The organism is Actinophytocola sp. NPDC049390, from assembly GCF_044466355.1.
Lineage (GTDB): Bacteria > Actinomycetota > Actinomycetes > Mycobacteriales > Pseudonocardiaceae > Actinophytocola.
The window spans coordinates 140,222-196,598 of record NZ_JBITMQ010000014.1 but is presented as its reverse complement, the minus strand read 5'-3'; the positions used below and the strand labels follow the sequence as shown (position 1 = coordinate 196,598).

At 70.9% G+C, this 56,377-nt stretch carries 56 protein-coding genes and 1 pseudogene (1 of these 57 only partly in view); 21 read left to right on the top strand and 36 right to left on the bottom strand.

Annotated elements, in window-relative coordinates:
- The 9 genes from ACIBVP_RS34260 to ACIBVP_RS34220 form a co-directional block, all read right to left on the bottom strand.
- Positions 1-116 carry the start of an ABC transporter substrate-binding protein gene (locus ACIBVP_RS34260; RefSeq protein ID WP_396110584.1) on the bottom strand. It extends 1,147 nt beyond the left edge of the window, so only the first 116 of its 1,263 coding nucleotides appear in the window; the start codon lies at positions 114-116; the stop codon falls past the left edge of the window.
- Between the two features lie 158 nt (positions 117-274).
- Positions 275-802: a general stress protein gene (locus tag ACIBVP_RS34255; RefSeq protein WP_396110583.1), complete on the bottom strand. Its 528-nt coding sequence runs from the start codon at positions 800-802 to the stop codon at positions 275-277.
- A 99-nt stretch (positions 803-901) separates the two neighbouring features.
- A complete protein-coding gene (locus ACIBVP_RS34250) occupies positions 902-2,095 on the bottom strand; it encodes an acyl-CoA dehydrogenase family protein (RefSeq protein WP_396110582.1) in 1,194 nt (397 codons plus the stop codon).
- Between the two features lie 103 nt (positions 2,096-2,198).
- A complete protein-coding gene (locus ACIBVP_RS34245) occupies positions 2,199-2,378 on the bottom strand; it encodes a hypothetical protein (RefSeq protein WP_396110581.1) in 180 nt (59 codons plus the stop codon).
- A gap of 136 nt (positions 2,379-2,514) precedes the next feature.
- Complete coding sequence (locus ACIBVP_RS34240; RefSeq protein WP_396110579.1) at positions 2,515-3,432, bottom strand: hypothetical protein; 918 nt, start codon at positions 3,430-3,432, stop codon at positions 2,515-2,517.
- A 10-nt stretch (positions 3,433-3,442) separates the two neighbouring features.
- Positions 3,443-4,216: a slipin family protein gene (locus ACIBVP_RS34235; protein ID WP_396110578.1), complete on the bottom strand. Its 774-nt coding sequence runs from the start codon at positions 4,214-4,216 to the stop codon at positions 3,443-3,445.
- Between the two features lie 65 nt (positions 4,217-4,281).
- Positions 4,282-5,016, bottom strand: coding sequence for a class I SAM-dependent methyltransferase (locus tag ACIBVP_RS34230; protein ID WP_396110577.1), 735 nt, complete (start codon positions 5,014-5,016; stop codon positions 4,282-4,284).
- A gap of 6 nt (positions 5,017-5,022) precedes the next feature.
- Entirely contained in the window at positions 5,023-5,868 is an 846-nt protein-coding gene (locus tag ACIBVP_RS34225) for an HpcH/HpaI aldolase/citrate lyase family protein (RefSeq protein ID WP_396110576.1), read from the bottom strand.
- The gene (locus tag ACIBVP_RS34220) at positions 5,865-6,923 is read right to left on the bottom strand and encodes an HpcH/HpaI aldolase/citrate lyase family protein (protein ID WP_396110575.1); all 1,059 of its coding nucleotides are present in this window, start codon (positions 6,921-6,923) and stop codon (positions 5,865-5,867) included. Before ACIBVP_RS34220 ends, ACIBVP_RS34225 begins: the two co-directional genes overlap by 4 nt.
- Before the next feature lie 90 nt (positions 6,924-7,013).
- On the opposite strand from ACIBVP_RS34220, the gene ACIBVP_RS34215 reads away from it, so the two are divergent.
- From ACIBVP_RS34215 to ACIBVP_RS34200, 4 genes are read left to right on the top strand one after another with little or no spacing between them, the layout of a single operon-like run.
- Positions 7,014-7,856 carry an aminoglycoside phosphotransferase family protein gene (locus tag ACIBVP_RS34215; protein WP_396110574.1) on the top strand — a complete coding sequence of 281 codons (843 nt, stop codon included), beginning with the start codon at positions 7,014-7,016 and terminating at the stop codon, positions 7,854-7,856.
- 18 nt (positions 7,857-7,874) lie between these two features.
- A complete protein-coding gene (locus ACIBVP_RS34210; protein WP_396110573.1) occupies positions 7,875-9,611 on the top strand; it encodes a serine/threonine-protein kinase in 1,737 nt (578 codons plus the stop codon).
- A gap of 19 nt (positions 9,612-9,630) precedes the next feature.
- Positions 9,631-10,896 carry a magnesium transporter MgtE N-terminal domain-containing protein gene (locus ACIBVP_RS34205; protein ID WP_396110572.1) on the top strand — a complete coding sequence of 422 codons (1,266 nt, stop codon included), beginning with the start codon at positions 9,631-9,633 and terminating at the stop codon, positions 10,894-10,896.
- Positions 10,889-11,416: a DUF1003 domain-containing protein gene (locus ACIBVP_RS34200; protein WP_396110571.1), complete on the top strand. Its 528-nt coding sequence runs from the start codon at positions 10,889-10,891 to the stop codon at positions 11,414-11,416. Before ACIBVP_RS34205 ends, ACIBVP_RS34200 begins: the two co-directional genes overlap by 8 nt.
- Before the next feature lie 184 nt (positions 11,417-11,600).
- Here the strand turns inward: ACIBVP_RS34200 and ACIBVP_RS34195 are convergent, their stop codons facing one another.
- On the bottom strand, positions 11,601-12,053 hold the full coding sequence (locus tag ACIBVP_RS34195) for a MarR family winged helix-turn-helix transcriptional regulator (RefSeq protein ID WP_396110570.1): 453 nt from the start codon (positions 12,051-12,053) through the stop codon (positions 11,601-11,603).
- Between the two features lie 37 nt (positions 12,054-12,090).
- Between ACIBVP_RS34195 and ACIBVP_RS34190 the strand changes: the two genes are divergently transcribed.
- Positions 12,091-13,218, top strand: coding sequence for an Mrp/NBP35 family ATP-binding protein (locus ACIBVP_RS34190; protein WP_396110569.1), 1,128 nt, complete (start codon positions 12,091-12,093; stop codon positions 13,216-13,218).
- Positions 13,219-13,610: 392 nt separating this feature from the next.
- Here the strand turns inward: ACIBVP_RS34190 and tatB are convergent, their stop codons facing one another.
- The 4 genes from tatB to sigE are packed head-to-tail and all read right to left on the bottom strand — an operon-like array spanning position 13,611 to position 16,815.
- The gene (tatB, locus tag ACIBVP_RS34185; protein WP_396110568.1) at positions 13,611-14,000 is read right to left on the bottom strand and encodes a Sec-independent protein translocase protein TatB; all 390 of its coding nucleotides are present in this window, start codon (positions 13,998-14,000) and stop codon (positions 13,611-13,613) included.
- A 53-nt stretch (positions 14,001-14,053) separates the two neighbouring features.
- Positions 14,054-15,595, bottom strand: a complete 1,542-nt coding sequence (locus ACIBVP_RS34180; RefSeq protein ID WP_396110567.1) for a trypsin-like peptidase domain-containing protein — start codon at positions 15,593-15,595, stop codon at positions 14,054-14,056.
- A gap of 42 nt (positions 15,596-15,637) precedes the next feature.
- Positions 15,638-16,240, bottom strand: coding sequence for an anti-sigma factor family protein (locus tag ACIBVP_RS34175; protein WP_396110566.1), 603 nt, complete (start codon positions 16,238-16,240; stop codon positions 15,638-15,640).
- A complete protein-coding gene (sigE, locus tag ACIBVP_RS34170) occupies positions 16,237-16,815 on the bottom strand; it encodes an RNA polymerase sigma factor SigE (RefSeq protein ID WP_396110668.1) in 579 nt (192 codons plus the stop codon). Before sigE ends, ACIBVP_RS34175 begins: the two co-directional genes overlap by 4 nt.
- Positions 16,816-17,036: 221 nt before the next feature.
- On the opposite strand from sigE, the gene ACIBVP_RS34165 reads away from it, so the two are divergent.
- Positions 17,037-17,687 (top strand): O-methyltransferase, encoded by a 651-nt coding sequence (locus tag ACIBVP_RS34165; protein WP_396110565.1) that lies wholly within the window; start codon positions 17,037-17,039, stop codon positions 17,685-17,687.
- Between the two features lie 279 nt (positions 17,688-17,966).
- On the opposite strand, the gene ACIBVP_RS34160 is transcribed toward ACIBVP_RS34165, so the two are convergent.
- Together ACIBVP_RS34160 and glgC are read right to left on the bottom strand one after the other, a co-directional pair.
- Positions 17,967-18,236, bottom strand: a complete 270-nt coding sequence (locus ACIBVP_RS34160) for a hypothetical protein (RefSeq protein ID WP_396110564.1) — start codon at positions 18,234-18,236, stop codon at positions 17,967-17,969.
- Positions 18,237-18,255: 19 nt separating this feature from the next.
- On the bottom strand, positions 18,256-19,476 hold the full coding sequence (glgC, locus tag ACIBVP_RS34155) for a glucose-1-phosphate adenylyltransferase (protein ID WP_396110563.1): 1,221 nt from the start codon (positions 19,474-19,476) through the stop codon (positions 18,256-18,258).
- A gap of 48 nt (positions 19,477-19,524) precedes the next feature.
- Between glgC and glgA the strand changes: the two genes are divergently transcribed.
- The 3 genes from glgA (at position 19,525) to ACIBVP_RS34140 (ending at position 21,731) form a co-directional block, all read left to right on the top strand.
- The gene (gene glgA / locus ACIBVP_RS34150) at positions 19,525-20,685 is read left to right on the top strand and encodes a glycogen synthase (RefSeq protein WP_396110562.1); all 1,161 of its coding nucleotides are present in this window, start codon (positions 19,525-19,527) and stop codon (positions 20,683-20,685) included.
- Between the two features lie 3 nt (positions 20,686-20,688).
- The gene (locus tag ACIBVP_RS34145) at positions 20,689-21,222 is read left to right on the top strand and encodes a GNAT family N-acetyltransferase (protein ID WP_396110561.1); all 534 of its coding nucleotides are present in this window, start codon (positions 20,689-20,691) and stop codon (positions 21,220-21,222) included.
- 62 nt (positions 21,223-21,284) lie between these two features.
- Positions 21,285-21,731, top strand: coding sequence for a GtrA family protein (locus ACIBVP_RS34140; protein ID WP_396110560.1), 447 nt, complete (start codon positions 21,285-21,287; stop codon positions 21,729-21,731).
- A gap of 171 nt (positions 21,732-21,902) precedes the next feature.
- On the opposite strand, the gene ACIBVP_RS34135 is transcribed toward ACIBVP_RS34140, so the two are convergent.
- Together ACIBVP_RS34135 and ACIBVP_RS34130 are read right to left on the bottom strand one after the other, a co-directional pair.
- Complete coding sequence (locus ACIBVP_RS34135) at positions 21,903-23,357, bottom strand: leucyl aminopeptidase family protein (protein ID WP_396110559.1); 1,455 nt, start codon at positions 23,355-23,357, stop codon at positions 21,903-21,905.
- 99 nt (positions 23,358-23,456) lie between these two features.
- On the bottom strand, positions 23,457-23,624 hold the full coding sequence (locus ACIBVP_RS34130) for a DUF3117 domain-containing protein (RefSeq protein WP_075127418.1): 168 nt from the start codon (positions 23,622-23,624) through the stop codon (positions 23,457-23,459).
- A gap of 184 nt (positions 23,625-23,808) precedes the next feature.
- Here ACIBVP_RS34130 and ACIBVP_RS34125 point away from each other — a divergent pair, with 184 nt between their 5' ends.
- Positions 23,809-24,609, top strand: a complete 801-nt coding sequence (locus tag ACIBVP_RS34125; protein WP_396110558.1) for a PaaX family transcriptional regulator C-terminal domain-containing protein — start codon at positions 23,809-23,811, stop codon at positions 24,607-24,609.
- A 10-nt stretch (positions 24,610-24,619) separates the two neighbouring features.
- On the top strand, positions 24,620-25,399 hold the full coding sequence (locus ACIBVP_RS34120; RefSeq protein WP_396110557.1) for an enoyl-CoA hydratase-related protein: 780 nt from the start codon (positions 24,620-24,622) through the stop codon (positions 25,397-25,399).
- A 130-nt stretch (positions 25,400-25,529) separates the two neighbouring features.
- Here ACIBVP_RS34120 and ACIBVP_RS34115 read toward each other — a convergent pair whose 3' ends face one another.
- Genes ACIBVP_RS34115 through ACIBVP_RS34100 form a run of 4 tightly spaced genes read right to left on the bottom strand, consistent with a single transcriptional unit; the run spans position 25,530 to position 28,084 of the window.
- The gene (locus tag ACIBVP_RS34115; RefSeq protein ID WP_396110556.1) at positions 25,530-25,748 is read right to left on the bottom strand and encodes an exodeoxyribonuclease VII small subunit; all 219 of its coding nucleotides are present in this window, start codon (positions 25,746-25,748) and stop codon (positions 25,530-25,532) included.
- Entirely contained in the window at positions 25,745-26,182 is a 438-nt protein-coding gene (locus ACIBVP_RS34110; protein ID WP_396110555.1) for a sugar ABC transporter substrate-binding protein, read from the bottom strand. Before ACIBVP_RS34110 ends, ACIBVP_RS34115 begins: the two co-directional genes overlap by 4 nt.
- Positions 26,163-27,428 (bottom strand): exodeoxyribonuclease VII large subunit, encoded by a 1,266-nt coding sequence (xseA, locus tag ACIBVP_RS34105; RefSeq protein ID WP_396110554.1) that lies wholly within the window; start codon positions 27,426-27,428, stop codon positions 26,163-26,165. Before xseA ends, ACIBVP_RS34110 begins: the two co-directional genes overlap by 20 nt.
- Positions 27,425-28,084, bottom strand: coding sequence for a lipid droplet-associated protein (locus ACIBVP_RS34100; protein WP_396110553.1), 660 nt, complete (start codon positions 28,082-28,084; stop codon positions 27,425-27,427). Before ACIBVP_RS34100 ends, xseA begins: the two co-directional genes overlap by 4 nt.
- A gap of 65 nt (positions 28,085-28,149) precedes the next feature.
- Between ACIBVP_RS34100 and ACIBVP_RS34095 the strand changes: the two genes are divergently transcribed.
- A complete protein-coding gene (locus ACIBVP_RS34095) occupies positions 28,150-29,118 on the top strand; it encodes a 4-hydroxy-3-methylbut-2-enyl diphosphate reductase (RefSeq protein ID WP_396110552.1) in 969 nt (322 codons plus the stop codon).
- Positions 29,119-29,158: 40 nt separating this feature from the next.
- Here ACIBVP_RS34095 and ACIBVP_RS34090 read toward each other — a convergent pair whose 3' ends face one another.
- Both ACIBVP_RS34090 and ACIBVP_RS34085 read right to left on the bottom strand, forming a co-directional pair.
- Positions 29,159-30,124, bottom strand: a complete 966-nt coding sequence (locus tag ACIBVP_RS34090; protein WP_396110551.1) for a DUF6542 domain-containing protein — start codon at positions 30,122-30,124, stop codon at positions 29,159-29,161.
- Between the two features lie 148 nt (positions 30,125-30,272).
- On the bottom strand, positions 30,273-31,304 hold the full coding sequence (locus ACIBVP_RS34085) for a DNA recombination protein RmuC (protein ID WP_396110667.1): 1,032 nt from the start codon (positions 31,302-31,304) through the stop codon (positions 30,273-30,275).
- A 1-nt stretch (position 31,305) separates the two neighbouring features.
- Between ACIBVP_RS34085 and ACIBVP_RS34080 the strand changes: the two genes are divergently transcribed.
- The 3 genes from ACIBVP_RS34080 to ACIBVP_RS34070 all read left to right on the top strand — a co-directional run bounded on the left by ACIBVP_RS34080 (position 31,306) and on the right by ACIBVP_RS34070 (position 36,694).
- Entirely contained in the window at positions 31,306-31,953 is a 648-nt protein-coding gene (locus tag ACIBVP_RS34080) for a class I SAM-dependent methyltransferase (protein ID WP_396110550.1), read from the top strand.
- 78 nt (positions 31,954-32,031) lie between these two features.
- Positions 32,032-33,216: an exonuclease SbcCD subunit D gene (locus ACIBVP_RS34075; protein WP_396110549.1), complete on the top strand. Its 1,185-nt coding sequence runs from the start codon at positions 32,032-32,034 to the stop codon at positions 33,214-33,216.
- A gap of 100 nt (positions 33,217-33,316) precedes the next feature.
- Complete coding sequence (locus ACIBVP_RS34070; RefSeq protein ID WP_396110548.1) at positions 33,317-36,694, top strand: AAA family ATPase; 3,378 nt, start codon at positions 33,317-33,319, stop codon at positions 36,692-36,694.
- 6 nt (positions 36,695-36,700) lie between these two features.
- Here the strand turns inward: ACIBVP_RS34070 and ACIBVP_RS34065 are convergent, their stop codons facing one another.
- The 3 genes from ACIBVP_RS34065 to ACIBVP_RS34055 are packed head-to-tail and all read right to left on the bottom strand — an operon-like array spanning position 36,701 to position 39,182.
- Entirely contained in the window at positions 36,701-37,147 is a 447-nt protein-coding gene (locus ACIBVP_RS34065; protein WP_396110547.1) for a hypothetical protein, read from the bottom strand.
- Complete coding sequence (locus ACIBVP_RS34060; protein ID WP_396110546.1) at positions 37,144-38,514, bottom strand: ATP-binding protein; 1,371 nt, start codon at positions 38,512-38,514, stop codon at positions 37,144-37,146. The genes ACIBVP_RS34065 and ACIBVP_RS34060 overlap by 4 nt, the downstream gene beginning before the upstream one ends.
- The gene (locus ACIBVP_RS34055) at positions 38,511-39,182 is read right to left on the bottom strand and encodes a response regulator (RefSeq protein ID WP_396110545.1); all 672 of its coding nucleotides are present in this window, start codon (positions 39,180-39,182) and stop codon (positions 38,511-38,513) included. The genes ACIBVP_RS34060 and ACIBVP_RS34055 overlap by 4 nt, the downstream gene beginning before the upstream one ends.
- 112 nt (positions 39,183-39,294) lie before the next feature.
- Between ACIBVP_RS34055 and ACIBVP_RS34050 the strand changes: the two genes are divergently transcribed.
- A complete protein-coding gene (locus ACIBVP_RS34050) occupies positions 39,295-39,846 on the top strand; it encodes a D-alanyl-D-alanine carboxypeptidase (protein ID WP_396110544.1) in 552 nt (183 codons plus the stop codon).
- Here ACIBVP_RS34050 and ACIBVP_RS34045 read toward each other — a convergent pair.
- The 5 genes from ACIBVP_RS34045 to ACIBVP_RS34025 form a co-directional block, all read right to left on the bottom strand.
- Positions 39,797-40,354, bottom strand: coding sequence for a nucleoside/nucleotide kinase family protein (locus ACIBVP_RS34045; RefSeq protein WP_396110666.1), 558 nt, complete (start codon positions 40,352-40,354; stop codon positions 39,797-39,799). The genes ACIBVP_RS34050 and ACIBVP_RS34045 overlap by 50 nt on opposite strands.
- A gap of 47 nt (positions 40,355-40,401) precedes the next feature.
- Entirely contained in the window at positions 40,402-41,235 is an 834-nt protein-coding gene (locus ACIBVP_RS34040; RefSeq protein WP_396110665.1) for a PfkB family carbohydrate kinase, read from the bottom strand.
- Between the two features lie 109 nt (positions 41,236-41,344).
- Entirely contained in the window at positions 41,345-42,151 is an 807-nt protein-coding gene (locus ACIBVP_RS34035; protein ID WP_396110543.1) for an ATP-binding cassette domain-containing protein, read from the bottom strand.
- A complete protein-coding gene (locus tag ACIBVP_RS34030; protein WP_396110541.1) occupies positions 42,148-43,116 on the bottom strand; it encodes an ABC transporter permease in 969 nt (322 codons plus the stop codon). The genes ACIBVP_RS34035 and ACIBVP_RS34030 overlap by 4 nt, the downstream gene beginning before the upstream one ends.
- Positions 43,117-43,121: 5 nt before the next feature.
- The gene (locus ACIBVP_RS34025) at positions 43,122-44,111 is read right to left on the bottom strand and encodes a substrate-binding domain-containing protein (protein WP_396110540.1); all 990 of its coding nucleotides are present in this window, start codon (positions 44,109-44,111) and stop codon (positions 43,122-43,124) included.
- 77 nt (positions 44,112-44,188) lie between these two features.
- Here ACIBVP_RS34025 and ACIBVP_RS34020 point away from each other — a divergent pair.
- Positions 44,189-45,221: pseudogene (locus tag ACIBVP_RS34020) on the top strand (LacI family DNA-binding transcriptional regulator).
- Positions 45,222-45,622: 401 nt separating this feature from the next.
- Entirely contained in the window at positions 45,623-46,729 is a 1,107-nt protein-coding gene (locus ACIBVP_RS34015; protein WP_396110539.1) for a polysaccharide lyase family 7 protein, read from the top strand.
- Here ACIBVP_RS34015 and ACIBVP_RS34010 read toward each other — a convergent pair.
- Both ACIBVP_RS34010 and ACIBVP_RS34005 read right to left on the bottom strand, forming a co-directional pair.
- On the bottom strand, positions 46,726-48,177 hold the full coding sequence (locus ACIBVP_RS34010; RefSeq protein WP_396110664.1) for a DNA-3-methyladenine glycosylase 2 family protein: 1,452 nt from the start codon (positions 48,175-48,177) through the stop codon (positions 46,726-46,728). The two genes, ACIBVP_RS34015 and ACIBVP_RS34010, sit on opposite strands and share 4 nt — an antisense overlap.
- Before the next feature lie 90 nt (positions 48,178-48,267).
- Complete coding sequence (locus ACIBVP_RS34005; protein ID WP_396110538.1) at positions 48,268-51,486, bottom strand: S8 family serine peptidase; 3,219 nt, start codon at positions 51,484-51,486, stop codon at positions 48,268-48,270.
- 208 nt (positions 51,487-51,694) lie between these two features.
- Between ACIBVP_RS34005 and ychF the strand changes: the two genes are divergently transcribed.
- The gene (gene ychF, locus ACIBVP_RS34000) at positions 51,695-52,777 is read left to right on the top strand and encodes a redox-regulated ATPase YchF (RefSeq protein WP_396110537.1); all 1,083 of its coding nucleotides are present in this window, start codon (positions 51,695-51,697) and stop codon (positions 52,775-52,777) included.
- A gap of 10 nt (positions 52,778-52,787) precedes the next feature.
- Positions 52,788-53,465, top strand: coding sequence for a hypothetical protein (locus ACIBVP_RS33995; RefSeq protein WP_396110536.1), 678 nt, complete (start codon positions 52,788-52,790; stop codon positions 53,463-53,465).
- A gap of 20 nt (positions 53,466-53,485) precedes the next feature.
- Here ACIBVP_RS33995 and ACIBVP_RS33990 read toward each other — a convergent pair whose 3' ends face one another.
- The gene (locus ACIBVP_RS33990; protein WP_396110535.1) at positions 53,486-53,704 is read right to left on the bottom strand and encodes a hypothetical protein; all 219 of its coding nucleotides are present in this window, start codon (positions 53,702-53,704) and stop codon (positions 53,486-53,488) included.
- 55 nt (positions 53,705-53,759) lie between these two features.
- The gene (locus ACIBVP_RS33985; RefSeq protein ID WP_396110534.1) at positions 53,760-54,455 is read right to left on the bottom strand and encodes an NIPSNAP family protein; all 696 of its coding nucleotides are present in this window, start codon (positions 54,453-54,455) and stop codon (positions 53,760-53,762) included.
- Positions 54,456-54,525: 70 nt separating this feature from the next.
- Between ACIBVP_RS33985 and ACIBVP_RS33980 the strand changes: the two genes are divergently transcribed.
- Positions 54,526-56,157 (top strand): alkaline phosphatase D family protein, encoded by a 1,632-nt coding sequence (locus ACIBVP_RS33980; protein WP_396110533.1) that lies wholly within the window; start codon positions 54,526-54,528, stop codon positions 56,155-56,157.
- The last annotated feature ends 220 nt before the right edge of the window (positions 56,158-56,377 follow it).

Genomic DNA, 56,377 nt, shown 5'->3' with positions numbered 1-56,377 from the left:
GCGTAGTAGACGTTGATCTGCGTGCCGCCGTCCGAGCCGCAGGCCGCGACCGTGGACGCCGTCATCAGTGCGGCCCCGCTTACGGCGAGCATCCGCCAGCGGGCGGTACTGCCCATGTGAACCCTGCCTCCCTATCCCTCCGGCACGGAGAAAGGAGGCGTGCGGCACCTCGGCGTGCCATGGGGATGCGAATGTCACGGTTCACTGAACCTAAGCCGGATGATCACGGACCGCAACCTAGGTCGGTCACGATCCGGTCAACGCGTGTAACGGCCTAGTCGGTTGCTCCGGACGGGCGCATCGCGAGCTTCGCCAGCAGGTCACGACCCTTCTCCGCGTTACGTGGCTGAGCGAGGACGTCGTAGCGGCCGGCCACCAACTGGCTCGCCGACGCGATCTCCCTGCCCGTACTGCGAGTGGTCGCGTACCCCACCGCGGCGAAGATCAAACCGAAGACGACGCCGGCGACGAGGCCGACGAGGATCGGGGCGAAGGACATGGTCTGGGAGCTGAACAGGCCGAGCAGCAGGCCGACGAACAGGCCGAACCACGCACCGGACAACGCACCGGTGCCGAGCACCTTCGGCCAGCTCAGCCTGCCGATGACGCGTTCGACCAGCATGAGGTCGACACCGACGATCGTGACCTCCTGGACCGGGAACTCGTTGCCTGCCAGGTACTCGACCGCGCGATGGGCCTCCTGGTACGTGCCGTACGACCCGATCGGCCAGCCGGACGGGGGCGTCGGCACCTTGGGGAGCGCCTGGCTGCCCCTCGCCGAGCCGGAGAACGCACCACTCACCGTTGCTCACCTCATGTTCAGCAGTTGACCCCATCCTGCCAACAAGGGGCAATCAGTGCTAACCCCGCCCAACCGGAACCGGCGTCCGGACTGCTCGGTTCAGCGCGACCGGTACTCGCGCAGCAGTCCGCGGCTGATGATCGTCTTCTGGATCTCGCTGGTGCCCTCGCCGATGAGCAGGAACGGGGCCTCCCGCATGAGGCGCTCGATCTCGTACTCCTTGGAGTAGCCGTAGCCGCCGTGGATGCGGAAGCTCTCCTGGGTCACCTCGGCGCAGTACTCCGACGCGATCAGCTTCGCCATGCCGGCCTCGACGTCGTTGCGTTCGCCGGAGTCCTTCAGGCGCGCCGCGTTCACCATCATCAGGTGCGCGGCCTCGACCTTCGTGGCCATCTCGGCGAGCTTGAACGCGATCGCCTGGTGCTGTGCGATCGGCTTGCCGAACGTGCTGCGCTGCTGGGCGTAGTCGATGGCCAGCTCGAACGCGCGGATCGCGATGCCGCACGCGCGCGCGGCCACGTTCACGCGGCCGACCTCGACACCGTCCATCATCTGCGCGAAGCCCTTGCCGGGCGCGTTGCCGAGGATCGCGTCGGCGCCGATGCGGTAGCCGTCGAACACTGCCTCCGTGGTGTCGACGCCCTTGTAGCCCATCTTGTCGATCTTGCCGGGGATCGTGAGACCGGGCGCGACCTCGCCGAAGCCCTCCGGCTTCTCCACCAGGAACGCCGTCAGGTTCTGGTGCGCCTTCTCCGCGCCCTCGTCGGTCTTGACCAGCAGCGCGATGAGGTTGGAGCTGCCGCCGTTCGTCAGCCACATCTTCGCGCCGTCGATGACGTAGTCGTCACCGTCGCGCCTGGCGCGGGTCTTGATCGCCGCGACGTCCGAGCCGAGGTCCGGTTCCGACATCGAGAACGACCCGCGCACCTCACCGGTCGCCATGCGCGGCAGCAGGCTCTGCTTCTGGGCGTCCGTGCCGTGCTGTTTCACCATGTGCGCCACGATGAAGTGCGTGTTGATCACGCCGGAGACGCTCATCCAGCCGCGGGCGATCTGCTCGACCACCAGCGCGTAGGTGAGCAGCGACTCGCCGAGCCCGCCGTACTCCTCGGGGATGGTGAGGCCGAACAGCCCCATCTCCTTCATCCCGTCGACGATGTCGGCCGGGTAGGTGTCGGCGTGCTCCAGCGCCTGCGCGTGCGGGATGATCTCCTTGTCCACGAAGTCCCGGACCGTGGCCAGGATCTCCTGCTGGATCTCGGTCAGACCGGCGGTCTGAGCAAGGCGGGCCATCGTGGGGCTCCCTCCGGACGACGTGGTTACCGGCCAGTATCTACCGGTTAACGCTCGTTCGCCGGATGCTTGTGCGGAGGGCCACTACCAGGACCGGTTCAGCTCACCCGGCGCGGAGCTCGGTGCGCGAGCCGCAGTCGCGGCAGTCGTCGGCGAGGACGTACACGTCGGCGCCGCAGCCGCGGCAGGAGCGGAAGCTGCGCTCGAACAGATCGTCGCGAGGGGGACGGCCGCCGAACAGGCGCAGCCCTCTTCGCCCCTCCTTGATGCGATGCTTACCCATGGGCGACAGCTTCACCCGCAGGGGTGGGGTAAACGCAAGGAAACGGCCGTTATCTGTGCGTTATATCACCGCAACCTTCGACGATCCGTCACGTCGCCGACCTGCAGAGTAATAGTTCTGACTTTCCGTAGTCAGATCACGACTCGGGAAACAACCGGGAGAACATCTCCGCGAACTCGCCCTCGACACGGATCGCTATACCACCGTCGTCGTCGGCGTGGGTGATTTGTTCGAACTCGCCGTCGTGCCACCAGAACACGTGCGGGGTGATCGGCCCGACCTCCTCCGCGTAGGCGTTGGCGGCGACCGCGGCCATCGTGTGGAGCGCCTCGACGACGTTCTTGTCGCGGGGCACGTGGTAGAGCAACTGGTGCCGGAACGGGATCGCGACCAGCACCCCGTTGGGCAGCGACGCCTCGCCGGTGGTGCGCAGCACGACCTCGGGCAGCACCAGCGCGGTGGACGCGAAGAACATCGACCCGACGAGGATCTCCACGCCGCGGTGCGTGACCCGGTCGTCGGCCTGTTCCTTGCGCAGGTTGGCGAGGCCCGCGGCCCGCAGCCGGGCCAGGCCGTGCCGCGCGACCTGCTCGTCGTTGAACGTGGCGACCGAGTCCGGCAGGTCGAGCGCGAGGAGTTCCAGCACCCCGGGCATGGCCTCGCGGCCGTAGGTCCACCACCGCGAGTCCGGCAGCGAGTCGGCGTCGTAGAGCCGCAGGTAGGTGTGCTTGAGCAGGTCCTCGGTGGGCACGTCGAACTGGTCCGGCCCGTCGATCGCCGACAGCAGCCTGCGCAGGTGGTCGTCGACCACGCGGCTCCACCGCCGGACCGGCACGTCCGGGTCGGACAGCCGCCGGGCGAGCGTGCCGAGCCCGAACTGGCGGCCGTCGGCGTCCTCGACGTGCCCCGCGTAGACGGTGACCTCGTAGCCGGCCCCGGCCATGCTGGTGCGGACCAGGTCACGCAGCCGCTGCGCCTCGCTGACCGTCAGCTCCGGGAGCGCCTCGTCGGGCGGTTCGTCCGGCCGCTGCCTGCCTCGGTTGAACAGACCCACCCGCGCAACCCTATGCGGTGGGCGACTTCTCCTCAGAGGTCGCCCGTTCGAGGAACCGGAGCAGCTCGACGGGGAACGGCAACACGAGCGTGGAGTTCTTCTCGGCGGCGACCTCCACGACGGTCTCCAGCAGGCGCAACTGCAGCGCCGCGGGCGTGTCGGCCATGACCTTCGCCGCGTCGGAGAGCTTCCGCGAGGCCTGGAACTCGCCGTCCGCGGAGATGACCCTGGCCCGCCGCTCCCGCTCGGCCTCCGCCTGCCGCGACATGGAGCGCTTCATCGACTCGGGCAACGCGACGTCCTTGATCTCCACGCGGTCGATGTGCACGCCCCACCCCAGCGCCGGGCTGTCGATCATCATCTCGAGGCCCTGGTTGAGGCGTTCCCGGTCGCACAGCAGGTCGTCGAGGTCGCTCTTGCCGATGATCGACCGCAGCGACGTCTGCGCGACCTGCCCGACGGCGAACCGGTAGTCCTCGACCTGCACGATCGCGGCGACGGGGTCGATCACCTTGAAGTAGACGACCGCGTCGACCCGTACGGTGACGTTGTCGCGGGTGATCCCTTCCTGCGCGGGCACCGGCATGGTCACGATCTGCATGTTGACCTTCTCCATGCGGTCCGCGACCGGCACCAGCACCGCGAGCCCCGGGAACCGCACGCCTTCGCGCACCCGCCCGAACCGGAACACGAGGCCCCGCTCGTATTGCCTGATGATCCGCAGACAGGAGGACGCTCCCAGCAGGACAACGGTGAGAACGATGAGGAACACGTAGCCGACCATGGCACCTCCCGTGCCGTCCCCCTCACCGCCGATGCTACGCCTGGCCAGGTCGGACGGCTCGGGGCTCAGCGCCGGAAGACGAGCAGGTCGTTGGTCTCGTACTGCGGGCCGTCGGCCAGGGTGGGCAGCGCCTCGTCGATCCTGGCGAAGCCCGCGGCCACGGTCTCCTCCGTCAGGAACTCGAACATCGAGACGGCACGCAGCCGCAACCTCTCGCGGTCCTCCGCGAGGCTCGCCGAGCGGCGCCACGTGACCTCGTCGCGGGCGACGAACGAGAAGTCCGTGAAGTCGTCCCGCACCTTCGCCTCGGTCCGGAACTGCGCCCGGTCGGCGTCCCGCCACTCCGGCACGACGCGGAACCACCACACGTCGGGCATCCGGTCGGCGAGGTTCGCCTGCACGAACACCGTGCCGCCCGGCCTGACGACCCGGCGCAACTCCCGGACGGCGGCCGACCGGTCACGCACGTGGTGCCACACGAAGAACAGCAACGCCGCGTCGCACGAGGCGTCCGGCAACGGGATCCGTTCGGCGGCCCCGGCCAGGTACGTCACGGCGGGATGCGCGGGCGCCTGATCGCGCATCCGGTCCGAGGGCTCGACGCCGTGGACCGGGCCGCCGAACGCGTCCGCCAGCGCCGGGGTCAGGCGGCCGGTGCCCGAGCCGACGTCGAGCCAGGTCAGCGGCCGTGTCCGTGGCAGGTGACGGGCGAACGCCGCCATCCACGTCGCCCGCGCCTCGGGCGCCATCCGCCGTCCGGTGGCGTAGACCGCGTGCAGGCGTGCGTCGTAGTCGACCATCACCGGTCAGGGTCGCGTGATCGCCGCCGCCAGCGCAAGGGTCCGTTCGGCGTTGGCCACGTGCAGGTTCTCGATCATCCGACCGTCCACAGTGGCCACTCCACGACCCTCGCGGGTGGCCTCCTCGAACGCGGCGATCACCCGGTGCGCGTGCTCGACCTCGTCCGCCGACGGCGCGAAGGCCTCGTTGCACGGCTCGACCTGGCTCGGGTGGATCAGCGTCTTGCCGTCGAACCCGAAGTCGCGGCCCTGGCGGCATTCCGCGGCGAAACCGGCCGCGTCGCGCACGTCGTTGTAGACGCCATCCAGGATCACCCGGCCGGTCGCCCGCGCCGCCAGCACGCACGTCGACAGCGGGCCCAGCAACGGCGCCCGGCCCGGCACCTGTGCCGCGGTCATCTCCTTCGCCAGGTCGTTCGTGCCCATCACGAGGACGGTCAGCCGCTCGGACGCCGCCGCGATCGACGCGCAGTTCAGCACCGCCACGGGGGTCTCGATCATCGCCCAGATCGCCGTGTGGTCCGGGGCGTGCGACAGCGCCTTCTCGATGGCGTGGACCTCGTCGACCGAGTTCACCTTGGGCACCACGACCGCCGACGGGCCCGCCTCACCGGCCGCGCGCAGGTCGTCCGCGTGCCACGGCGTGCCGGCGCCGTTCACGCGGATCGTCACCTCGCGCGAGCCGTACGAACCGACCGCCGCGCACACCCGTTCCCGCGCGTCGACCTTCGCGTCCGGGGCGACCGCGTCCTCCAGGTCGAGGATCAGCGCGTCCGCGGGCAGCGTCCTCGCCTTCTCCAGCGCGCGTTCGTTCGCGCCCGGCATGTACAGAACGGACCGGCGGGGCCTCACGCGGACGCCTCCTTGTACGCGGCGGCCAGCTCCGGATCGCGGGCGGCGAGGTCGTCGGCGAGGGCGACGATCACCTGGCACTGCTTGACGGTCGCGTCGTCCTGCATCTTCCCGTCCAGCATGACCGCGCCCGTACCGTCGCCCATCGCGGCGATGACCCGGCGTGCCCACGCCACCTCGGACGCCTCGGGCGAGAACACGCGCCGCGCGATCTCGATCTGCGCCGGGTGCAGGCTCCACGCGCCCACGCACCCCAGCAGGTAGGCGTTGCGGAACTGGTCCTCGCACGCCACCACGTCACGGATGTCGCCGAACGGCCCGTAGTACGGCAGGATCCCGGCCGCCACACAGGCGTCCACCATGCGGGCGACCGTGTAGTGCCACAGGTCCTGCTGGTAGGTGGTCCGGCCGGCGGACAGGTCGTCGCCGACCGGGTCGGTCCGCACCAGGTAGCCGGGATGGCCGCCGCCGACACGGGTCGTCTTCATCCGGCGCGACGCGGCCAGGTCGGCGGGGCCGAGGGAGATGCCCTGCATGCGCGGGCTGGCGAGCGCGATCTCCTCGACGTTCGCCACGCCGCTGGCGGTCTCCAGGATCGCGTGCACCAGCAACGGCTTCGTCAGCCCGGCCCTGGCCTCCAGCTGGGCGAGCAGCCGGTCGACGTAGTGGATGTCCGCAGACCCTTCGACCTTCGGCACCATGATCACGTCGAGCTTGTCGCCGACCTCCGTGACCAGCGTGAGCAGGTCGTCGAGCACCCACGGCGAGTCGAGGCTGTTGATCCGCGTCCACAGCTGGGTGTCACCGAAGTCCACCTCGCGTGCGATGCGCACGAGGCCGTTCCGCGCGGACTCCTTGCGGTCCGCCTGGATCGCGTCCTCGAGGTTGCCGAGCAGCACGTCGGCCTTGCCGACCATGCCGGGGACCTTGGCCGCCATCTTCTCGTTGCCCGGGTCGAAGAAGTGGATCATCCGGGACGGGCGGAAGGGGATCTGCCGCAGCGGCTCCGGCGCGCCGACTGCGAGCGGGCGGAAGAAGTCCTTCGGTGACCTCATCGAGCCTCCAAACTGAAGCTACCTGCCGGTAACCCTAGGCCGTGCGAAACCGGCTCGCCGTACACGTGTCAGCTACGCCACGCTGTCGGCATGACCTTGACCGTGCCAGAGACCTTCGCGGCGGGCTTCGACGCCGAGGGCGCCGAATGGCTGGCGCGGCTGCCCGCGCTCGCCGAGTCGTGCCTCGCCCGCTGGGCGTTGACCGTCGACGGCCCGCTCATGCACGGCGTGTGCGCGCTCGTCGTGCCCGTCCGCCGCCCGTCCGGCGAGCCCGCGGTGCTCAAGGTGACCTGGCCGCACGACGAGGCCAGGCACGAGGCACTCGCGCTCTCCCTGTGGGACGGTGACGGCGCGGTCCGCCTGCTCGCGCACGACGACGACGCGTGGGCGCTGCTCCTGGAGCGCCTCGACCCCGCGGTCACGCTGCGGCATGCGCCGATCGAGGAGGCGTTGACCGTGGTCACGGGCATGATCCGCCGCCTCGACCGGCCCGCGCCGCCCGGCATGCGGCACATGCGGGACAACGCGGCGCGCTGGGTCCACGAGTTCCCGGAGGAGAACGACGGCACGGTCCCGGCCGAGCTGGTCGAGCAGGCGGTCGCGTACTGCCGGGAGCTCACCCCCGGGAACCACCTGGTCAACGAGGACCTGCACTACGACAACGTGCTGCGCGGCGAACGCGAGCCGTGGCTCGTGATCGACCCGAAGCCGATCGCGGGCGACCGCGAGTTCGGGCTCATCCCGTTGCTGTGGAACCGGTTCGACGAGGTCCAGGCCGTCGGCGGGCTGGCCGCGATCACCGACGCCACCGGGCTGGACTGGTCACTGGCCCGGCGGTGGACGTTCGTCCGGGCCATCGACAACTGGCTCTACAGTGGCCCGGACCACTGGCTGGGCACGGCCTGTGCGCGAATCGCGGCGGCGCTCGCCTGACCCCGCTACCGTGCGTCTGTGTCTGAGTGGACGGCGCCGGGGTACACGCAGCTGACCGTGCTCGGCGAGGGCGGGTTCGGCCGCGTGGTGCTGGCCCGCCACGACGCGACGAGCCGGGTCGTCGCGATCAAGTACCTGCACACGGTCGACGAGACCTCGCGCGCGCGGTTCCGGCACGAGGCGGCGATCCTGCACCGCGTGGTGAGCCCGCACGTGGCGCGGCTGTACCAGTTCGTGGAGACCGCCGAGGGCGCCGCGATCGTGATGGAGGCCGTGCCGGGCGTGCCGCTCAAGGAGATCCTCGAACAGCACGGCACGCTCACCCCGGAGGCGGCGCTCGCGATCCTGAAGGGGTCGCTGCTGGGGCTCGCGGCCGCGCACACGGCGGGCACCGTGCACCGCGACTACAAGCCGGGCAACGTGCTGGTGCAGCCCAACAACCAGAGCAAGCTCGTCGACTTCGGCATCGCGCTGCTGGCCGGCCACAGTGGACATTCGGGCGGCACGCCCGCGTACATGGCGCCCGAGCAGTGGCAGGGCGGTCCCGCGACCCCCGCGACCGACGTGTACGCGGCGACGTGCGTGTTCTTCTTGTGCGTCACGGGTTTCCGGCCGTTCCCCGACACCGACACCGAGCGGCTGCGGCACGCCCACCAGTACGTGGCACCGCCGGTCGAGCGAGTGCCGGAGCCGGTGCGGGCACTGGTCGCGCGAGGCATGGCGAAGGACGTCGCGACGCGACCGGGGAGCGCGGCCGCGTTCGTGAAGGAACTGGAGGCGGCGGCGGTCGCCGGGTACGGCAAGAACTGGGAGTCGAAGGGCTGGCAGCGGCTCGCCGGGTACGCGGGCACGTTGCTGGCGGCGTCGCCGATGGCATGGCTGGTGTCGTCCACAGGTGTGCTCAGCGGCGGCGGGTCGGTGGCCGCGGCCGGCGGGGCGGCGGGCTCGGCGGTCGCCGCGAAGGCGGCCACGGGTGCGGTGGCCGCGAAGGTCGCCGCAGCGGTCGTCGGCGCCGCGGTGGTCGTGGGCGCGACGGTGATCGTGGTCAACACGACCGGCGACGATCCCCCGGCCGCCGAGCCGTTCGCGGTGAGCGTCCGGACCGAGCAGGCGAGCTACCCGGTCAACCTGGACACGTCCACGCAGATCGTGCAGGTGTCCGGGACGCCGAACGCGGACGCCGTGAACGCGGCGCTGCGTGCCCCGGCCGACGCGCAGATCCGCGAGGTGCGCGACAACATCGAGGGGCTGCGCTCGACCCTGCGGGACGCGGGGGACGAGCGGTGGGACGCGCAGGTGGACGTCGACGTCGAGGCGACCGTGCTGATGCAGGGCACCGACTACGTGTCCGTGCGCTACGCCAACCTGCCGGACACCGGCCTGATGACGACCAGCTCGGCCACGTGGCAGGACTACGACACCGTGACGGTGGACGTGCGCACCGGCAAGGCGGTGACCACGGACGAGATCTTCCGGCCGGACGCGGCGGGCCATCTCGCCGACCTGTTGCTGGCACAGGAGTCGCTCCCGCAGTGCCCGGACATCGCGACCGGCGACGCCCGGATAGACCTGACCGAGGAGAACCTCGGCCGCGAGGTGCAGGTCGCGTTCACCCGCGACCACGCGTCGTTCACCGTGTTCCTCCCGCGGCTCGGCCGCGCCAACGCATGCGGTGTCCCGACCGTCGACATGCCCTACGACGAGCTGACCGAGGTGCTCGACCCGGCGTTCGTCGACAAGCTCACCGCCGGGTAGACCGGATAGCCTTGCGCGCGTGGGTGCCGTGAGCAGGGTCTTCGTCGCACAGCTCGTCGGACTGCCGGTGTACGGGCCGGACGGCGAGTCCATCGGCAAGATCCGGGACGTGGTGGCGGTGCTGCGCACCGACCGCGAACCACCCCGCGTCCTCGGCGCGGTCGTGGAGCTGGCGACCCGCCGCCGGATCTTCGTGCCGATGCTGCGCGTGACCTCGATCGACGCGAACGCGGTGACGCTCGCCACGGGGTCGGTGAACCTGCGCCGCTTCCACCAACGCCCCAACGAGGTGCTGGTGGTGGGCCAGCTGCTGGACGCCAGGGCCTTGATCGTCGACACGGAACGGCCCGCGGTGCTGGTGGACGCCGCGATGGAACCGAGCAGGACCCGCGACTGGGTGCTCTCCCGCGTCGCGATCCGCGAACGCACGGGCAGGCTGTCCCGGCGGGGGCCCATCCAGGTGCTGCGGTGGGAGGAGATCGACGCGCCGGGCGTCACGGACCTCGCGTCGGCACCGCAGGGCGCGGTGCACCTGCTGACCGTGTTCGAGGGCATGCGCGCCGCGGACGTGGCGGCGGCGCTGCGTGAGCTGCCCGCGAAACGCAGGTACGAGGTGGCGGACAGCCTCGACGACGAGCGGCTGGCGGATGTGTTCGAGGAGCTGCCGGAGCAGGACCAGAAGGACCTGCTGGCGCACCTGGACGAGGAACGGGCGGCGGACATCCTGGAGGCCATGGACCCCGACGACGCCGCCGACCTGCTGGCGGAGCTGTCGGCCGTGGACCGGTCACGGCTGCTGGGCCTGATGGAACGCCAGGAGTCGGATCCCGTGCGCAGGCTGCTGGCGTACTCGTCGAACACGGCGGGCGGCCTCATGACACCGGAGCCGATCGTGCTGCTGCCGGACGCCCCGATCGCCGAGGCGCTCGCGATGGTCCGCAACCCGGACATCACCCCGGCCCTGGCCAGCATGGTGTTCGTGTGCAGGCCACCGTCGGCCACCCCGACCGGCAGGTACCTCGGGTGTGTCCACCTGCAACGGCTGCTGCGCGAACCGCCCGGTGAACTGGTGGCGAGCGCGGTGGACACGGAACTGGCGAGCCTGCCCCCGTCGGCGACGCTCAACGAGGTGACCAGGTACTTCGCCACGTACGACCTGGTGTGCGCCCCGGTCGTGGACGACACGGAACACCTGGTGGGCGCGGTGACCGTCGACGACGTGCTGGATCACCTGCTGCCCACCGGGTGGCGGGAGTCCACGAACGAGGAGCCAGCGGATGCCTGACCTGCTTTCCCGCCGACGGCTGGACCAGCCCCGCCGCCCCGGTTTCCGGGTGTCCATCGACCCGGAGGCGTTCGGCAGGCTGTCGGAACGCCTGGCCAGGTTCCTGGGGACGGGCAAGTTCCTGTTCTGGCAGACGCTGATCGTGATCGTGTGGATCGCGCTGAACCTGGCTGCGGTGTCGCTGCGCTGGGACCCGTACCCGTTCATCCTGCTCAACCTGGCGTTTTCCACGCAGGCCGCGTACGCCGCGCCGCTGATCCTGCTGGCGCAGAACCGCCAGGACAACCGGGACCGCGTGTCGCTGGAGGAGGACCGGGCGCGGGCCGCCCGCACGAAGGAGGACACGGAGTTCCTGGCCCGTGAGCTCGCGGCGCTGCGGTTGGCGGTCGGTGAGGTCGCGACCCGCGACTACCTGCGCAGTGAGCTGGAGCGGCTGCGTACCGACCTGAACGTCAAGCCCCGCAAGTCGCGTCCAACGGCGGAGACCCTGCGCGAGGACCCCCGCTGGGCGGAGACCTGACCCGGGACACCCCTGGCAATCAAGCCGCTGACCTGCGAAAACGCGGAATCCGACCGGCCCCCGGTACGTCACCTCGACCCCCACCCGATCCCGGGGGCCACCCGCCATGCCAGTCTACCGGTACCCACCGACAGAACCAGGGCGCGAGCGGTCGACTGTGGACAACCGGGTGACCTGTGGACAACTAGTCGAGCATGCGTGAGCAGAGGGCGCCGAACGTGGTCAGTTCGTCAGCGCTCAGGTGCTCCACGAAGTGCCGGACCACGCCGGCCAGATGCGTCCGCGCCGCGGCCCGGAGGGTGTCGATGCCCTTCGTGGTGAGAACCGCCACGATGCCGCGTCCGTCACCGTCGAAGCGTTCGCGGGTGACCATGCCCGCGACCTCGAGCCGGTCCACCAGCCGGGTCACACCGGACCGGGACAGCAGCACCGCGTCGGCCAGTTCGGCCATCCGCAATCTGCGGCCGGGAGCCTCCGCGAGCTGAACCAGCACGTCGTAGCCGCCGAGCGTGATCGGGTGCTCCGCCACCAGCTCCGCTTCGAGCACGCGGCTCAGCCGTGCGTGGGCACGCAGGAAGGATCGCCACGTGTCCAGCTCTTTCCCGGTGGGCATCCGGGTCACCGCGGGCTCCGGCACGAAGACGATGTTACGGAACGGCCCGTAGCATGGTCGCGTGACCACTCCAGACGTCGAGGCCGTGCGCGCCGCGCTCGCCACCGTGCAGGATCCGGAAATCCACAAGCCGATCACCGACCTGGGCATGGTCAAGAACGTGTCGATCGGCGACGAGGGCACCGTGCAGGTGGGGATCTACCTGACGGTGTCCGGCTGTCCGCTGCGCAACAAGATCACCGAGGACGTGACGAACGCGGTGTCCGCCGTCGACGGCGTGCGGCACGTCACCGTCGACATGGACGTCATGTCCGACCAGCAGCGCACCGAGCTGCGGCAGAAGCTGCGCGGCAGCTCCGAGGAGCCGAAGATCCCGTTCGCCGAGCCCGGCTCGATGACCCGCGTGTACTGCGTGGCGTCCGGCAAGGGCGGCGTCGGCAAGTCGAGCCTGACGGTGAACCTCGCGGTCGCGATGGCCGAGCGCGGCCTGTCGGTCGGCATCGTCGACGCCGACATCTACGGCCACTCCGTGCCCCGCATGCTAGGCGCCGACGGCAAGCCGACCCGTGTCGAGAAGATGATCCTCCCGCCCGCGGCGAACGGTGTGAAGGTCATCTCGATCGCCATGTTCACCCCCGGCAACACCCCGGTCGTGTGGCGCGGCCCGATGCTGCACCGCGCGCTGCAGCAGTTCCTGGCCGACGTGTTCTGGGGTGACCTGGACGTGCTGCTGCTCGACCTGCCGCCGGGCACCGGCGACATCGCGATCTCAGTGGCCCAGCTGCTGCCGAACGCCGAGTTGCTCGTCGTCACCACCCCGCAGCAGGCGGCGGCCGAGGTCGCCGAGCGCGCGGGCGCGATCGCCATGCAGACGCGGCAGCGGATCGCGGGTGTGATTGAGAACATGTCGTGGCTGGAGCTGCCGGACGGTTCGCGCATGGAGCCGTTCGGCTCGGGCGGCGGGCAGACGGTGGCGACGTCGCTGACGAAGACGGTCGGCGCGGACGTCCCCCTGCTCGGCCAGGTCCCGCTGGACCCGCGCCTGCGCGAGGCGGGCGACGACGGCAAGCCGATCGTGACGTCGGTGCCGGACTCGGCGGCAGCGCAGGAACTGACGCGAATCGCGGCGAAGCTGTCGACGAGGGCACGCGGGCTCGCGGGCCGCATGCTGTCGGTGTCCCCGGCCTGACCTGCGGGTTCGGCCGCCGGCCCCCGTTTTCCAGCCTACGGCACACCACCGACGTCCCGGCCTTCGCGCAGCCCGCGAGGGCCGGGTTGTCCACAGCTCACCCGGTTGTCCACAACGGCGCCCGCGGCGCCCGTTCCTGTCGGTCCCGCCGACTACGCTGGATATCGGGGGGCCGACGGCCGCGCCGCGCACGGCCGATGTCCGGCACGGCCCCGAAGATCAGTCCCGTGGCCTCCGGCCCCCGGTCGCCACGCTACGGGATACCGCCGACACTTTTCGTGGTCGTGAACCCCGCCTGTGGACAACGCTGACCTGTCCACAGCCACGCCCCGCGGGCACCGTCGTTGTCGGTGTCCGCCGCTAGGCTGGATATCGGGGGCCGGTGGCCGCCCTCAGGTCGCGTCCGGGTCGAACGACGGCTTGTCCGTCGGCGGCTTCGGGTCCTCGCGGGTCGGCGCGGGAGCGGCGGGCGACGGGGTGTGGCCGTTGGGCTTAGTGCCGCCGTTCGGTGTGTCCACCTCGTCGAACAGGTGCCGCGTCACCGCGCGCTTCGGGTCGAAGTTGCGCAGCTGCTGCAGGTCCTGCAGCGGCTTGCGCAGCTCGTCGAAGTCGTCACCCATCTCGGTGCGGAGCTGTTCCCGTGCGCCGGTCGCGTACTCGCGGACCTTCCGCACGTTCCGGCCGAGCCACGCCGCCGCGGACGGCAGCCGCTCGGGACCGAGAATGAACAGGCCCGCTACGACCAAGATGAGGATCTCGGCCCAGCCGATGCTGTCGAACACTGTGGCCTACCTCCGAAGCAACGGACTCCGACGCCGCCTTCCAGCGTAGCCGGTCAATCGGACTGCAACGTCACCTGAACCGTCAGCTCCCGGCCGTCACGCGCCAGCACGACCGGCACGACGTCGCCGATCTTGTGGTGGCGGACCGCGACGATCAGCTCCGCCGCGTTCGCGATGGGCCGGTCACCGACCTTCCTGATGATGTCGTTCTGCTTGATTCCCGCCTTGTCGGCGGCGCCGCCTTCGCGGACGTTCTGGACCCGCGCACCCTCGGCCGTCTCCGCCGACACCGACGCGGCGTTGACCCCCAGGTCGGCGTGCTTGACCTTGCCGGTGCGGATGATCGACTCGGCGACCGGGCGGGCGTCGTCGATCGGGATGGCGTAGCCGAGACCGATGCTGCCGCCCTGCTCGGACGTCGAGATGATCGACGTGTTGATGCCGACGAGGGCGCCGGTCTGGTCGACCAGCGGCCCGCCCGAGTTGCCGTGGTTGATCGCGGCGTCGGTCTGGATCGCGTCGTAGACCGCCGGCACACCGTCCTCCTCGCCGACCACGACCGGCCGGTTCAGCGCGCTGACGATGCCGAGCGTCACCGTGTCCGTCTCGCCGAGCGGGGAGCCGATCGCGAGCACCGTGTCGCCGACCGCGAGGTCCGCGGACTTGCCGAGCTGGATCACGGTGCTCACGTCCGACTCGACCTTCACGACCGCGAGGTCCATTTTCGGGTCCGAGCCGACGAGCTTCGCCTCGGTGCGCTGGCCGTCGTTGAACACGACCGTGATGTCCTGGCCTTCGGACACGGCGCCGCCGAGCGTCACGACGTGCTCGTTCGTCAGGATGTAGCCGCCTGAGTCGATCACCGCGCCCGACCCGACACCGGCGCCCTGTTCGGAGCGGACCTCGATGGTCACGACCGCGGGCCGCACCCGGTTCGCGATGTCGGCGACCGAACCCCGCGGCCGTTCCTTCGCGGCGGTCACCTCGGCGAGCGTCGCGTCGCTGGTCAGCTCGTCGCCGCGGTCGGCGATGAAGTACGCGGCGACCCCGCCGCCTGCGCCGATGACCAGCGCCAGCACGGCCAGCGTGATGAGCGCGGACACCTTCACCCGGCGTCCGAACAGCACCTCGGGCAGGCTCAGCAGCCGCGCGGCCGGCTTGGGCGCGGGCTTCTCGTCGTCGGCGCCCTTCTCCGGGCCGACAGCGGGCGGACCGATGATCGCGCCTGCCGACGGGTCACGCCACGGGTCGTGCGCGGCGTCGGTGTCCCACGGGTCGACGCCGTTCCCGCCGTGCTCGTCCGACGGCGGGCGCTGCAGCAGCTCCTGGTTGCCCTCGGGCCTGCCGAACGCGGACGCCAGCGCCTCGGGGGCGGGCGGTGTGGTCTTCAGCTCCCCGAGCGTCGGCTGGTGCTGCGCGGACCGCGGGGAGAACGCACCGTCGACACCGGCGGGGCGGCCGAACACGGCGGCCGCGCCCGGGTCGACGGGCGGGTGGGTCAACGGTCGTGGCCCGAGCCGGGGACGGTCGTCAGCGCCGGGAACGGCACTGCCGTTCGACGGCTGGCCCTGCTCGGGATTCCACTGGTTGCTCATCGTCGCCAAGCCTGCCGCACGAGCGGTGAAGTCGGCGTTGCGCTAGCGACCGCTGACGTGCAGCGTCGCCGTGGCCACGTGACCGGCCTGCTGCATGGCGCCGCCGCCCACGACCGCAGGCCGTTGTTCGCCGTTGGCCGGGGTACGCGGCGGGGTGTCGCCGCTGGAGGTGCTGACGAGTGCGAGCGCGCCGAGCACCAGCCCGGACACGACGACACCGGCGCCCTGCACGGTGCGGCGGCCAGGCTTACGCCCGAGGACGGCACCGCCCTCGCCGAGCTTCGCCGAACTTCCCAACGGGGCGGTACCCCCGAGCTGCGGCACCCGGTCGGGTCGCTGCACGGCGACGAGCTGGCCGTCCTTGGTCATGGCGAGACCGTCCGGCACGGACGGCATCTCGACCTGGTCGGGGATCGCCATCAGGTTCGCGAGCAGCCCGGCGGGCGCGGAGAACGCGTTGGCGGACTGGACGGCGGACGCGGCCTGGCGCTGCGCCGCGATCTCGGCGGCACACGTCGCACACCGCGCGACGTGCGACGACGCCCGGTCGTGTGCGGTGGCGGACAGCTCACCGTCGACGAACGCCACCACGGCGTCCGGAAGCAGATGCTGTTCGGACAGACCCCAACCGCGCTCGTCGGTCACGACCTACCCTCCCGTGCCAGTTCACGACGGCGCTCGAGCGACGCACGCAGCGCCTGGCGCCCCCGGTGGATCCTGCTGCGCACAGTACCCAACTTGACCCCGAGGGTGGCGCCGATCTCCTCGTAGGAGAGGCCTTCCACGTCGCACAGCACGACCGCGGCGCGGAACTCGGGCGGCAGCTCGTCCAGCGCGGCCTGCAGGTCGGGGTCGAGATGGGTCTCGACATAGACCTGCTCGGGGCTCGGGTCGTCACCGGCGAGCCGGTCGGTGTCCTCCGGCAGCCCCTCCATGCGCAGCCGCGAGCGGCGGCGCGCCATGTCGAGGAACAGGTTCGTGGTGATGCGGTGCAGCCAGCCCTCGAAGGTGCCCGGCTTGTAGTTCGCGAGCGACCGGAACACCCGGATGAAGGTCTCCTGGGTGAGGTCCTCGGCGTCGTGGGCGTTACCGGTCAGGCGGTACGCGAGGCGGTACACACGGTCGGCGTGCTCCCGCACCACCTCGTCCCACGACGGAGGCGTCCATGCGGTCGCCTCGTCAAGGGTGACGGGCGCGGCGTCGGCGGTCTGCGTAGGCATCGGGCGGTGTGCCACCTCTTCCGGGTCGGTGAACCCTGTGCCCTTCTCAACGCCTGCCATGCTCATCGTGTTCCCCATCCCCCGGACCTCGAGTCCAACTGTCACCAAGCATGATTTCGAGCCTCGATGTGAAGCTAGTGAGAGCCGTCTGAGAAGCGCCTGAGAATCGACCGGGGCCTTATCACCCGGTTCGGGGTCGGACAACGCTAATCTCACACTTCGTGGCATCCGATACGCCGACCATCGACTCGGACGCGTTGAACGCGTACATCGAGGGTTACCTCACCGAGGACGACACGCTGGCCGCCGCCCGCAGGCGGGGTACGCAGCTCGGCTGCGCCCCGATCACGCGAGCAGGCGGCGCCGCGCTGCGGTTCCTGGCCGCGGCGACCCAGGCGAAAGCCGTGGTCGAGGTCGGCACCGGCGCCGGCATCAGTGGCCTCTACCTGCTGCGCGGCATGGCTCAGGACGGGGTGCTCACGTCCATCGACGTGGACCCCGAGCCCCAGAGCGCGGCCAAACGCGCGTTCATGGAGGCGAAGATCGCCCCCGGCCGCACGCGGCTGATCATGGGGCGCGCGCTGGACGTGCTGCCGAGACTGACGGAGGAGGCCTACGACCTGCTGTTCGTCGACGCGGCGAAGCAGGAGTACCCCGGGTACCACGAGCAGGGCGTGCGGCTGCTGCGGCCGGGCGGCGTGATCGCGTTCGCGAGCGTCCTGTGGTCGGGCAGCGTGGCCAACCCGGCCCGTCGGGACGCCGAGACCGTCGCACTGCGGGAGGTCGCGAGAGCCGTCCGCGACGACGACCGCCTGGTCCCGGTCCTGCTCCCCCTGGGCGACGGCCTGCTGGTGGCCGCGAAGACGGGATGAGCGGCGCCGCCCCCGTTCACGCGCGGGTGTGGGTGTGGCCGACGTCCGGGAGCTGACCGGGCGGTTGGAGGCACTGCCAGGTGGCGGCGTGGCCCGGGGAGGTGGCCACCTGAGAAGCCGCTGACCAGCACAAACGCGAAACTTGCCCGCTCCCCGGGACGTAACGCCGACCCCCACCCATTCCCGGGGGCCACCCGCCATGCCAGTCTACCGGTGCCCACCGACAGTCACGCCGTTGTCGATCTTGCCTGTGGATAACCGGATGAGCTGTGGACAACCTCAGTCGTCGCTGGTCGCGACGTAGCCGCCCAGCGACACGGCGGCCGCCAGGCCCACGGTCAGGATCGCGAACCCGACCGCGTTGACACCGAAGTCGCCGGACCACCAGCCCCACACGGCCGTCGTGACCAGCGCGAACGGGAACAGCCCCACGAGCCCGCCGACGATCCCCGCGACCCACCGGATGCGCCTGCCACCGTGCTTGCCCGCGTCACCGACCTGCGACATCTGCCAGACGGCCCGGTACGGATCTCTGTCCGACGGCTCCATCCGTCAAGCGTACGGCGAATCACTCCGCCCGTTCGCCCTTTCCGAGCACCACGACACCACCCGCCGACACGGTCCACCGCTGCCGGTCCACATCGAGGTCGACGCCGATCTCGGCGCCCTCGGCGACCTGCACGTTCTTGTCGAGGATCGCCTTGCGCACCACGGCGCCCTTGCCGACCCGCACGCCCGGCAGCAGCACGCTGCCCTCGACCACCGCGCCGTCCTCGATCACCACGTCCGCGCTGATCACCGAGTCCCGCACCGACGATCCCGACACGATCGAGCCCGGCCCGATCATCGACTCGACCGCGCTGCCCGAGTTGACGAACTTCGCGGGCGGCAGCGGCGGCGTCGCCGTGCGGATGGGCCAGCGGTGGTTGTACAGGTTGAACACCGGGTGCACCGACACCAGGTCCAGGTGCGACTCGTAGTACGCGTCGAGCGTCCCCACGTCCCGCCAGTAGCCGCGGTCCCGCTCCGTCGCGCCCGGCACCTCGTTGTCGTCGAAGTCGTACACGCGCGCCTCACCGCGGCCGACCAGCATCGGGATGATGTCGCCGCCCATGTCGTGCATCGACTCGGGGTTGGCGGCGTCCTCCCGCAGCGCGTCGAGCAGCGTCTCCGTGCGGAACACGTAGTTGCCCATCGACGCGAACGTCACGTCCGGGTCGTCCGGCACCGACGGCGGTAACGACGGCTTCTCCAGGAAGCGGGTGATCTTGCCGGACGCATCCGAGTCGATGCAGCCGAACGCCGTCGCCTCGCTGCGCGGCACCCGGATCCCGGCGACGGTCACGCCGGCGCCCGCGTCCACGTGCTCGGCGACCATCTGCGACGGGTCCATCCGGTACACGTGGTCGGCGCCGAAGACGACGATGTGGTCCGGTTTCTCGTCGTAGACCAGGTTCAGCGACTGGTAGATCGCGTCCGCGCTGCCGGTGTACCAGCGCGGCCCGAGCCGCTGCTGCGCCGGCACGGGGGTGATGTACTGCCCGAGCACGCTCGAGAGGCGCCAGGTGGTGGAGATGTGCCGGTCCAACGAGTGCGACTTGTACTGCGTGAGCACACATAACCGGTGGTAGCCCGCGTTCACGAGGTTCGACAGCACGAAGTCGATCAGCCGGTAGTTGCCCCCGAACGGCACCGCGGGTTTCGCCCGGTCAGCGGTCAGCGGCCACAGCCGCTTCCCTTCGCCCCCGGCGAGCACGATCGCGAGCACGTGTGGCTGCTGGCCCTTCACGTGGCTGACCCTAACCGCGTTCGCACTGGTACGGCTACCTTGAGCCATGTGCGTATCGGGCTGTTGACTCGGGAATGGCCGCCGGAGGTCTACGGCGGGGCAGGCGTTCACGTCGAGTTCCTCGTACCGAGGTTGCGTGAGCTGATCGACGTCGACGTGCACTGCTTCGGCGGTCCGCGTTCGGGTGAGGGCGTCCACTCGCACAACCCGGCGCCGGGACTCGAGCGGGCGAACCAGGCGCTGCGGACGTTGTCGGCGGACCTGTCGATCACCGCGGCGGTGGACGGCGTGGACCTCGTGCACTCGCACACGTGGTACGCCAACCACGCCGGGCACCTCGCGAAGATCCTCTACGACGTGCCGCACGTCGTCACCGCGCACTCGCTGGAGCCGCGCAGGCCGTGGAAGGCCGAGCAGCTCGGCGGCGGGTACCGGCTGTCGTCGTGGGTGGAGAAGACGGCGTACGAGTCGGCGGACGCGATCATCGCGGTGAGCGAGGGCATGCGCGCCGACGTGCTCGACTGCTACCCGTCACTCGCCCCGGAGAAGGTGCGGGTCGTGCGCAACGGCATCGACTCGTCGGCCTACCACCCGGTCACGGAGTCGGACGCGCTGCGCCACTACGGCGTGGACCCGGACCGTCCGATCGTGGTGTTCGTCGGCAGGATCACGCGGCAGAAGGGCGTCGGCCACCTGATCGCGGCCGCGCACCGGATCGACCCCGGTGCGCAGCTGGTGCTGTGCGCGGGCGCGCCGGACACGCCGGAGATCGCCGAGGAGACCACCCGAGCGGTGGCGGAGCTGGCGGCGGCACGGCCGGGCTTGTACTGGATCCAGAAGATGCTGCAGCCCGCGGAGGTGCGGCAGTTCCTCTCCCACGCGACGGTGTTCGTGTGCCCGTCGGTGTACGAGCCGCTGGGCATCGTGAACCTGGAGGCGATGGCGTGCGGCACCGCGGTCGTCGCGTCGGACGTCGGCGGCATCCCGGAGGTCGTGGACGACGGCACGACCGGGCTGCTGGTGCACTACGACGAGGCGGACACCTCGGCGTTCCGGGTGGGTCTCGCGGACGCGGTGAACAGCCTGCTGGCCGACCCGGACCGGGCGAAGCTGATGGGCGACGCGGGCCGGGAACGAGCGGTCACCGAGTTCTCGTGGGCGTCGGTGGCCGAGCAGACGGTGGCGGTGTACCGGTCGGTGACGGGCTGACCGGTGCGTGCGCGACTCGGGTCCGGCGAGGTGACGTTGCGGCGCTGGCGGGAACAGGACGCACCGGCGCTGCACCAGGTCGTGCAGGAGTCGATCGAGCACCTGCGGCCGTGGATGGCGTGGGTGTCGGACGGCTACCCACCCGAGGCGGCGACGGCGTTCATCGCGAGCACGGCGGACGACTGGGTGAAGGGCACGGCGTTCAACTACGCGATCGTCGTGTCCGGCCGCCTCGCGGGCGCGGCGAGCCTGATGGCGCGCGTGGGCCCGGGCGGGCTGGAGCTGGGCTACTGGCTGCACCCGGACCAGGTGGGCCGCGGCGTGGCGACGCGGGCGGCGTCGTTGCTGGTGGCTGAGGCGTTCCGCGCGGGTGCGCAGCGGGTGGAGATCGTCACCGACGTGGCGAACACGAGGAGCGCGGCGATCCCGAAACGGCTCGGGTTCACGGTCGTGGACCGGCGGCCACCGCAGGAGCCGGTCACGTCCGGCGAGGACGGGCTGGACGTGGTGTGGCGCCTGACCCCTGACCGGGGTTGATCCGGGGAAGCTCAGGGATCTTCCTGAGAGCGCGTTCAGCCCTGGGGCAATAGCTTCGACGCATGGCACCTCCGCGCATCAGACTGGCCCGCTTCACGGTCGCGTCCGCGATCGCCACGGGGATCAGCCAGGTCGTGCTGCTGGCGGTGTACGGGCTGACCACCGTGGACGCGACGACGGCGAGCACGATCGCGTTCCTGGCGGGTTCCGTGCCGCACTTCCTGATGGTCCGGTACTGGGCGTGGCCGCCGGGCAAGCTGCGCTCCCAGCTGACGACGTACCTGACGGTGACGTTGATCGGCGGCGTGGCGTCGATCGCGCTGACGACGGCCACGGAGAAGCTGGTGCTGCCCCTGCTGCCGAGCGGTTGGCAGCCGGTGGCGCTGACGCTGGCCTACCTCGCGGCGAGCGGCCCGGTCTTCCTGGCGAAGTTCGCCATCTTCGACCGCGTGTTCGCGGCACGCACCCGCCGCTACCAGCCGCTGGCCCCGGCAACAGCGGCAAGCTGAAGCCGCGCGCGACAACACCCCCGCTGACCAGCGAAAACCCCTCGCGCGCGCCCGGTGCCCAACCCCCACCCAATCCCGGGGGCCACCCGCCATGCCAGTCTACCGGTACCCACCGACAGACAGCCCGATGTCGATCTTGCCTGTGGACAACCGAGCGCGCTGTGGACAACCTCAGGCGTGGGCCGCGGCCAGCTCCACCAGTGTGCGGGCCGCGAAGCCGGTCGCACCCGCGCTGACCTCGTCGTAGTTGCGGTCTGCCCGAGCCGGGCCCGCGATGTCAAGGTGCGCCCACGGCAACCCGCCCGTGAACTCGCGCAGGAACATCGCCGCCGCGATGCCGCCCGGACCCGGCGGACACTGGCGCACGTCCGCGATCTCGCTGCGCACCGCCTCGGCGAACTCGTCCGCCACGGAGCCGACGTCGGAACCCAGCGGCATCCGCCACCAGCGTTCGCCCGCCGCCGCGCCCGCGGCCAGCACCTGCGCGGCCACCTCGTCCGTCGACGCGAACACGCCGCCGGTCCGCAGGCCGAGCGAGATCTTCATGGCACCGGTCAGCGTCGCCACGTCCACGATCAGGTCGGGCTTGCACCGCTCCACCGCGTAGGCGATCGCGTCCGCCATCACCATGCGCCCCTCGGCGTCGGTGTTCGTCACCTCGGTCGTGCGTCCGCCGTAGTGCCGCACGACGTCACCCGGCCGGTACGCCGACCCCGACACGTGGTTCTCCGCGCACGACACCAGACCGGTCACCCGTACGTCGATGCCCAACCGCGCGATCGCCTCCACCGCCGCGATCACCGCCGCGCCCCCGGCCATGTCGGTCCGCATCAGGTGCATGCCGTCGGCGGGCTTGACCGAGACACCGCCGGTGTCGAACGTGATGCCCTTGCCGACGAACACCACGTGCGGCGCCTTCGCCGACGGCCGCCACGTCAACTCGGCGAACCGCGGCGGGCGGGCCGAACCCCCGCCGACCGCCAGCAACCCGCCGAAGCCCTGCTCCGCGAGCCACTTCTCGTCGCGCACGACGACGTCGGCGACCTTGCCCGCCGTCCGCGTCGCCATCCGCGCGAGCCACGCAGGGTCCTTCACGTTCGACGGCGTGTTCGCGAGATCCCGCGCCAGCGCGGTCGCCTGCGCGAGCACCGCCGCGCGCCGCACCGGCTCGTCCAGCGCCGCGTCGGGTGTCACGAGCCGGATCGTCCGCACCACGGGTGGTGCGGCCTCCGCGGTCACCGCGTACCGGTACCCGCCCAGCCGCAGTCCGCACACCAGCTCGCCGACCTCGTCCGGACCGACGGACGACGGCAGCTCCAGCTGCACCGTCCGCTCCGGGGACCGGCCCGCGTCGGCGTCCTGCGCGATCCGCGCGTTGAGCGCCTTGGTCAGCGCGGCGCCCGCGGTGCGCCACTGCGCCGGGCTGCCGTCCCCGACGCCCGCGACCCACCGCACCGACGAACCGGCCGGGCCGGGCTGGACCTCACCGGCCTTGCCGGTCAGCGCGACAGCGTTCGCCCACTCGTCGGTCAGCTCCTCCCCGCGAGCCGACAACGACGTGGGGGCCCCGTCACCCGATCGGCACACCACGGCGAGCGGGGTCGTCCGCCTCGCCGTGGTGGTCACCTCTACCTCGGGGAGTGCCGTCGGTAACGCGGGTACCGATGTGTGCAACGGACCTCCATACTCGACGGATCACCGACCCAGAGACTCCACTCCGGACCGTCAGCCAGCCGCGGCCTTCAACGCGTCACCCAGGGCACTTGCCTCCTCAGCCGACATCTCGACGACGAGGCGCCCACCGCCCTCGAGTGGGACGCGCATCACGATGCCCCGACCCTCCTTGGTCACCTCGAGGGGACCGTCCCCGGTCCGGGGCTTCATGGCCGCCATAGCGTGCTCCCTCCGTCATAGCCTGCCACCCTGGCCGGACTCACCCGGCCAAAGACCCTGACATTCTCCCCTATGCCATCTCGCCGGTGAAATCGGAACCGATCACCTGCGTGTCGGTGACCGGCCAAGACAGGTTCGGACCACACTGGCGCCGGGCCGCCCCGCACTGACAGACTCGAAAATCGTGCGAGCCCGGTCCGCGCTGTTCGACGTCTACGGCAGCTACCTCAGAGCCAGAGGTGGCTCTGCCGCGATCGCGGCGTTGGTGCGCCTGCTCGAACCGCTGGGTTTCGAGGCGCCCGCCATCCGCACCGCCGTGTCCAGAATGGTGCGGCAGGACTGGTTGCGGCCCGTCCGCCTCACCGACGGCCCTGGCTACGCCCTCACCAAACGTGCCGAGCGCAGGCTCGACGAGGCAGCCGCGCGCATCTACCGCACCCATCCCTCCACATGGGACGGCCGCTGGCACGTGCTGGTGCTGGAGGAACTGCCGACACGCGGCGCCCGCGACCGCATCGACTCCTCTCTGCGACTGATCGGCTACGGACCGCTGGGGCCGACGACGTGGGTCGCGCCGCGGCCGTCACCGGAGCTGACGGACATCCTGTCGGCCGAGCACATCGCGGGACGGCTCTTTTACGGCGAGCACGACGGCGACGACGGCGACCTCGCCGCCCGCGCATGGGACCTGGAGACACTGGGCGCGGACTACGCGGATTTCGTGACCGAGTGGCTACCTGTCGTGTCCGCGGTGGATGGTTCACAGCCCGCGGAGGCGTTCGCGGCGTCGCAGCGGCTGCTGCACGCGTGGCGCAAGTTCCTGTTCCGCGACCCCGGCCTGCCGGAGAAGGTGCTGCCGAGGAACTGGGCCGGCACGGCGGCCGCGGAGTTCTTCGACGAGCACACCGCGCGGCTCGCGCCGGCGGCGGAGAGTTTCCTGTCGGAATGCCTCAGCAGAGGCGGACGTGCCAGGTCGAGTGCATGAGGAGGATGTCTTGACGTCACTGCTGGTCGACGACCGCGAGGGAGTTCGCACGCTCACCCTCAACCGTCCGGAGGCGTACAACTCGCTGACGGTGGAGTTGAAGGACGCGCTGCGCGACGGCCTCGCCGACGCGGCGGCGGACCCGGCGGTGCGGGCGGTGGTGCTGACCGGTGCTGGCAAGGCGTTCTGCGCGGGACAGGACCTGAAGGAGCACGTGGCGGCGCTGCGGTCCGACGACCCGGCCCCGTTCCGCACGGTCGAGGAGCACTACAACCCGATCGTCCGCAGCCTGACGACGATGGGCAAGCCGGTCATCGCGGCGGTGAACGGCATGGCGGCCGGCGCGGGCGCGTCTTTCGCGTACGCGTGTGACCTGCGGATAGCGGCGCCGGGCGCCAAGTTCCTGATGGCCTTCGCGACGATCGGCCTGACCGCGGACTCGGGTGCGTCATGGACGCTGCCGCGCCTGATCGGATACGGCCGCGCCATGGAACTGATGCTGCTGGCGAAACCGGTGACGGCGGAGCGCGCGCTGGAGATCGGCATGGTGACCGAGGTGGCGGAGGACCCGCTGGCCACCGCGCAGGAACTGGCGTCCCGCATGGCGGCGGGCCCGACCACGGGCTACGGGAAGATCAAGGAAGCCCTGCTGGCGGCGGCGGGCGCGGACCTGGAAGCCGCGCTGGCGACGGAGAAGGCGGGCCAGTCGCTACTGGGCGGAACAGCGGACCACCGCGAAGCCGTGGACGCGTTCGTCACCAAACGAACCCCGACCTTCACGGGCACCTGACTCGCGCGCGCACGTTGCCCAGCCCCCACCCGATCCCGGGGGCGTCCCGCCGTGCCAGTCTACCAGTGGTGGGTGACAGTCCGGGGGTTGTCGATCTTGCCTGTGGACAACTGACCGGGCTGTGGACAACTCAGCCCGCGGAGTTCTCCGACTCCGCTGCTGCCAGGGCCGACTCGATGCGCTCCCGCGCGCCCGCCAGGTGGCGGTCGCAGAGTTTCGCCAGGGCTTCACCGCGTTCCCACAGCGCCAGCGACTCCTCGAGGGACAGGCCGCCCGCCTCCAGCTTGGCCACCACCTCCGCCAGCTCGTCGCGGGCGGCCTCGTAGTCGAGGGTCGGGTCGTCGCTCACTGGGCGTGGGTCTCCAATCGGCTGTGGGCGTTCACCAGCGCGGCAGCCACCGCCTGGTCGTATCCGACGAACGCCTCCGCGAAGTCGGCGCCGTCGCGTTCGGCGACCGCCTCCTCGATGCGTTCCAGGGCGGCGCCGACGCGGTGGCGGTGCTGCGAGCCGCGGCCCAGCCACCAGCGCATGCCCGCGTAGTCGGACGTCGCCTCGGACAACGCCCGCAACCGTACCGGCAGTGTGCGGCAGCCAGGCGTGTCACAGCCGGCGAGCAGCGCCGCCCAGCACTCGGCGGCCGCCGCGTCGGCCTCCTTCGCCCGCCTCGACACGACGTCGGCGGGCGCACGCAGGGCGGGTTCGGTCGCCATGGCTCGGGCGACCGCGTTGGTGGTCTCGATGGTCAACGGCAGGAACGTGGGTTCACGATCCAGTCTCGGCACCGCTACCTCCGCTCGCGTCACCCCAGTCGGACGCGATCGCGTGCACCGCGCCATCGGCAACGCGGACCCGGAGCCTGGTCCCGTCCGGCGCCTCTGCCGTCGAGCGGAGCACTCGCGGGCTTCCTTCCTCGTCCACCCACTGCACGACCGCGTACCCGCGGGCAAGCGTGGCGGCTGGTCCCAGCGTCGTCAAGCGTGCTCTGGTGTGGTCCAGGGACGCCCGTTCGGACGACACGAGCGCGGTCATCGCACGGCGCGACCGCTCCACGAGCATGCTGACCTGCGCACTCCGTTGTTCCAGCGGTGTGAACGGGTCGGCGAGGACCGGGCGGCTGCGAAGCGCGTCCAGGCGGTGGCGCTCGCGATCCACCCATCCGTGCAACGCCCGGCGCGCACGGTCCCGGAGCTGGCGCACCCGCGCGATCTCCTCGGCGATGTCCGGCACGACCCGCTTGCCCGCGTCGGTCGGCGTCGAGCAGCGGACATCGGCGACGTGGTCGAGCAGCGGCGTGTCCTGTTCATGCCCGATCGCGCTCAGCACGGGCGTGCGGCAGTCCGACACCGCGCGCAGCAACGTCTCGTCGGAGAACGGCAACAGGTCCTCGACGCTCCCGCCGCCGCGGGCGATCACGATGACGTCCACGTCCTTGTCGCGGTCAAGCACGCCGAGCGCGTCGACGATCTGTGGCACCGCGAACGCGCCCTGCGTGGCGACGTTCTCCACCCGGAACCGCACGGCGGGCCACCGGGCACGCGCGTTGACCATCACGTCGTGCTCGGCGGCCGACGCCCGACCGGTGATCAGGCCGACGGTGTTCGGCAGGAACGGCGGCTTCTTCTTGCGTCGTGGGTCGAACAGGCCCTCAGCGTGCAGGAGCTTCCGGAGCCGCTCGATTCGCGCGAGCAACTGGCCGATGCCGACCGCGCGGATCTCGTCGGCCCGCAGCGACAGCGTGCCGCGGCCGATGAAGAACGCCGGCCGCGCGTGCAGGATCACGCGGGTGCCGTCGGTCAGCGGCGGCTGGTGCTCGCGGAGCATCCCGGTCGGGCAGGTGACGGTCATCGACACGTCGGCCGCCGGATCCCGCAGCGTGAGGAACGCGGTGCCGGTGCCGGGCCGGTTGGAGATCTGCGTGACCTGTCCCTCGACCCACACGTCCCCGAGGCGGTTGATCCAGTCGGCGACCTTGCGCGCGACGGTCCGCACCGGCCACGGCTTCTCCGGAGTGGTGGCGGGTTCGCTCACGTCTGGTCGCGCACAGTGGCGATGCGCCGGGTCAGCATGCCGACGAACGACGGGCGGTTGCCGTGCGTGCGTTCGTACTCGAGCAACTCGGCCAGTTCGTCGGCGTTGAACTGGCGCAGACGGGCACGCAGCTGCGGCAGCGACAGCTCGTCGTAGCCGGTTGCCTCAGGCAACGGGCGGTCGTCGTCGCGGTCGTCGTCGCGGCCGGCGATCGGATCGTCGACGGGGCCGTCGTGTGCTTCGGTCTCCTCCGCGATCGCCTGCTCTTCCTGCGTCCAGGGGTCCGGTGTGGCGAACGTCTCGGCGCTCACACTGTGGTGACCGTTACGCCGTTCCTCGTCGTCCTCGTCCTCGGCCCGGTCGAACGCCGACTCGAACGGCGCGGGCCTGCTGAAGTCGAAGCGGTCGTCCGCCACGTCCTCGTCGAAGGTCGCCCACTCCGGTGTCTCCTCGACCGGACGCAGGCCTGCGAGCACCTCGTCACCACGTATGGCCAGCTCGGTGATCTGCTGCTGCACACGCATGGAGACCTGCAGGGCCTGGCTCGCCACGGTGACCGGCAGCCCGGCGATCTTGGCGGGCAGCGTGCGGGCCTGTTCCACGGCCATGACGGCGAGGCCGGCCGCAACCCGGACGGGGAGCGGGAGTGACTTCATGTGTCTAGCCTGCACCAGTCCAGCCGATCTGCCTACACAGGTGTCCGGTCCGTACGCTTGGTGGCATGACCAAGCGAGTTCTGCTGGCCAAGCCGCGCGGGTACTGCGCAGGGGTCGACCGCGCCGTCGTGACCGTCGAGAAGGCGCTCGAGACCTACGGCGCGCCCGTCTACGTGCGCAAGGAGATCGTCCACAACAAGCACGTGGTCGAGACCCTCAGTGAACGCGGCGCCATCTTCGTCGACGAGGCGGACGAGGTCCCCGAGGGCGCGCTCGTCGTGTTCTCCGCGCACGGCGTGTCACCCGCGGTCCACGAACAGGCCGCGTCCCGGCAGCTGCGCACGATCGACGCGACATGCCCGCTGGTGACGAAGGTCCACCAGGAGGCCAAGCGCTTCGCCCGCGACGACTACGACATCCTCCTCATCGGCCACGAGGGCCACGAGGAGGTCGAGGGCACGGCAGGCGAGGCACCCGAGCACGTCCAGCTGGTCGACACCGCCGAGGACGCCGCGAACGTCACCGTCCGCGACCCGTCGAAGGTCGTGTGGCTGTCGCAGACCACGCTGTCCGTCGACGAGACGATGGTGCGCGTCAACCAGCTCAAGGACCGGTTCCCCGGGCTGCAGGACCCGCCGAGCGACGACATCTGCTACGCCACACAGAACCGCCAGGTCGCGGTGAAGGCCATGGCCGCGGAGTGCGACCTGGTGATCGTGGTCGGGTCACAGAACTCGTCGAACTCGAAGCGGCTCGTCGAGGTGGCGCTGCAGGCGGGCGCCACGGCGTCGTACCTGGTCGACTACGCCCGCGAGGTCGACGAGGCGTGGCTCGAGGGTGTCGAGACCGTCGGTGTCACGAGCGGCGCGTCGGTGCCGGACATCCTCGTCATGGACCTGCTGTCGTGGCTCGCGGACCGCGGCTACGGCGCGGTCCAGGAAGTCACGACCGCCAACGAGAAGGTCGCCTTCGCACTCCCGCGCGAGCTGCGCAAGGCGCTGCAGGACAACGACCTCCAGGGCAACGTCCGCTAGGCAGCCACCACCGCCACGGCACCACACACCTGGTGCCGTGTCAGCGGGTGCTCTCCGGCGGGCGACGACGCGGCTGACGCGGCGTCCCGCCGCGACCCTCACGACCGTTGTCCCTGCCCGCGTCCCGGCGACCACGCTCGTCGCGTGACCGGCCGCCCTCGGCACCCGGCTCACGACGGCGCGGGGTCGGGTCGGCGCCTCGGCCACGCGCCCGCCCAGGCATCTCGGGTGGCTCACCCCGGCCGCGCTCCGGCCGCCCGGCGGCAGGGTCGCGGCGACGCGCGTCACGGCCGGCGTCACGCCCGCCGTCCCGGCCTGCCGCGGGCTCCCGCGAGGGACGCGGTCCACGGCCCGGCGCGCGGCGGGCACCACGGTCGTCGGGCGGTGGCAGCTCTTCCATCTCCGGCCGGCCGCGACGTGGTGGCGCCGCGGGCCGCTCGCCGCCTGCCCGTTCCCGGCCACGCCCTCCGGTGGCCTGGCCCGGCTCGTCGTCGAGACCGATGTCGGCTTCACGCTGCTTCGACGGCTTGTTCGACCGCACCCGCGGCTCCGGATCGCGCTCACGCCACCAGCGGAACAACCCGATGAGGACGACCACACCGGTCGTGATGCCCATCGTCGGGAAGTTGCTCGTCAGCGGCAACGCCACCGACACGAGCAGCTTCATCAGCCCGCCGCCGGACGCCTTCTCGCTCACCAGCGCGACCGCACCCACCGCCGTGATCGCGAACACCAGCGGCGGCTGCACCATGGGGCCGAACAGGCTCCTCCTGCGCACGAAGCAGATCGCACCGACGCAGCTCACCACGAAAGCACCCTGGTAGATGCGTCCCAGTGACTCCTGCAGCTGCATGTCGACGAACGCGGCGATCGCCGTCAGTCCGAACGCCAGCAGGACAGCAGCCCACCACGGCAGCCCACGGAATTGCCCGATGATGGGACGGTCGTCCCACGCCGGTTCGGCGTCTACGTCAGGATCGCTCCTGCGATCGCGGGTCGCGGTCACGGCGCACACGTTAGTGGAACCTGCAACAAGTCCGGCCGACGTTCTGAAAACCGCACTCCTGAAGCCACACCATGATGTGAACCGGGACACAGTCGATCACTGTCCGCTGCCGCTGCCCGCGAGCAGCGCCTTATTGAGTTGTGGGTGGTCAACGGTCCAACGGCACCTCCACATCGGACAATTCGTCGTACCGCTCACCGGGTGCTGCGTCACGGGCGGTAGGCGACGGGTTCGTGACCACTTCGTCGGACCGCCGCACCGCGGGCAGCGGCGCCGGGCTGGCCGCGGCCTCGGTCAGCGGCGCGACCGCGGCCGCGAACTGGTTCAGCGCGTCCAGCTCACGTCGCCGTGCCTGCACGAACCGTTGCAGGTGCGTGCTCGACACGTTCACCGCGTCCACCGCGCTCTCCGCCGCCCGGTGCGCGGCGAGCGCCTGCCCGCGCAGCGCGTCGATGTCGGCGGCCAGCACCCGTTCGCTCGCGGCGAGCATCGCAGCGGACGCGATCACCGCGAACCCGGTCGGCCCGCACACGAACACCCGCCGGTCCAGCAGCCACCGCAACAGGTCGGGATCGGTGTCCAGCGCCGCGACCACCGCCGCGTCCGACGGAACGAACATGATCGTGCCGTAGATCGCGTCCGCCCACCGCTGATAGCCCTTGCCCGCCAGTTCGGTCGCCCTGGACCGGATGTTGCGCACGTGCACCCGCAACGCGTCCGCGCGCTCCTCCGGATCGTCCGTCTCGACCGCCTCCAGCCAGCAGGCGATCGTCATCTTGGCGTCGACCGGCACGAGCCTGCCGTCGCCGACCGACAGCAGCATGTCCGGCCGAACGGACCCACCGCCGGCCACATCGGTCTGCAACGTGAAGTGCAGCCCCTCACGCAGACCGAGCGATCGCGCGGTCTCCACGAGCACCTGTTCGCCGAGTTCACCGCGGCCGCTGATCGACGCGAACATCACCTCGTAGCGACGTAAGGCAGCGGCGTGCGCGTCGGACCGGTCGCGCTCCTCGCGCACGGCCAGCACGGCGTCGTCCAGCCTGCGCTGGCTGTCGTTGTACAGCCGCCGGAACAGCGCCGCCCCGCCGACGAGGAGGAGCAACAACACGAATGCGACGGTGCCGAACACCGCTTCCACTGACGTCCCCTTTCCTGGGCTCGGTCCGGTGGAATGCATCATGAACCAGACCACCGACAATTTTGGGGAGGGTGTCGTGGCGGACTGGAACAGTGACTCGTTCGAGGATCTGTACGCCTCGGTGGGCGGCGATCTGGATCAGGTCCCGTGGGCACGGCTCGGCCCGCACCCGATGCTCGTGGAGTGGCTGGACCGCCGCACGATCGCGCCTGGCAGCCGCGCGCTGGTGGTCGCGTGCGGGCTCGGCGACGACGCGGAGGAGCTGAGCGGGCGCGGCTGTGAGGTCACTGCGTTCGACCTGTCCGAGACGGCGATCGGCTGGTGCCGACGCCGCTTCCCGGCGTCCTCGGTGCACTACCAGGTCGCTGATCTGCTGGAACTGCCCGAAGAATGGGCACACCGGTACGACATCGTCGTCGAGATCAACACGATCCAGTCGATCTCACCGGACCTCCGCGACCGGACCGTGCGGGCGATCGCGGACACGGTCGCACCGGGCGGCGCGCTGTTCGTCCGCTGCCTCGGCAGAGCGGACGACGAGTCCGTCGCCTCGCGGCCGTGGCCGGTCAGCCGGAAGGATCTGGCGGTGTTCGAACAGGAGGGCCTGCGGGAGGCGGAGTTCGCCGAGGACTTCCCCGAACCGGGCCGGCATCGCTGGTTCCGCCTGGCCTACGAACGAATTTTCTGACGATTTTCCTGGGGGCTTCACTCGTTCGAGTGGCGCGCCTCCCGCTTTTTGTCGGTGCCTCCGCCTAACTTTGCCCCCATGCGAGTGCTGCACACCTCCGACTGGCACGTGGGACGGATGTTCCACGGCCGGGATCTGCTCGCCGACCAGGAGTCCGTACTGAGTGGGCTCGCGGACCTGGTCGTCGACGAGCGGGTCGATGTCGTCGTGGTGTCCGGCGATCTCTACGACCGCGCGGTGCCGTCCGGTGAGGCGGTCTCGGTCTGCACCCGGGTGCTCGACCGGATCCGACAGGCCGGCGCGCGGCTGGTGATCACGCCGGGGAACCATGATTCGGCACCACGGCTCGGTGCGTTCGCGGAGTTCGCCGCGGCAGGCGGGCTACACCTGCGTACCCGGGTGGCTGAACTCGACCGTCCAGTGGTGCTGGAGGACAGGCATGGACCCGTTGCCTTGTACGGGATCCCCTACCTGGAGCCGGAGCCTGCGCGGCACTCGCTGGGCATCGATGCGGCTGGGCATGCCGGTGTGCTGACGGAGGCGATGCGGCGGGTGCGCGCCGACCTCGTCTCACGCGGCGCCGGCGTGCGGTCCATCGTGCTCGCCCACGCGTTCGTCACCGGCGGCGCCCCGAGCGCGTCGGAACGGACGATCTCCGTCGGCGGCGTCGAACAGGTACCGGGCGCGGTATTCGACGGCGTCGACTACGTGGCGCTCGGCCACCTCCACGGGCCCCAACGGCTGGCCGAGCACCTGCGTTACTCCGGCAGTCCGCTGGCGTACTCGTTCTCCGAAGCACGGCACCGCAAAGCCGTGTGGTTGGTGGACCTGGACGCGGGCGGGCTCGCCGGGGTCGAGCGGCGGGACCTGCCGGTCCCGCGTGCCCTCGCCACGGTCACGGGAAACCTCGACGAGTTGCTCACCGCTGACGAACACGAGCGGCTCGTCGACTGCTACCTGTCGGTGGAGCTGACCGACAGAGTGCGGCCGACGGACGCGTTGCGCCGCCTGCAGAAGCGGTTTCCCCATGCCGTGCACGTGGACTGGCGACCGGTCAGCGGGTCGCTTGCCACCCCACTGCGCTACGCCACGACCGTGCGGGACCGGTCGGACCACGACGTGGCGTGCGACTTCGTCACCGACTGCCGGGGTGCGGAGCCCACCGAGAGCGAGCGCGCGCTCCTGCGTGAGGCTTTCGCGGCGGTGGCGAACGACGAGCGCGCGGAACTCGCGCGGCAGCGCGGGAGCAGGGAGGCCGCATGACCGAACCCTGTTTACCGCGGGCCGCCGGCGGCCGGCGCCGAGCATGCGCGGCGCCGTCCCCCGGCAGGCACCCGCTCACCGCTGACGTGAGCGGAGACCGGTGAGGCTGCACCGGCTGGAGCTGACCGCGTTCGGGCCGTATGCCGGTAGTGAGGTGGTGGACTTCGACCGGCTCGGCTCGGACGGGCTGTTCCTGCTGCACGGCGACACGGGCGCGGGCAAGACGACGTTGCTGGACGCGGTGGCGTTCGCCCTGTTCGGCGCCGTGCCCGGAGTACGCGACCAGGCGAAGCGGTTGCGGTGTGACTACGCGGAACCGGACGTGGTCACCGAAGTGCGGCTCGAGCTGAGCCTGGGCGGGCACCGGCTGCGGCTGGTCCGGAGTCCTGAGTACCTGCGTGCCAAGAAACGAGGTGATGGCACCACAAAACAACATGCGAAGGCGTCGCTGACGTGGATCGGTGCCGCGCCGAACGGGCACGCGCCGGACGGGCTCACCCGTATCGACGAGGTCGGCCGGACGATCGAGCGGCTGCTCGGGATGAGCAAGGACCAGTTCTTCCAGGTGGTTCTGCTGCCGCAGGGCGAGTTCGCGCGTTTCCTGTGCGCGGACACGGCCGAGCGGGAGAAGCTGCTGGAGAAGCTGTTCGGCACACAGCATTTCGCGTTGGTCGAGCAGTGGTTCCGGGATCGACGCGCGGACCGTCACCGCGCGCTGGACGCGGGACGGCTGCAGTGCGTGCAGTTGGTCGCACGGCTGGCTCAGGTGGTCGGTATCGAGCCGCCGACCGATGACACGGTGGACGAGGCGTGGCTTTCGTCGCTGGTCGCGGCGGCGGAGACGGACGCGGAGGAAGCCGTTTCGCGTGAGCTGGCCGCGGCGGTCGCACGCGATCAGGCCGAGGCGGAGCTGCTGGCCCGGCGGGAGCTGGCCGAGCGAGTACGGCGCAAGGCCACCGCGGAGGCGGAGCTTGCCGTGCTGGCGGCGGAGGCCGAGACGCGGGCGTCGTGGGCCGCGGAGTTGGCGGCTGCCCGCCAGGCGGCACCGGTGGTGACGGCTCACCGCGAGCTGGCCCGGATGGAGGCACGCGCCCGCGCGGGCGAGGAGAAGGTCACCGCGCTGGCCGCTGAGGTGCCCACTGCCGAGGAGTTGCGGAGCCTCGTCCCCGACTACAGCACCGGAGACGAGGCGGCCGGGCCCGCCACGCTCGGCCCTCCGGGATTCGGCAGCTCAACCGACGACGGCCGCACGGTCAGCGCCGGTTCGGCGAGCAGCGCCGGTTCGGCGAGCATGGGCTTCGCAGCAGGCATGGACCGCAGGGCGGCCATCGGCGGTTGGATCGGTGCGGCCGGTTCCGCTGGCGCTGGTGATTCAGCCGACGGGGCTGACGCCTCTCCCGGCACCTATGCCTCTGGAGGCGCCGATGCTTCGGCGCGCGGTGGCTCAACGGACAACCGTGGCTCGGTCGACAACGGCGGCTCCGCTGGTACCGACGGCTTGCCAGGCTTCGCGGGCTCTGTTGGCGCGCGGGGTGACGGCGATGTGCCCGATGCTGGTGACGTCGCGAGTGCCGGTGGTTCCGTGGCGGACGGGACGCGGTGGTGGGCCGGGGCGTTGCGGGAGGTTGCCGGGGCGCTGGCTGGGCTTGTCGACGAGGCGCGGCAACAAGGAGCGGACCAGAAGCGCGTCGAGGAGTTGCGGTGGTTGGAGGACCAGGCTGCTGAGGTTGTCGCCTCTTGTGACAGGCGGGTTTCCGTTCTTCCCGCGGAGCTTGCCGATGCTCGCGAGGCGCTCGCCGAGGCGGCGCGTGCCGTGGCGGAACTGCCCGCGCTCGTCGCCGCGCGGGAAGAGTTGACCGCGCTCGTGCGGGACGCGGAGCAGGTGCCGGTGGCTCGGCGGGTCGTTGCCGAGCGTGCGGCGGCCGCCCAGGCCGCGGTCGAGGCTCATCTCGCCGCCCGGGAGTCCACATTGGACATCCGGGAGCGGCGGTTGGCGGGGATGGCTGCCGAGTTGGCCGGTGAACTCGCCGATGGTGAGCACTGCCCCGTTTGTGGTTCCGTCGAGCATCCGGTGCCGGCTGTCGGGGTGGCCAGTTCCGTGACCGCCGCTGATGAGCGGGAGGCTGTTCGGGTCGAGCAGGAGGCCGATGCCGGTCGCCAGGACGCCGGGCGGCGGCTGGCTGCTGCCGAGCAGGGGCTTGCCACCCTGCTCGATCGGCTTCGGGGGCGGGACGCCGATGCGCTTGGCGAGGCGCTTCGCGCTGCCGTCGAGGCGCACGAGCACGCCGTTCGGGTCGCCGGTGAGCATCGTGGGCTTCGGGACCGCGTGGGTCGGCTCGAGGTGGAGGCTGACGAGGTGCTCGGCCGGTTGCGGAACGCCGAGAAGGAGGTGACCGGGTACTCGCGCGAGCGGGACGCGTTGGTGGAGCGCATGGATGAGCGGGCCGAGCGGTTGACCTCCGCTCGTGGTGGGTTCCGGGACGTGGGGGCTCGGCGGCTGCACCTGCTCGGTGTGGCCGCGCGGTTGGAGGAGCTTGCCTCGGCGCACGGGGAGCTGGCCGCGGCCCGGGTCCGGGTCAGCGAGCAGCGGACCGCGGTTCGTGAGGTGCTTGCCGCTGCCGGGTTTGCCGACGTCTCCTCGGCGCTTGCCGCTGGGCGGGCGGACGCCGACGGGCTCGAGCGGCGGCTCGCGGACGCCGCCGCTCGTGAGGCCGGGGTTCGGCGCGTGCTGGACGAGCCGGACCTCGCGGGTGTCGACGCGGCCCTCCGGGTTGACGTCGGCGGGGCGGCCGACGCCTACTCCGTCGCGCGGGCGGACATGGAGACCGCGGTGGCGGCATCTCGGGGGGCTCGGCAGCGGGTCGCCGACGTCGGTGAGTTGGCTTCCCGGTTGCGGAGCGCCTGGGCGGAGTTGCGGCCCGCGCTTGCCGAGTTCGCCGAGTTGTCCGAGCTGACCGACGTCGTCAACGGGCGGGGGCAGAACGCTCGGAAGATGTCGCTCCGGGCGTACGTGCTCGCGGCCCGGCTGGAGGAGGTCGCCGTCGCCGCGACCGTTCGGTTGCAGCGGATGAGCGACGGGCGGTTCTCGTTCGTGCACACCGATGTCGCCGGGCCGCGGGGCGTGCGGGGTGGGCTCGGGCTCGACGTGCTCGACGCCTACTCCGGGCACGCACGGCCGGCGAAGACCCTGTCCGGTGGGGAGACGTTCCTCGCCTCGCTCGCGTTGGCGCTCGGGTTGGCCGACGTCGTCGCCGCCGAGACCGGTGGGGCCCTGCTGGACACCTTGTTCGTCGACGAGGGGTTCGGGTTGCTGGACGCCAACACCCTCGACGAGGTCATGGACACGCTCGACGAGTTGCGGGCCGGTGGGCGGGTCGTCGGATTGGTGTCGCATGTGGAGGAGTTGCGGCACCGCATCCCCACCCGGCTGAAGGTGCACAAGTCGCGCACCGGGTCGCGGGTCGAGTTGATCGGCTGACGCCCGTCAGGCGTCGAACGGGCACGTCCGCGGGAGCAGCGTCTCGTCGGGGTCGGACAGGATGACCTGGGTGGTCGGGGGCCAGTGCGGGGGGATCACCGTGCACACCAGTTGGGACTGTGCCAGCGGGGACAGGTACTTGATCGGGGACGAGACGTGGACCGTGATGGTGTTCTCGCCGACGTCCACGGTGATCGGGGACGCGGACGACGGGACCTCGGTGGTCAGGCCCTCCGCCAGCTCCTCGGGTGTCGGGCCTTTCGCCAGTAGCTCCAGCGGGTTCACCTGCACCGGCGGGCGGAGAACTCGGGTCAGGGTGGTTCCGTGCAGGAAGTACAGCACCGTCCGTTCCGTCACCTCCTCCGTCGGCGCCGGGCCGCCCTCGATCGGGACGCTCGGGCGGACGCCGCAGGCGGTCAGTGCCAGCAACAGCAGTAGCGGCAACCGTTTCATCGTGTCCGGTCCCTTGGCAGTGTCAGGGTGAAGACCGCGCCTCCGGCGTTGGCCGCGGTCAGGGTGCCGCCGTGCAGGTGGGCGTTCTCCCTCGCGATGGCCAGGCCGAGGCCGCTGCCCGGCGACCTGGTTCGCGCCGTGTCGGCCTTGTAGAAACGGTCGAACACGTGCGGCAGCACCGCCGGCGGTAGGCCCGTGCCGGCGTCGGTGACCTGGATCGTCAGCCACTGCTCGTTCGCCGTCAACGACACCCGCACCGGCTCCGCGCCGTGGGTCAGGGCGTTGCCCACCAGGTTCGCGACGATGACGTCCAGCCGGCGCGCGTCGAGCCGTGCCGTGATGCCTTCGGGGAGCGCGGTCTCCACCTCGGTGAGCCAGCCTCGGGTGTCGAGCGTCGACGTGATCGCCGCCGCGACGTCCACCTCGTCCGTCACCAGGGTCGCACGCCCCGAGTCGAACCTCGTGATCTCGATCAGGTCGTTCACCAGCCTGGTCAGGTTCTTCGTCTCCTGGCTGACCAGCCGTGCCGCCTGTGCCGTGTCCGGCGGCAGCGTCTCCGCTTCCTCGTCGAGCACGTCCGTGACCGCGGTCATCGCGGCCAGTGGGGTGCGCAGCTCGTGGGACACGTCCGCCACGAAACGGCGGGCCTCCGACTCCATGCGCCGCAGCTCGCCGACGTGGTGTTGCAGTGCCCGCGCCGTGTCGTTGAACGTCACGGACACGCCGGCCAGCTCGTCCCCGCCGCGGACCGTCGACCGCGCGGTCAGGTCACCCGCGCCCAGCCGCCACGCCGCCCGGCGCAGCTCACGCACCGGGCCCAGCACGCCTTCCGCCGCCAGGAAGGCGAGGAGCACCGCCGCGACCAGTGCGCCGAGGCTCACCAGCCACGCGCGGGCCGCCATGCCGTCGATGCTCGCCTCTTCCGGGCCGAGGCTCGTCAGCGAGTACACCTCCAGCTCGGTGCCGCCGATCGCGGTGCCGATGATCAGTACCGGGTCGCCGTCCAGGTCGACGCGCTGCCACGCCACGTGCCCACCGGCGACGGCGCTGCGCAGCTCCGGCGGGACCAGCCGGGGGCGCAGGTCGCCCTGCCACCGGTCGCCGTACACGGCGGCGGCCGTGTCGACCCGGTTCGACAGCTCGGCCGCGAGCAACCTCAGCTGCACGTCCGTCGGCGGCAGGGTGCGCAACGGCAGCCGCGCCTCCAGGCCGGCGAGCATCGATGACACGGCCGCGTCCTGGGACCGCTGAAGGATCTCCTTCCGCGCCTGCACGTACATGGCGCCCGACACCCCGGCGGCCGTCACCACCACCAGCGCCAGGAACGCGACGAACAGCCGCGCCCGCAGTCCCCACCAGCGCCTCACAGCGGGCCGAACCGGTACCCGAACCCGCGGACGGTCTGCACGTACCTCGGGTTCGCCGGGTCGTCCTCGATCTTGGCGCGCAGGCGCTGCACACATGCGTCGACCAGTCGTGAGTCGCCGAGGAAACCGTGCTCCCACACCGATTCGAGCAGCTGCTGCCTGCTCAGCACCCGCCCCGGCGACGACGACAGCTCCAGCAGCAACCGCAGCTCGGTCGGCGCGAGCCGCACCGGCTCGCCCGCCTTGGTGACCACGAGCGCGGACCGGTCGACGGCGAGGTCGCCGTGGCGGTCGACGTCCGTCGCCTGGCTCTCCTTGGCCCGCCGCAGCACCGCGCGGATGCGTGCTTCCAGCACACGCGGCTGTACCGGCTTCACCACGTAGTCGTCCGCGCCCGCCTCCAGCCCCGCGACCACGTCCATGTCGTCGCTGCGGGCGGTCAGCATGATGATCGGCAGCTCCCCGGCGGCCCGGATGCGCCTGCACACCTCGAAGCCGTCCATTCCCGGCAGCATCAGGTCCAGCACGACCACGTCCGCGGCGGACAGCAGCGGCAGGCCCGACTCGCCGGTCGCCGCGGCGCGCACGGTGTGGCCCTGCCTGGTCAACGCGAGCGTCAGGCCGTCACGCACGGCCGCGTCGTCCTCGATCAACAGCACCCGGGGCATGACCACCACGATCGCAGCGCGCGGCCCGGCGCGCCTCCCCGGGGGCGAACTGTTACACGTTCATCGAATTCCCGTCGCTGCTCGCCGACGTGCGGTCGCCACCGTGGTCGTCATGAGACGAGATGCCCTGTTCGCCCGGCTCACGATGGTGCTCGCCCGGCTGCTGCTGCCCGTCGCGTGGCTCCGCCACGGGCGGCGAGCACGGCACGCCGCCGCCCAGTGGGCACTCGGGCTCCGTTTCCCGCACGAGGACCTGCGCGGTCTCGTGCCCGCCGCGCACACCGCGTTCACCGCCGCGCGCACCGAGGCGCTGTGGCGGGACCGGCAGCTCGTCGGGCTCACCTCCGGACACCGGAACGCCGCCGAGCAGTGGCGGATGTTCCTCACGGAGATCGCCAGCACCGGTTCCGAGGCGGCCGCGCGACGACGGGTGCTGCCGCCGGACGAGTCCCCGCACGTCGTCGGCATCGCGATGGACGTGCGTCCGGTCGAAGGCGCGCGGTGGCTCGAGGCACACGGGTGGCGGTTCGGGCTGTACCGCCGCTACGACAACGAATGGTGGCACTTCGAGTACTGGCCCGGCGGGCCGCCGCCGCGGCTGCCGCACCCCGGTGTCATGCGACCGCGCCCAGCACCAGGTCAGCGGAGCGTCGTGTGGCGTTGATCAGCACGGCGTTGCGTTCGTCTGAGCCCAGCGTGCGGTCGCGGGCCTCCTCGAGGGTGCGGCCGAACGCCCGGTGGCGGGCGATCAGCCGGTCCCGGCGCAGTGTCTCGTCCGGGGCCAGGAACCACGTCTCCGTCAGCAGCGTGCGGACCTCGTGCCACGGCGCCTCGTCCAGCAGCAGGTAGTTGCCTTCGGTGACGACGTACCGGTGCTCGGGCCGGACGGGCACCGCGCCCGCGATCGGTTCCTCGATCTCCCTGCGGAACTCCGGCGCGTACACGGTCTCGTCGCCGCGGTCGCGGATCCGGCGCAGCAGGTGCACGTAGCCGGCGGCGTCGAACGTGTCCGGGGCGCCCTTCCGCGCGGTCCTGCCGAGCCGTTCGAGTTCGACCTGTGCGAGGTGGTAGCCGTCCATGCCGACCAGCACCGCCTCCGCACCCAGCGCCGCCACCAGGCGTTCCGCCAGCGTCGACTTGCCCGCGCCGGGGGCGCCGCAGATGCCGATCATGACGCGGCCCGGCAGGCCGCGGACCCGCGCGACCAGGTCGGCGAGACTCACCACTCCGACATCGGTGTCACCCATGCCCGCGCTCCCTCGTGCCCGATCCGTACCGCGGCCGCGCGGTTCGCGTACTCGATCAACCCGGGCACGTCCGCGGCGTCCGGCACGCGGCCCAGCCGGGCCACCGCCAGCGTGAACGCGCCGTGCCACACGTCGCCCGCGCCCGCGGTGTCGCGGACGGTCACCGGTGGCACCGGCACGTCACCGCTCGCTCCGCCTGCCTGCCATGTCACCGGGTCCGGGCCGTGCGTCCGGACGACGACCGGGTTGTCCAGCGGCACCTGCGACGCGAACGCGGCCGAGCACGCGCACACGTCCACATAGGACAGCAGCTCGGCCAGCACCGGCTTCCAGCTGCCCGCGTCCAGCACCACCGGGATGCCGCGTGCCCTGGCGACGCGGGCCGCGTCGAGTGCCAGCGCGGGGTGGTGACCGTCGAGCAGCAGCGCGTCGGCGTCCGACAGGTCCGTGACCGGTGGTGCGGACACACCCGCCGCGTTGTGCGACACCACGGTCCGTTCGCCGTCGCGCGACCGCACCGACACCGCGCTCACCGCGGGCGGTGCGGTCCGGTCGGGCAGTGCGTCGGTCAGCTGGACCCCGCAGGCCGCCAGGTCTTCGGCGGCCAGGCGTGCCAGCGGGTGTGCGCCCAGCACGGTGGACAGCCGGGCCCGGCCGCCGAGCGCGGCGACCGCGACCGCCGCGTTCGCCGCCGGGCCGCCCGCCGCGACCTCGACCGACAGCGACTGCACCTTGTCGCCGGGTGCGGGCAGTTCCGGCACGCGTTGCACCAGGTCGACCGTGCACAGGCCGACCGCGACGACCAGGGTCACGAGCCCGCTCCCGCCCGGCGGGGCGGCCTCCGGCCCCCGGTCACCATTTTTCCAGGCGGTACCGACATTTTCGGCGGTACGGGACGTGGCCTGTGGACAAGTCTCACGAGCGACCCAGCCCGGTCGTCAGGCCGACCTCCTCGATCGTCCCGTCCTCGCCCATGCGCAGCGCGCCGGTCAGCAGGCCAACGACCGCGTTCATGGAGTGCGTCTTCGGCGACACCACCGCGACCCGCTTCCCGAGCCGGTGGACGTGGACGCGGTCGGCGATCTCGAACACGTGCGGCATGTTGTGGCTGATCAACACGACCGGCAGCCCGCGTTCGCGGATCCGGTCGATCAGCTCCAGCACCTTCGCCGACTCCTGCACACCGAGCGCCGCCGTCGGCTCGTCCATGATCACCACACGGGACCCGAACGCCGCCGCACGCGCCACCGCCACCGCCTGCCGCTGACCACCGGACAGCGTTTCCACCAGCTGTGTCATGGACTTCACGTCGATGCCCAGCTCGTCGAGCACACGCCGCGCGTCGTGGCGCATGCCCTTCGCGTCGAGGCGGCGGAACACCGCTCCGAGTGGACCGCGGCGACGCCGTTCCCTGCCGAGGAACAGGTTCGTGGCGATGTCGAGCGCGGGTGCGAGCGCGAGGTCCTGGTAGACGGTCTCGATGCCGTACCGGCGGGCGTCGAGCGGGCCGTGGAAACGCACCGGCCTGCCCTCGACGAGGATCTGCCCGGCGTCCGGGACCACCGCACCGGACAACGCCTTGATCAGCGTCGACTTGCCGGCCCCGTTGTCGCCGACGACGGCCAGCACCTCGCCGGCCTCCAGCTCGAAGTCGGCGCCGTCCATGGCGGTCACGCGGCCGTACCGCTTGACCAGGCCGTGCGCCTCCAGCACGGGTGTCATCGCTGCCTCCCCCGCGAGAACCGGTCGACGGCGACGGCCACGATCACCAGTGCACCGGTCGCGACGTCCTGGTACAGGTTGTCGATCCCGGCCTGTGTCAGCCCGGACCGCAGCACGGCCACGATCAACGCGCCGATCAACGTCCCGATCACGCTGCCGCGGCCGCCGAACAGGCTGGTGCCGCCGATGACGACCGCGGTGATCGAGTCGAGGTTGCCGAGCTGGAACGCGTTCGGGTCGGCGTTCGGCACGCGGCCGAGCGCCTGCCACGCCGCGAGCCCGTAACAGAGCCCGGCCACCAGGTACACCGACAGGACCGTGCGGCGGACGTGGATGCCGGACAGCCGCGCGGCCTCCGGATCGTTGCCGACGGCGTAGACGTGCTTGCCCCACGCGGTTTTCGTCAGCGCGTACCAGAGGCCGACGAACATGGCGAGCATGACCGCCATGCCGTAGGTGACCTCGATCTGCCCGAACAGGTACTGCGTGGTGCCGAGCCACCCGAGCGTCGAGTCGGTGACCGGGAAGCTCTGGCCCTGCGCGTAGAGACGGCTGGCCGCGGTGACGATCGTCAGCAGGCCGAGCGTCACGATGAACGGCGGCAGCCGCAACCCGGTGACGAGCCCGCCCGTGACCGCGCCGATCGCTGCCGCCGCGAGGATGCCGATGACCAGCGCGACCGGGGCGTCCGTGCCGTTGATCGTCATCTTCGCGATCAACAACGTCGAGAGCACGGCGATCGCCGCGTTGGCGAGGTCGATGCCCGCGGTGAGTATGACGAGCGTCTGGCCGAGCGCCAGCGTGCCGATCACCAGCGACTGCTGGACGACCAGCGACAGGTTGTCGACGTCGAGGAAGGTGTCGGTGGTCAGCCCGAACACGGCCACGGCGACCACGAGCGCGATCGCCGGGCCGATGGCGGGGGTGCGGAGGATCAGTTCGGACGGGGAAACCCGGGTCGTCATCCTCCTCAGCCCCAGCAGTTCTCGAGACCCCAGGCGGTGTCCTTGCTGTCGATGCCGGCGAGCGGCTTGTCGGTGATCACGGCGGTCTCGGTCTCCACGAACCCGGTCGGCTTCTCGCCGGACTCCGCGAACTCGATCGCGAACCGGACCCCTTGCTCCGCCATCTTCTTGGGGAACTGCATGACGGTCACGGCGATCTCACCGTTCTTCACGGCGTTGACACCGTCGCACGAGCCGTCGATCGACCCGATGACCACCTTGTCCGCCAGGCCTTTCGCCTTCAGCGCGCTGTAGGCGCCGCGGGCGGCGGGCTCGTTGAGCGTGTAGATCGAGTTGACGCTGCCCGCGACGCGCTGGAGGAGGTTCTCGGTCGCCTGCTGTGCCTTGTTCTGTTCGCCGTTGGTGGCCTCGGTGCCGAGGTTCTCCGGTTGCGCCGCCTCGACGAACCCGGCGTGACGCTGTTCGGACACGGTCGAGCCGGGCGTGCCGTCGAGCAGGATGGACCGGGCGGGCTGGCCGTTCAACGCGGCCTTCACGTACTGGCCCTGCAGACGGCCCGCGTTCGTGTTGTCGGTGGCGATGGTGGCGTCGACCGCGTCCTGCGGGTCGGTCTCGGTGTCGAGCGCGATCACGAGGACACCGCGGTCGCGCGCTTTCTTGATGGCACCGAGGATGCCGGTGGAGTTGTTGGGGGTCACCAGGATCGTCTTCGCGCCCTGCTGGACCAGGTTCTCGATGGCGGCGACCTGACCGTCGTTGTCGCCGTCGAACTTGCCCGCGAGCGCGACGAGTTCGGCGCCGTGCTTGTCGGCCTCGGCCTTCGCCGCGTCCCGCAGCGCGACGAAGTACGGGTTGCTGTCGGTCTTCGTGACCAGGCCGATCTTGGTCTTCCCGTCCCCAGTGGACTCATCGGAGCCGGACTTCGTGCTGGTGCAACCGACCGCGAGCGCGGCGACGGTGAGTGCGGCGAGGAGAGCAGGACCTCGGCGTCCCATGGCTACCTCCGTGGCAGGGCTGGTTTGCGGCGAAGTTATGGCGGTCAGTACCGTGACGCAACCGTTTGCGCAAACGCTTGCACCTTCCTCGATCAAGGAGCCTCCGTGGTCACGATGAAGGACGTCGCCGAGTTGGCCGGCGTCTCGATCACCACCGTGTCGCACGTGGTCAACTCCACCAGGTCCGTCGCGCCCGAGACGAAGGCGCGGGTCCTGGCCGCCGTCGAGCAGACCGGGTACACCGGAGACGCTATCGCGCGCTCTCTCGTCACCGGCGGCACCCGCACCCTCGGCGTGGCGATTTCCCTGGTCGCGAACCCGTATTTCGCCGAACTACTGCGGTCCATCGAGCACGAGATCACCCGATCCGGTTACACGCTGGTGCTCGCGGACACGCACGACGAGCCGTCGGCGGAACAGTCGGCGGTGCGGACGTTGCGGTCGCGGCGGGTCGACGGGTTGATCCTGACGCCGTCGCCGCGCGCGTCCGGGACGGTGCTGCCGGAACTCAGGTCGCTGGGAATCCCGATCGTCCTCGTGGACCGGTTGACGACGGCGCAGGACGTGGATCAGGTGGGGCCGGAGAACATCTACGCGACGTCCGGGCTGGTGCAGCACCTGGCTTCGGTGGGGCATCGGCGGATCGCGATGATCAGCGGCACCGAGGGGCTGGCGACGACGACCGAGCGGGTGCTCGGGTACCGGCTCGGGCTGGGGCGGGCGAAGCTGACGTGGGACGCGTCGCTGGTCGTGCCCGGTTCGTCGGCGGCCGAGCCGGCGGCGTCGGCGCTCGGTTCCCTGCTGTCGTTGCCGTCGCCGCCGACGGCGGTGGTGGCCGGGAACAACATGATGTTGTCGGGGGTGCTGCACGAGTGCCGTCGACGCGGGGTGCGGGTCGGGCGGGACCTCGCGGTGGTCGGGTACGACGAGGTCGAGTGGGCTGATCTCGTCGACCCGCCGGTGACCACGGTGGCGCAACCGATCGCGGACATGGGGCGGACGGCGGTGCGGATGCTGCTGGACCGGATCGCCGACCCGACACGCAAACCACAGACGGCGCGGTTGGCCACCACGTTCATGCACCGCAACTCGTGTGGGTGTGGCTTGTAGGGCGGCCTCCGGCCCCCGGTTTCCATTGTCCCAGGAGACACCGACAACGAACGCGAGTTGTCCACAACCGCTGCGGTTGTCCACAGTTTCGCGCCACAGCCCGATTCCGTCGGCGACCACCGGTAGACTGGCATGGCGGGTGGCCCCCGGGAACGGGTGGGGGTTGAGGTTACGCACTGGGCCGGCGATTTTCCGCGTTTTCGCAGGTCAACGACCGACTCGGAAGGCCCGCTCCCCGAGATCAGCCCGTCCGGCGAGGACAGGCCCCTTGGCAACATTCGGTCACTGACGGTCGATCAGCCGTACCACTTCCGTAGCGTCGGTTCACGTCAACGAGTCGACTGCGGAGGTGCGTGGACGTGAGACGTGTTCGGGTTGCGGCAACGGTGTTGGCACCGGTCATGGCCGGTCTCCTGATCGGAGGTGTGGCACAGGCCGAACCGGTGGCCGTCCGGTCGGTCATCGCCAGCGGGGACGACGGCAACGTCGCCGCCAACACGTTGGACGGTGACCTGTCGACGCGGTGGTCCGACGAAGGGAACGGGGTCTGGATCCGCTACGACCTCGGCGCCGAGACCACCCTCGGATCGCTCGCCATCGCCTGGCACAACGGGGACGAACGGCGCGCCACGTTCGAGGTGCAGACCTCCTCCGACGGCACGTCATGGGCCACCGTGGTCAACCGGCGCACCAGCAGCGGGACCACGCGGCAGGCCGAGACCTACGACTTCGTGGACCGGGCCGCGAGGTACGTGCGCGTCGTGGGCTACGGCAACACGGTCAACGACTGGACCAGCATCACCGAGGTCGACGTGTTCGGCGCGGACGCACCCGGCGGCGAGTGCGACTACCCCGCGGACGTGCTCGACCTCTCCGGCTGGAAGGTCCAGTTGCCCATCGGCGCGGAGGAGGACCCCGACGAGGTCACCCAGCCCGCACTGGCCACCTACGCCGTCGACCCCTGGTTCCGGGCCACCGACGACTGCGACGGCGTCCTGTTCCGGTCCGCTGTCAACGGGGTGACCACCGGCGGTTCCAGCTACCCCCGGTCCGAACTGCGGGAGATGACCGCCGACGGGTCCGACGAGACGGGCTGGTCCGCGACCGACGGCACGCACACGATGGTCATCCGCGAGGCGATCACCGCCCTGCCGGCCGACAAGCCGCACGTCGTCGCCGGGCAGATCCACGACGGGGACGACGACGTGGCCGTCTTCCGGCTCGAAGGCACCCGGCTCTACGTCACCAAGGGCGACACCACCCACCACAAGCTCGTCGACGACGACTACGTGCTCGGCACGCCGTTCGAGGCGAAGTTCGTCGTCAGCGGGGGCAGCGTCAAGGCCTACTACAACGGTGTCCTGCAGACGACCATCAGCGCGAGCTTCCCCGACGGTTACTTCAAGGCGGGCGCGTACACGCAGGCCAACTGCGGCAACTCCGACCCGTGCGACGAGAGCAACTACGGCGAGGTCGTGATACACGACATCGCCGTGACGCACTCCTAGGCCGCTGACCAGAGGTGCATGCCGGCGTAGCTGCGCCACGGACGCCACGCGCCGGCATGCGCCTCCAACGCCTCCGGAGTGGACGGCAGCCCCAGGTTCGCCGCGCCCTTCCGCATCGCGACGTCACCGGTCAGGAGCACGTCCGGGGCACCGAGCACACGCATCAGCACGTACCCCGCCGTCCACGGGCCGACGCCCGAGAACTCCTGCAGCGCCTGGGAAAGCTCCTCCGGGTCCGCGCCGACGTGCACGTCCAGCTCACCCGCCGCGAGCGCCGCGTTCACCGTCAGGATGGTGTCCGTGCGGCGCCGGGGGCCACGCAGCACCTCCGCGCCCCGTTCGGCGATCGCGGCGGGGGTCGGGAACAGCACCGTCAGGTCACCGTCCGGAGTGCACAGTGGTTCGCCGAGCGCCGCGGTGAGCGTGGTCAGTGCCGTGCGGGCCGCGGCCACCGTGATCTGCTGGCCGACCAACGCCCTCGTCACGATCTCCGCGCCGTCCACCGCGCCGGGCAGGCGCAGGCCGGGGTTCTTGCGCACCAACGCTTCCAGAGCCGGGTCGGCGCCCAGCACCTCACCGACGGCACCCGGGTCCGCGTCCAGGTCCAGCAGGCGCCGCAGGCGGGTCACCGCGCTGCCCAGGTCACGCATGTCGGCCAGGGAGAGCGTGCAGTCGATGTGCCCGTGCGCCGGGGTCAGCCACGCGGTGCCCGTGCCGTGCGCGAGGCGCATCGTGCGGCCGTACGATCCGTCCACTATGGACTCCACGCCCGGGATCGCGCGTGCGGCAAGGAAATCCAGGAGAGTGTCGTAGTCGAACGGCTCGCGGTACGGCAGGCGCAACGTCACCTTGCCGGGCGCGGTCGGGGTGGCACGTCGTTTCGCCGCCGCGCGCAGGCCCGTCGGGGTGGTGGCGAAGACGGCGCGGATCGTGTCGTTGAACTGGCGGACGCTCGCGAAGCCCGCCGCGAACGCGATGTCCGCCAGCGGCAGCGTCGTGGTCTCGATCAGCAGGCGGGCCGAGTGGGCGCGGTGGGCCCTGGCCAGCGCGAGCGGGCCCGCGCCGAGCTCCGCCGTCAGGACCCTCGTCACGTGGCGGTCCGAGTAGCCGAGGCGCTTCGCCAGGCCGGGGACGCCTTCGCGTTCGACCACGCCGTCGGTGATCAGGCGCATCGCGCGCCCGGCCAGGTCGGCACGCAGGTTCCACTCCGGGGAGCCGGGCACCGAGTCCGGCAGGCAGCGGCGGCACGCGCGGAAACCGGCCTGTTGTGCCGCGGCGGCGGTGGAGAAGAACAGCACGTTGGCGCGTTTCGGCATGGCGGCCGGGCAGGACGGGCGGCAGTAGATGCCCGTCGTCCGCACGGCCAGGATGAACTGGCCGTCGAAACGGGTGTCCCGCGACGCCGACGCCCGGTAGCCCTGGTCCTCGTCAATCAGCACGTCACCCATGCTGCCAGCCATGACGCCGAGGCACTCGCGGTATTCGGACATGACAGCGGCCGGGCCCAACCGGACCCGGCCGCTGTCGAAGAGGTACCGCTACGAGACCGACTGGACGATCACGTCACCGGTGCCGACCAGCGCGTTCGCGTCCGTGCGGACCTCGACGGTGCCGAGCAGCACGCGACCCGCGGCCGGGACGACCTTCGGCGTCACCGTGCCCGTGACGGTCCACTCGGCGCCACCGGGACGCTCCGCGTTCGCGTCGGCGACGGTGATCGAGCCGAACGCGGCGCCGCTGAACACGTCGAGGTAGTCGTACTCCGTGGTGCCCGCCGGCACCGCGTAGCCGTGCACCAGCGCGATCCACACGCCCGCGGCCGGGTTGTTCACCGTGACCGACTCCTCCGAGTCGCTGTCCGCGCTCTGCGCGGTCAGTGCACAGCTGCCACTGGTGCAGTTGTAGAGGAACAGGTCGAGGTCGGCCATCAGGTCACTCGTCTTGCCGATCTTGACCCGCAGCTGCGACGCGCCCGCCGCCACCGGGATCTGGACCTGCGTCTGCGCGTTGTGCGCGATCGACGGGCGGGCCACCTTGGCGCTGCCAAGGTTGGTGCCCGCGGCCCGGCCGGTGAACGGACCGAACGCGTTCTTCAGCGTGTACTCGCGGTCGACCGGCTGGTTGAGCGTCGCCGACGCGATGGTGTCCGGGTTCGGGGACACGGTCGCGCCCAGCACCGACACCGTCAGCGTGTACGGGGCCTTCGCGACGTCGGACGTGCGGCGGGCCTCGACCACGATCTCCCACACGCCCGGCGTCGGGTTCGTCGCCGTGCGGCTCGTCGGGCTGTCACCCAGGTTGCAGGCGTTGCCCGGCGGGACCGGCGGGTTGTAGCAGTTCGTGGTCTGCGTGTTCCGCTCGACGGTCAGGCCGTACGGGTGGTACCGCAGGAACCGGACCTGGCCTTCGCCCGGCGCGGTGCCGCCGCCCTGCAGGTCGACCTTCAGCGCCGGCGTGCCCACCGGGACGCGGACGAAGTAGCTGTCGACGTCGTTGCGCGCGACCTCGCCGCCGTGGCGGATCTGGTAGCCGCTGTCCGCGGTGAAGTCCTCGGCCGCGATGACGACGTTCATCGTCTGGTACTCGATGCCCGTGGTCAGCGGGCTGTCCAGGTTGAGGATCGCCGAGTGGATGCCCGAGGACTTCGGGTTGACGGTCACCCGGAACTTCACCGCCGAGTTCAGCGGCAGGGTGATCGTCTGCGCCGAGGTGAACGTGCCGTCGTTGCCGACCCACTTGACGCGGTAGGTCAGCGGGCTCGCCTTGCCGGAGGTGCGCTTGAACGTGTACTCGCGGACGAACCGGTCACCCCGCTGCACGCCCTCCCGGTCGTGGATGCCGAGGCCGGTGTCGGGGGTGCTCAGGAAGTCCGACAGCACGGTGTTGATCTCGACCGACGAGGTGATGTCGGTGGTGCGGATGTCCGCCTTCAGCATGTTCCAGGCCTTGGCCACGTCGATGAGGCCGTTGCCCTGCTCGTAGGCCTGGTAGTTCTTCAGGTACCGGGCGCTGGACTTCATCGCCGTCCGGATCTGCTCCGGGTCGTGCGAGACGTCCCGCTGCACGGCCGCGCTGACCAGCAGCGCGGCGGCACCGGCGGCCTGCGGGGACGCCATCGAGGTGCCGTTGAACATCGCGTAACCCGGGGGCAGCGGGTAGGTGCCGCCGACCGGGCCGCCGTGCTGCCACGTCGGGACCGTCGAGATCGCCGAGCCCGGCGCCACGATGTCCGGCTTGAAGCCACCGGCCTCGGTCGGGCCGCGGCCGGAGAACGGGTGCAGGTTGTCCTCGGCGATCGCGTCCGAGCCGTAGTTGCGCTGCCAGGTGGCCTTCGTGATGTACGAGCCGACGCTCATCACCTTGCTCGCCAGCGACGGGCGGCTCACCGTGTTGGAGGCCGCGCCGTCGTTGCCCGCGGAGATGAAGATCTGCACGCCGTACTCGTCGATCAGGCGGTTGTAGAGCAGTTCGGTGTCGGACTCGCCGTCGTTGACCGGGTCGAGGCCGCCGACCGACATGTTGAGCACGTCGACGCCGTTCTTGGCGGCGTAGACCATGCCCTCCTCCATGGCGTGGCGGGTGCAGCCGGTGACGAACAGGCAGACCCGGACCGACACGAGCTTCGCGCCGGGGGCCGCGCCGTTCATGGTGCCGCCGAACAGCTTGTTCCCCGCGACGATGCCCGCGACGTGCGAACCGTGGGCGCCGGACACGATGCCGATGTTCACGGCCTGGTTGGCGGCGTCGGTCTGCACGACGAACGGCATGGACTCGCGGACCGGCGTCGACGGGTTGTCGGTGCCGAACTCGTCGGAGTCCTGCTTGACCTTGTAGTCGGTCATCGCCTTCTCGTCGGCGAACGACTTGTCCTGGTTCGTGTCGACCCAGACGGTGTTGGTGGCGGTGTCCCACAGCACGCCGTACGTGCCGATGCTGCCCGCCGGGTTGCCGTCGCGGTTGACGTCGTTGCCGACCTCACCGCCCAGGCGCGCGTCCCGCTCGTTGAACAGGCCGTACCGGAACGTGGCGGGCTGCCCCGGGGCGGGGTTGCTCATGTCGATCCACGTCGGGTCGTCGTCGTTGTTGACGCCGTTCGTGAAGCCGGAGTCGGTCGCCGTGATCCAGTCGACGATCTTGCGCTCGCCGGTGCTGGTGGTCGCGAGCGACGGGTGGCCGATGTCGACGCCCGAGTCGATGATGCCGACGGTCACGCCGCGGCCGTCGAACTTGGGGTTCTTCTCGACGAACTGGGCGGCGCCGGTGTCACCGGTCGGCATGTAGGGGTTGACCGCCGGGGTGTTCGCGCCGGGGGCCGGCTGCGGGTCGGGGTCGTCGATGCCGAGCGGGCGCGGCTCGCCGAAGCCGTACTCGCGGTCGAGGTCCACCGCGAGGACCGAGGACAGCTTCGCGAACTTCGCGACGTCGGCCGTCGGCACCTCGGCGCGGACGTAGCCGAGCTCGTCGGCCCGGTACTTGATCTTCGCGCCCGCGGCCTTCAGCTGGTCGACGCTCGCCTTCTCCTGGCCGGCCTTCGCGAGAACCAGGATGTCGACCGTCTTCTCACCCGCCTCGAGGGCGTCGGCGATCAGTTCCTGGTCCTGCTTCCCGAGGAGGTCGGCCCCCGCACCGGGTGCCTGCGGCGCCGCCGGTGGGGCGGCGGTGGCGGTCGACGGCAGGGCGGCTGTCAGCGAGAGGCCGACGACCGCCGCCGTGAACGCCGCGCCGAGGCCTCGCCGGCGCGATTCACGTTGGGTCATCCCAAGTCCTTCGTCTGCGATGGGGTTTACCTGATCGAGCCACAGGTGCTCACGGAGTGTTGTTGAGCGGATCAGAACTGACTAGAAGCCAAACGGGGTAATCCTTCTGGCGGTCCAACAATTCAGATGTGATGTCGCTGACCGTGGCGGAAGTGCTACCCGCTGGTCTCCGCGATTCGCCGGACACCGAGGCCGTAGAGTTGGACCGGTGAGTTTGACCCTCGGGATCGTCGGGCTGCCCAACGTCGGCAAGTCCACCCTCTTCAACGCCCTGACCAGCAACGACGTGCTCGCGGCCAACTACCCGTTCGCGACCATCGAGCCGAACGTCGGTGTGGTGCCTCTGCCGGAGCCGCGGCTCGACGTGCTGGCGAAGATGTTCGACAGCGCGCGCGTGGTCCCCGCCACAGTGTCCTTCGTGGACATCGCGGGTCTGGTGCGCGGCGCGTCGGAGGGGCAGGGACGCGGCAACCAGTTCCTGGCCAACATCCGCGAGGCGGACGCCATCTGCCAGGTCATCCGCGTGTTCGACGACCCCAACGTGGTCCACGTGGACGGCAAGGTCGACCCGTCCTCCGACATCGAAACGATCAACACGGAGCTCATCCTGGCCGACCTCCAGACGGTCGAGAAGGCGTTGCCGCGCCTGGAGAAGGAGGCCCGCACCCGCAAGGAGGCGCGGCCCGCGCTGGAGGCCACGCAGAAGGCCAGGGAGATCCTCGACGGCGGCCGGACGCTGTTCTCCGCACAGTCCGAAGTGGATGGCGCGCTGCTGCGGGAGCTGTCGCTGCTGACCGCGAAGCCGTTCCTGTACGTGTTCAACGCGGACGAGGCGGTGCTGTCGTCGGAGTCGCGGCGCAAGGAGCTGGCCGAGTCGGTCGCCCCCGCCGAGGCGGTGTTCCTGGACGCGAAGGTCGAGGCGGAGCTGCTGGAACTGGACGACGAGGAGTCGGTGCGGGAGCTGCTCGAGTCCATCGGGCAGGACGAGCCGGGGCTGCACTCGCTCGCGCGGGCCGGGTTCTCGACGCTGGGCCTGCAGACGTACCTCACGGCCGGGCCGAAGGAGTCACGCGCGTGGACCATCCACAAGGGATGGACCGCCCCGCAGGCCGCCGGTGTCATCCACTCGGACTTCGAACGCGGCTTCATCAAGGCCGAGATCGTGTCGTACGACGACCTGGTCGAGGCGGGGTCCATGGCCGCGGCCAAGGCAGCGGGCAAGGTCCGCATGGAGGGCAAGGACTACGTCATGGCCGACGGTGACGTGGTGGAGTTCCGCTTCAACGTGTGAGGTACCCCAGGTGAGCGACTACATCGAGCCGCGGTCGGCCGGCACGGGCCCGGTGGACGCGTTCGACACGGCCTTCCTCGACGCAGCCGTCATCGGCCTCGATCTCGTCTCACGTCCGGCGGTCCGAGACCGGTGGTCCGGCGACAGTGCGCTCCCTCTGATGAGCGTCGGCATGCTCGCCTGCCACCTGGGACGTCAGCTCGTCCACGCCCAGACGATCCTCTCGTCTGCGGCCGCGGGGGAACCCCTCGACGGGGCCGCGGACCACTACCGCCGCGCCGCGTGGGTCACAGCCGAGTCGCTGGACGATCCCGCGAACGACCGGACCAACGACCTGGCCGAGGCGGAGCAGGGCTTCGACGCGATGGTCGAGCGCTGCGCCGCCGCACTGACGGACGCGCGGCGAATGCTCGAGGGAGGCACGGCACACGACGTCGTGACGATCCCCTGGCAGGGGTGGAGTCTCGACCGCGCGGACTTCCTCCTGACCCGCATGGTCGAGATCGTCACCCACGCCGACGATCTGGCGCGAAGCGTTGACGTGGCGACGCCGCGGTTCCCCGCACCGGTGTACGCGCCGGTGTGCCACCTCCTCGTCGACATGGCGGTGGAGCGCCACGGGCAGGCGGCGATGACGAGCGCGCTCACCCGCGGTGAGCGGATGCCCGCGACCATCAGCGCGTTCTGACGTCGCCGAAGCCGGTCCGGTCAGCCGGCCACGCGGTTGCCGTTACCCGCCTTCATCGCGACGATCGCGGCTGCCCGGACGGCCTCGTGGAGCTGCCACACCGACTGGGCCGGGAGGTAGAAGCCCTCGCCCGGTGGCGGGACCACCGCGACGCGTCCCTCGGACACCGTGACCACGAGCGTGCGTTCGCGGTCGAGGGCGTCGACCACCGGCACTTCCCACGTCTCCTGCGCACCCATGGCGCGACCTCCTGTCGGGCTACTGACCGAAGGGTCGTCCGATCGGTGTTCACCGTTACCGGATGAGGGAGCGGGATGTCGGCGCCAGTTGCAGCTGCTCCGGCGGGCGGCTCAGCTGCTTGGTCAGCACCGGCAGCGTGTCGTGGGTCCAGCGGGTGTCGCGACCGAGCTGTCGCACGTGTTCCACCAGCTCGTCCGAGCCCGGGAACGAACCGACCCACGCCACGACGTTCGTGTCCTCGCGGACCGGGAGGGCCGGGAAGTTGTTCTCGGCACGCAGCGTGCGCAGCACGGCCAGCGGTTCGGCGCCGGTGTCGGCCAGCAGCGGCCCGACGGTGGTGGTGAAGAAGTCGACGAAGGCGTCCTCGCCGCCTTCCGGCAGGTGGTAGATGGTGACCGTGACCAGCGTGGTGTCACCGCCGCGGGTGAAGCCCGTCAGGTCGAAGTCGGCCACGGGACGTAGCAGGAGCACGTCGTCCGAGTCGATCATCGTGTCGTTGGCCTTGTCACGGTGCGCCGCCCACACCGGACCGCCGTAGAACTCCGCGAGCGCCCGGCCCCTGGTCGGCATGTCGGCGAAGCCGCGCAACCAGACGAACCGGTCCTCGTCGTCGCGGTCGCGGAACTGCCCCAGGACCTGGGCGCCTACCGCGTCCTGGGACTCCACGAACTCGCGGTCGAACAGCTCGATCAGGTCGTCGCGCCTGCCGGGGTGGAGGGTGTACTGCCGGAGCTCGAGAACATCGGCCATCGCCGCTCCCTATCGCGGTGGATCACCTGGGCGGGTGTCACCTTATTGGTGCGCCATGTTTGATGTCAGAGTGCCCAGACTGCTGCTCGGCCCGCTGCTGCGACATGTCGACACCCGCTCCGCGACGGTGTGGGTGGAGACCGCCGAACCGTGCACCGTTTCCATCGGGAACGCGCGTGCGCACACGTTCACCGTGTCCGGACATCACTACGCGCTCGTCGCCGTCACCGGGCTGGCGCCCGGCACGTCGACGCCGTACGAGGTGGCGCTCGACGGGGAGACCGTCTGGCCGCCGCCCGGCTCCGAGTTCCCGCCGAGCCGGATCCGCACCTACCCCGAGGGCGGCGACCCGGCGTTCCTGATGGTGTTCGGGTCCTGTCGGATGCCGGAGACCGGCGACCCGACGGAGCGGAAGAAGATGGGCACGGACGCGCTCGCCGCGTACGCGCGCCGCATGCTCACCGAGGACGAGATCGACTGGCCCGACTCGCTGATGCTGCTCGGCGACCAGGTCTACGCCGACGAGACCACGAAGGGCACCCAGGAGTGGATCGCGGGCCGGCGGTCCCTCGACGAGGCGCCCGGGATCGAGGTCGCGGACTTCGAGGAGTACGCGCACCTCTACCACGAGGCGTGGACCGCGCCGCTGACCCGCTGGCTGATGTCGACCGTGCCCACGTCGATGATCTTCGACGACCACGACGTGCGCGACGACTGGAACACCTCGCAGACGTGGCGGGACGAGATGGAGCGGACCACCTGGTGGCCGCGGCGGGAACGGGCCGCGCTCGCCACGTACTGGATCTACCAGCACATCGGCAACCTCAGCCCCGAGGACCTCGCCGCCGACGAGCTGTACGCGGCGGTGCTCGAGCAGGGCCGGGCCGGGGACGCGGCCGACCTGCTGGACGACTTCGCCGACCGCGCCCGCCAGGAGGTCAACGGGCGCAAGGGCACCCGGTGGAGCTACCGGCGTGACTTCGGCAACGTGCGGCTGCTGGTGATCGACACCCGCTCGGGTCGGATCCTGTCGGGCGGCGCCCGCTCGATGGTGAGCGACAGCGAGTTCGACTGGATCGAGGAGCACGCGGAGGGCGACTTCGACCACCTGCTGATCGGGTCGTCGCTGCCGTGGCTGATGCCGCACGCGATCAGCCACGTGCAGTCGATGAACGAGGTCGCGTGCCGGCGGCCGGGGTGGCGCGGGCGGTTCGCGGAGAAGCTGCGGCAGACCGCCGACCTGGAGCACTGGCCGTCGTTCCGGGCGTCGTCGGACCGGCTGTCGCGGCTCGTCGAGCGGATCGCGGACACGGAGACGTCGACGGTGTGCGTGCTGTCGGGCGACGTGCACCACGTGTACGCGGCGCGGGTGCGGTTCCGGCGGGCGGTGAAGGCGGCGGTGTGGCAGCTGGTGTGCTCGCCGGTGCACAACCGGGCACCCGCGGCGATGCGGCCGCTGTTCCGGCTGGGCTGGTGGCGACCGTTCGCGGCGGTCCTGCGGTGGTGGATGCTGCGGTCGCCGCACATCGACCCGCTGCCGCTGGAGTGGGACAAGGTCGCCGGCCCGTACTTCGGCAACGCGGTCGCGACGCTACGCACCAACGGCCGCGCCGCGGAGATGATCGTGGAACGCGCCGACGGCGGCACAACCCCAACCCTGACCCCACTGGTAACAGTCCCACTGACCAGCAAAAAAACGTAACCACCCCGCGAGTCGCGCGCTCAAACAGGGCGAGTCGCGCGCTCAAACAGGGCGAGTCGCGCGCCAAGACAGGGCGAGTCGCGCGCAAGAGCACAGCGAGTCGCGTTCTCAGACATGGTGAGTTGTGGCGGTCTGTCACACCCCCACCGGACGGGCTACGGCAGCCATCCCAAACCCCAGGTGCGGGGGGCGGCCAGACGGGGGTGTGGGGGGCGGGCGC

Excerpts from the sequence above, each read along its gene's own strand:
- ACIBVP_RS34250 (WP_396110582.1), bottom strand. The coding sequence starts at position 2,095 with ATGGCCCGCCTTGCTCAGACCGCCGGTCTGACCGAGATCCAGCAGGAG.
- ACIBVP_RS34245 (WP_396110581.1), bottom strand. The coding sequence starts at position 2,378 with ATGGGTAAGCATCGCATCAAGGAGGGGCGAAGAGGGCTGCGCCTGTTC.
- ACIBVP_RS34235 (WP_396110578.1), bottom strand. The coding sequence starts at position 4,216 with ATGGTCGGCTACGTGTTCCTCATCGTTCTCACCGTTGTCCTGCTGGGA.
- ACIBVP_RS34230 (WP_396110577.1), bottom strand. The coding sequence starts at position 5,016 with ATGGTCGACTACGACGCACGCCTGCACGCGGTCTACGCCACCGGACGG.
- ACIBVP_RS34220 (WP_396110575.1), bottom strand. The coding sequence starts at position 6,923 with ATGAGGTCACCGAAGGACTTCTTCCGCCCGCTCGCAGTCGGCGCGCCG.
- ACIBVP_RS34215 (WP_396110574.1), top strand. The coding sequence starts at position 7,014 with ATGACCTTGACCGTGCCAGAGACCTTCGCGGCGGGCTTCGACGCCGAG.
- ACIBVP_RS34200 (WP_396110571.1), top strand. The coding sequence starts at position 10,889 with ATGCCTGACCTGCTTTCCCGCCGACGGCTGGACCAGCCCCGCCGCCCC.
- ACIBVP_RS34180 (WP_396110567.1), bottom strand. The coding sequence starts at position 15,595 with ATGAGCAACCAGTGGAATCCCGAGCAGGGCCAGCCGTCGAACGGCAGT.
- sigE (WP_396110668.1), bottom strand. The coding sequence starts at position 16,815 with ATGCCTACGCAGACCGCCGACGCCGCGCCCGTCACCCTTGACGAGGCG.
- ACIBVP_RS34160 (WP_396110564.1), bottom strand. The coding sequence starts at position 18,236 with ATGGAGCCGTCGGACAGAGATCCGTACCGGGCCGTCTGGCAGATGTCG.
- ACIBVP_RS34140 (WP_396110560.1), top strand. The coding sequence starts at position 21,285 with ATGGCACCTCCGCGCATCAGACTGGCCCGCTTCACGGTCGCGTCCGCG.
- ACIBVP_RS34130 (WP_075127418.1), bottom strand. The coding sequence starts at position 23,624 with ATGGCGGCCATGAAGCCCCGGACCGGGGACGGTCCCCTCGAGGTGACC.
- ACIBVP_RS34100 (WP_396110553.1), bottom strand. The coding sequence starts at position 28,084 with ATGAAGTCACTCCCGCTCCCCGTCCGGGTTGCGGCCGGCCTCGCCGTC.
- ACIBVP_RS34095 (WP_396110552.1), top strand. The coding sequence starts at position 28,150 with ATGACCAAGCGAGTTCTGCTGGCCAAGCCGCGCGGGTACTGCGCAGGG.
- ACIBVP_RS34085 (WP_396110667.1), bottom strand. The coding sequence starts at position 31,304 with ATGCATTCCACCGGACCGAGCCCAGGAAAGGGGACGTCAGTGGAAGCG.
- ACIBVP_RS34080 (WP_396110550.1), top strand. The coding sequence starts at position 31,306 with ATGAACCAGACCACCGACAATTTTGGGGAGGGTGTCGTGGCGGACTGG.
- ACIBVP_RS34075 (WP_396110549.1), top strand. The coding sequence starts at position 32,032 with ATGCGAGTGCTGCACACCTCCGACTGGCACGTGGGACGGATGTTCCAC.
- ACIBVP_RS34065 (WP_396110547.1), bottom strand. The coding sequence starts at position 37,147 with ATGAAACGGTTGCCGCTACTGCTGTTGCTGGCACTGACCGCCTGCGGC.
- ACIBVP_RS34055 (WP_396110545.1), bottom strand. The coding sequence starts at position 39,182 with ATGCCCCGGGTGCTGTTGATCGAGGACGACGCGGCCGTGCGTGACGGC.
- ACIBVP_RS34050 (WP_396110544.1), top strand. The coding sequence starts at position 39,295 with ATGAGACGAGATGCCCTGTTCGCCCGGCTCACGATGGTGCTCGCCCGG.
- ACIBVP_RS34045 (WP_396110666.1), bottom strand. The coding sequence starts at position 40,354 with ATGATCGGCATCTGCGGCGCCCCCGGCGCGGGCAAGTCGACGCTGGCG.
- ACIBVP_RS34035 (WP_396110543.1), bottom strand. The coding sequence starts at position 42,151 with ATGACACCCGTGCTGGAGGCGCACGGCCTGGTCAAGCGGTACGGCCGC.
- ACIBVP_RS34030 (WP_396110541.1), bottom strand. The coding sequence starts at position 43,116 with ATGACGACCCGGGTTTCCCCGTCCGAACTGATCCTCCGCACCCCCGCC.
- ACIBVP_RS34025 (WP_396110540.1), bottom strand. The coding sequence starts at position 44,111 with ATGGGACGCCGAGGTCCTGCTCTCCTCGCCGCACTCACCGTCGCCGCG.
- ACIBVP_RS34015 (WP_396110539.1), top strand. The coding sequence starts at position 45,623 with ATGGCCGGTCTCCTGATCGGAGGTGTGGCACAGGCCGAACCGGTGGCC.
- ACIBVP_RS34010 (WP_396110664.1), bottom strand. The coding sequence starts at position 48,177 with ATGGGTGACGTGCTGATTGACGAGGACCAGGGCTACCGGGCGTCGGCG.
- ACIBVP_RS34005 (WP_396110538.1), bottom strand. The coding sequence starts at position 51,486 with ATGACCCAACGTGAATCGCGCCGGCGAGGCCTCGGCGCGGCGTTCACG.
- ACIBVP_RS33990 (WP_396110535.1), bottom strand. The coding sequence starts at position 53,704 with ATGGGTGCGCAGGAGACGTGGGAAGTGCCGGTGGTCGACGCCCTCGAC.
- ACIBVP_RS33985 (WP_396110534.1), bottom strand. The coding sequence starts at position 54,455 with ATGGCCGATGTTCTCGAGCTCCGGCAGTACACCCTCCACCCCGGCAGG.